Below are 55,580 nucleotides of genomic sequence, written 5' to 3' on the forward strand. Positions count from 1 at the left end.
CCGGGGGTCACCACCACGTACGCTGATTGACGATCCAACCGAAGACCGCTGGTTGCCGGGCACGCCCGGCCGAAGGTCCCTCCGGGGCGGCCCGCGCAGGATGGACGGAGTTGAGCGGTGCGTCCCGCACCGTCTTGCGCCCCGTGCCCTGCGCCGGGGCGTTTTGCCTCTCCCGGGCCCGTCGATGCCGGCCCGACGATGAGAGGAGGCCCGTGGCGCAACCCGACAAGGTCGCCGCCGTCGCCGAGCTGAGCACTCGCTTCCGTGACGCGTCCGCGGCCCTGCTGACCGAATACCGCGGCCTGACCACCGCGCAGCTGACCGAGCTGCGACGGGACCTCGGGTCCACCACGACGTACGCCGTGGTCAAGAACACCCTGACGAGGCGGGCTGCCGGCGATGCCGGTCTCGCCGAACTCGGGGAGCTGCTCAGCGGTCCGACGGCTATCGCCTTCGTCCAGGGTGACCCGGTCGAGGCGGCCAAGGGACTGCGTGACTTCGCCCGGGCCAATCCGACCCTGATCATCAAGGGCGGAGTGGTCGACGGCACGCCGCTGTCCGCGCAGGAGATCGGCCGGCTGGCCGACCTCGAGTCCCGCGAGGTGCTACTCGGCAAGCTCGCCGGGGCGATGATGGCGAACCTGTCCAAGGCGGCTGGGCTCTTCCAGGCCCCGCTCTCGCAGATGGCGCGGCTGGCCGCGGCACTGCAGGAGAAGCTCCCTGCAGAGAACACCGCAGCCGACGACACCGCAGCCGAGACCGCCGAGGCCCCCCCGGCCGACGCCACCGCTGCCGACTCCGCTCCGGCCGAGGCTGCTGCCGACGCCGCTCCGGCCGAGGCGCCGACCGACACCGCGGGCTGACGCCCGTCCACCCACGCCGCCCGGGATCGACCCACGGCACACCGTAGGAAGGAACGCCGCAACCATGGCGAAGATGAGCACCGACGACCTGCTCGACCAGTTCAAGGACATGACGCTGCTCGAGCTGTCCGAGTTCGTGAAGCAGTTCGAAGAGACGTTCGACGTCACCGCCGCCGCCCCGGTGGCCGCCGCCGCCGCGGCCCCCGCGGCCGCCGGTGAGGCCGAGGCGCCCGCCGAGCAGGACGAGTTCGACGTGATCCTCGAGGGCGCCGGCGACAAGAAGATCCAGGTCATCAAGGAGGTGCGGTCGCTCACGAGCCTGGGCCTGAAGGAGGCCAAGGATCTCGTCGACGGCGCCCCCAAGCCCGTGCTGGAGAAGGTCAACAAGGAAGGCGCCGAGAAGGCCAAGGAGGCCCTCGAGAAGGCCGGCGCCACCGTTTCGGTCAAGTAACCGACCACCGGCCACACCCGGGCCGGGTCCTGCCGCCTCGACCGCGGCGGGATCTCGGACTGCATCTCGAGGGGTGGCCGCCGGTACGCCGGTGGCCACCCCCGAGGTCGGTCCAGGCCCGGTATGCCGTCCATCACCCGCGGTGTCCGAATCCAGCGCCGGAATCCGGTGGGGAAATGCTTGACGATCCGCCCGCGCGGAGTCAGGCTAGTTCTCACGGTGACTCGAATCGGCGCCGTAATTTGGGGCGCGCCTCGACAGCAGTGGCGGCTGTGGCTACACTGCTAGTTTGCGCTGCCCTCATTTCTGCTGTCCGCTTGACGCGGACCGTCTGGGCTGCGCGCGAACAGCCGGCGCATGTCCTCGGAAGGACACATCTTGGCAGTCTCCCGCTCCGCCCAGACCACTCTGCAAGCCCCGTCCAGTATTCCCGGCGCACCGCCCCGGATCTCCTTCGCCAAGATCCGTGAGCCGCTCGAAGTCCCGAACCTTCTCGCCCTGCAGACCGGTTCCTTCGACTGGCTGATCGGCGCCGAGTCCTGGCGTACCCGCGTCGAGGAGGACATCGCAAGCGGCCTCGAGGAGATTCTCGGCGAGATCTCCCCGATCGAGGACTTTTCGGGATCCATGTCCCTGTCCTTCTCCAACCCGCGCTTCGAGGACGTGAAGGCGCCGGAGGAGGAGTGCAAGGACAAGGACATGACCTACTCGGCTCCGCTGTTCGTCACGGCGGAGTTCATGAACAACTCCACCGGGGAGATCAAGAGCCAGACCGTCTTCATGGGTGACTTCCCCATGATGACCAGCAAGGGCACCTTCATCATCAACGGCACCGAGCGGGTCGTCGTGTCCCAGCTCGTCCGGTCGCCGGGGGTCTACTTCGACAAGGCCCTCGACAAGACGTCGGACAAGGACGTCTTCAGCTGCAAGGTCATCCCGAGCCGGGGCGCCTGGCTCGAGTTCGACGTCGACAAGCGCGACACCGTCGGCGTGCGGATCGACCGCAAGCGCCGCCAGCCGGTCACCGTGCTGCTCAAGGCCCTCGGCTGGACCGAGGAGCGCATCCGGGAGCGGTTCACCTGGTCCCCGGCGATGATCGCCACGCTCGACAAGGACCACATCGCCACCCAGGACGAGGCGCTGCTCGACATCTACCGCAAGCTCCGCCCGGGTGAGCCGCCGACGCGGGAGAGCGCGCAGACGCTGCTGGACAACCTGTTCTTCAACGCCAAGCGTTACGACCTGGCCAAGGTCGGCCGGTACAAGGTCAACAAGAAGCTCGAGCTCGACCTGCCGACCACGCGGGGCGTGCTGACCGAGGACGACATCCTCGGCACGATCGAGTACGTCGTCCGGCTGCACGCCGGTGAGGACGGCTACGAGGTCGACGACATCGACCACTTCGGCAACCGCCGGCTGCGCACCGTCGGGGAGCTGATCCAGAACCAGGTCCGGGTCGGGCTCTCCCGCATGGAGCGGGTCGTCCGGGAGCGGATGACCACCCAGGACGTCGAGGCGATCACGCCGCAGACCCTGATCAACATCCGCCCTGTCGTGGCGTCCATCAAGGAGTTCTTCGGGACGTCGCAGCTGTCGCAGTTCATGGACCAGACCAACCCGCTCGCGGGCCTGACCCACAAGCGCCGGCTCTCGGCGCTCGGGCCGGGCGGTCTGTCCCGGGAGCGGGCCGGCTTCGAGGTCCGCGACGTCCACCCGTCCCACTACGGCCGGATGTGCCCGATCGAGACGCCGGAGGGCCCGAACATCGGCCTGATCGGCTCGCTGTCGACGTTCGCCCGGGTCAACCCGTTCGGGTTCGTCGAGACGCCCTACCGCAAGGTCGTCAAGGGCCGGGTCACCGACCAGATCGACTACCTGACGGCCGACGAGGAAGACCGGCACGTCATCGCCCAGGCCAACGCCCCCCTCGATGAGAAGAACCACTTCGTCGAGGAGAAGGTGCTGGTCCGCAAGAAGGGTGGCGAGGTCGACCTGATCGACCCGACCGGGGTCGACTACATGGACGTGTCGCCGCGCCAGATGGTGTCGGTCGCCACGGCGATGATCCCGTTCCTGGAGCACGACGACGCCAGCCGGGCACTGATGGGCGCCAACATGCAGCGCCAGGCAGTTCCGCTGCTGCGCAGCGAGGCGCCCGTGGTGGGCACCGGCATGGAGCTGCGCGCCGCGGTCGACGCCGGTGACGTGGTCGTCGCCCGCAAGGCCGGCGTGGTCGAGGACATGTCCGCCGACTACCTGACCGTGATGGCCGACGACGGCACCCGGCAGACCTACCGGCTGCACAAGTTCCGCCGGTCCAACCAGGGCACCTGCATCAACCAGCGCCCGATCGTCAACGAGGGCGACCGCGTCGAGGAGGGCCAGGTCGTCGCCGACGGTCCCTGCACCGAAGACGGCGAGATGGCGCTCGGCAAGAACCTGCTCGTGGCGTTCATGCCGTGGGAGGGCCACAACTACGAAGACGCGATCATCCTGTCGCAGCGCCTGGTCCAGGACGACGTCCTCACCTCGATCCACGTCGAGGAGTACGAGGTCGACGCCCGGGACACCAAGCTCGGGCCGGAGGAGATCACCCGGGACATCCCGAACGTCTCCGAGGAGGTGCTCGCCGACCTCGACGAGCGCGGCATCATCCGCATCGGCGCCGACGTCGCCACCGGCGACATCCTGGTCGGCAAGGTCACGCCCAAGGGCGAGACCGAGCTGACCCCGGAAGAGCGGCTGCTGCGGGCGATCTTCGGTGAGAAGGCCCGGGAGGTCCGGGACACCTCGCTGAAGGTGCCGCACGGCGAGGGCGGCAAGGTCATCGGCGTCCGGGTGTTCAGCCGGGACGACGGCGACGAGCTGCCGCCGGGCGTCAACGAGCTCGTGCGGGTCTACGTCGCCCAGCGACGCAAGGTGCAGGACGGCGACAAGCTCGCCGGCCGGCACGGCAACAAGGGCGTCATCGGCAAGATCCTGCCCGTCGAGGACATGCCGTTCCTCGAGGACGGGACGCCGGTCGACATGGTGCTCAACCCGCACGGCGTGCCGCGGCGGATGAACATCGGTCAGATCCTCGAGACCCACCTCGGCTGGATCGCCGAGCAGGGGTGGAAGGTCGAGGGCAACCCGGAGTGGGCCGAACGGCTGCCCGAGGTGGCGCGCGAAGGCGCGCCGCAGACGCGGGCCGCCACGCCGGTCTTCGACGGTGCCCGGGAGAAGGAGATCGCCGGCCTGCTCGGGTCGACGCTCCCCAACCGGGACGGCGACCAGTTGGTCGGCACCGACGGGAAGGCCAAGCTGCTCGACGGCCGGACCGGCGAGCCGTTCCCCTACCCGGTGGCGGTCGGCCACATCTACATGCTCAAGCTGCTGCACCTGGTCGACGACAAGATCCACGCCCGGTCCACCGGCCCGTACTCGATGATCACCCAGCAGCCGCTGGGTGGTAAGGCGCAGTTCGGTGGTCAGCGCTTCGGGGAGATGGAGTGCTGGGCCATGCAGGCCTACGGCGCCGCCTACACCCTGCAGGAGCTGCTCACGATCAAGTCCGACGACGTCCTCGGCCGGGTCAAGGTCTACGAGGCCATCGTCAAGGGGGAGAACATCCCCGAACCGGGCATTCCAGAGTCGTTCAAGGTTCTGCTCAAGGAGCTGCAGTCGCTGTGCCTCAACGTCGAGGTGCTCTCCAGCGACGGCGTCTCGATCGAGATGAAGGACACCGACGAAGACGTCTTCCGCGCCGCGGAAGAGCTCGGAATCGACCTGTCCCGGCGCGAGCCGAGCAGCGTCGACGTCGACGGCTGATCGGGTACGGCGGCGCGGGCTGATCGCCTGCGCCGCCCGACCCCGGCCGGCCACCCGCTCACTGACCAAAGGACAACACACGTGCTGGACGTCAACTTCTTCGACGAACTGCGCATCGGCCTCGCGACCGCGGACGACATCCGTCAGTGGTCGCACGGCGAGGTCAAGAAGCCGGAAACCATCAACTACCGCACCCTCAAGCCGGAAAAGGACGGGCTCTTCTGCGAGAAGATCTTCGGCCCCACCCGGGACTGGGAGTGCTACTGCGGCAAGTACAAGCGGGTCCGCTTCAAGGGCATCATCTGTGAGCGCTGCGGCGTCGAGGTGACCCGGGCGAAGGTCCGCCGCGAGCGGATGGGCCACATCGAGCTGGCCGCACCGGTCACGCACATCTGGTACTTCAAGGGCGTCCCCAGCCGGTTGGGCTACCTGCTCGACCTGGCGCCGAAGGACCTCGAGAAGATCATCTACTTCGCCGCCTACCTCATCACCGCCGTCGACACCGACGCGCGGCACCGCGACATGTCCACGGTCGAGGCGGAGATCTCCGTCGAGCGCAAGCGGATCGAGGACAAGCGCGACGCCGACGTCGAGGCGCGGCAGAAGAAGCTCGAAGCCGACATGGCCGAGCTCGAGAACGAAGGCGCGAAGGCCGACGTACGCCGCAAGGTGCGCGAAGGTTCCGAGCGTGAGATGCGTCAGCTGCGCGACCGCGCCCAGCGCGAGCTGGACCGGCTCGAGGAGGTCATCGACACCTTCCGCAAGCTCGAGGTCAAGCAGCTGATCGCCGACGAGGGCCTCTACCGCGAGCTGCGCGACCGCTTCGGTGAGTACTTCGAGGGCGGCATGGGCGCCGAGGCGCTGCAGAAGCTCCTGGAGACCTTCGACCTCGACGCCGAGGGCGAGCTGCTGCGCGAGACGATCCGGTCCGGCAAGGGCCAGAAGAAGCTGCGTGCGCTGAAGCGGCTCAAGGTCGTCGCGTCGTTCCTCAACACGCGCAACTCGCCGATGGGCATGGTGCTCGACTGCGTCCCGGTGATCCCGCCGGACCTGCGCCCGATGGTGCAGCTCGACGGCGGCCGGTTCGCCACGAGCGACCTCAACGACCTCTACCGCCGGGTGATCAACCGCAACAACCGGCTCAAGCGGCTGCTCGACCTCGGTGCGCCCGAGATCATCGTCAACAACGAGAAGCGGATGCTGCAGGAGGCCGTCGACGCGCTGTTCGACAACGGTCGCCGCGGCCGTCCGGTCACCGGACCGGGCAACCGCCCGCTCAAGTCGCTTTCCGACATGCTCAAGGGCAAGCAGGGCCGCTTCCGGCAGAACCTGCTCGGTAAGCGGGTCGACTACTCCGGCCGGTCGGTGATCGTCGTCGGGCCGCAGCTCAAGCTGCACCAGTGCGGCCTGCCCAAGGGCATGGCGATCGAGCTGTTCAAGCCGTTCGTCATGAAGCGGCTGGTCGACCTCAACCACGCCCAGAACATCAAGTCCGCGAAGCGGATGGTGGAGCGGGTCCGCCCGGTCGTCTGGGACGTGCTGGAAGAGGTCATCACCGACCACCCGGTGCTGCTCAACCGGGCACCGACCCTGCACCGTCTCGGCATCCAGGCCTTCGAGCCGCAGCTGGTCGAGGGCAAGGCCATCCAGCTCCACCCGCTGGTGTGTGCCGCGTTCAACGCCGACTTCGACGGTGACCAGATGGCGGTGCACGTGCCGCTGTCGGCCGAGGCGCAGGCCGAGGCCCGGATCCTGATGCTGTCCAGCAACAACATCCTCTCGCCCGCCTCCGGGCGGCCGTTGGCGATGCCGAGCCTCGACCTCGTCACCGGGCTGTTCTACCTGTGCCGGATCGAGAACGGCGCCACCGGCGAGGGCCAGGTCTACTCCTCGGTCGCCGAGGCGATCATGGCGCGCGACGCCGGTGCCCTGGATCTGCAGGCGAAGATCAGCCTGCGGATGCCGGGCGACTCGGTTCCGCCGCGGGAGTGGACGCCTCCTGAGGACTGGGAGGCGGGCCAGCCGTTCCGGCTGGAGACGACTCTCGGCCGGGTGCTGTTCAACGAGTCGCTGCCGGTGGACTACCCGTTCGTCGACGACGACATGCCGAAGAAGCGTCAGGCGGCGATCGTCAACGACCTCGCCGAGCGCTACCCCCGGGTGACCGTCGCGGCCACCCTGGACGCGCTCAAGGAGGCCGGCTACCACTGGGCCACCCGCTCGGGTGTCACGGTGGCGATCGACGACGTCGTCGTCCCGGCGAGCAAGCAGCAGATCCTCGAGCGCTACGAGACGCAGGCCGACAAGGTCCAGCGTCAGTACGAGCGCGGTGTGATCACCGACGAGGAGCGCCGCCAGGAGCTGGTGGAGATCTGGAACCGCGCCACCAACGAGGTCGGCAAGGAGATGGAGGCCGGCTTCCCTGCCGACAACCCGCTCTACCTGCTGGTGCACTCGGGTGCGGCCGGAAACATGATGCAGGTCCGGCAGCTGGCCGGCATGAAGGGACTCGTCGCCAACCCCAAGGGCGAGATCATTCCCCGGCCGATCAAGACCAACTTCCGTGAGGGCCTGTCCGTGCTGGAGTACTTCATCTCCACGCACGGCACCCGTAAGGGGCTGGCCGACACCGCGCTGCGGACGGCCGACTCCGGGTACCTCACCCGGCGGCTGGTCGACGTCAGCCAGGACGTGATCATCCGCGAGGAGGACTGCGGCACGGATCGCGGCGTCGCCATGACGATCGCGCACACCCAGCCGGACGGGTCGTTGGTGAAGGACCCGCACGTGGAGACGAGTCTCTACGCGCGCTCCCTCGCCGAGGACGCGACCGACGCCAAGGGCAACGTCGTCGTCCCCGGCGGCACCGACCTCGGCGACGTCGTCATCGACCAGCTGGTCGCGGGCGGGGTCACCTCGGTCCGGGTGCGGTGCGTGCTGACCTGCGAGTCGGCGCTCGGCTGCTGTGCGGTCTGCTACGGCCGTTCGCTGGCGACCGGCAAGCTCGTCGACGTCGGCGAGGCGGTCGGCATCATCGCCGCCCAGTCGATCGGCGAGCCCGGCACGCAGCTGACCATGCGGACGTTCCACACCGGCGGTGTGTCCGGTGAGGACATCACGCACGGCCTTCCGCGGGTCGTCGAGCTGTTCGAGGCCCGGGTTCCCAAGGGCAAGGCGCCGATCGCCGACGTCAGCGGCCGGATCCGCATCGAGGAGACCGACAAGGCGCTGAAGATCGTCATCGTTCCCGATGACGGCAGCGAAGAGGTGGTCTACGACAAGATCAGCCGCCGGGCCCGGCTCCGGGTCTCCGACGACGGTCACGTCGACGTCGGTCAGCAGCTGACCGAGGGCGCCGTCGACCCGCACGAGGTGTTGCGGGTGATGGGTCCGCGCGAGGTGCAGCTGCACCTGGTCCGCGAGGTCCAGGAGGTCTACCGGTCGCAGGGTGTGCAGATCCACGACAAGCACATCGAGGTCATCGTCCGCCAGATGCTCAAGCGGGTGACGGTCATCGACTCCGGTGCCACCGAGTTCCTCCCCGGTTCGCTCGCCGAGCGCACCCAGTTCGAGGGGGAGAACCGTCGGGTGGTGGCCGAGGGCGGCGACCCGGCCTCCGGCCGGCCGGTGCTCATGGGCATCACCAAGGCCTCGCTGGCCACCGAGTCGTGGCTGTCCGCGGCGTCGTTCCAGGAGACGACGCGGGTGCTCACCGACGCGGCGATCCAGGCCAAGAGCGACTCGCTGGTCGGTCTGAAGGAGAACGTCATCATCGGCAAGCTCATCCCGGCCGGTACCGGCATCAGCCGCTACCGCAACATCCGGGTCGAGCCCACCGAGGAGGCGCGCGCCCAGGTCTACTCCATGCCGGGGTACGGCGAGGGCGAGTACTACGACGGCTCGACCTTCGGCAACAGCGGCGGGCAGGCCGTCCCGCTGGACGACTTCGACTACCGCAACGAGTACAACCGGTAGCCGTCGACGCAGCGCAGGACCAGGGGCCGGGCATCCATCGGGTGCCCGGCCCCTGGCGTGTCCGCTGCCATGTCTCCTGTCGCGTCGTCCTCCACGGGCGGCGTTCCTAGACTCGCGGTGTGTCGCATTACTTCGACCAGGAGCCGGGGGCCGGGCACCGGGCCGGCACGGTGACGGTCCCGGTCGACGGCCGGGACCTCACACTGGCGACCGACCGCGGCGTGTTCTCTGCGGACCGCCTCGACCCCGGCACGGCCGTGCTGCTCGACCTGGTGCCCCGCCCGCCGGCCGGGGGCGACCTGCTCGACCTCGGCTGCGGCTACGGGCCGATCGCGCTGACGATGGCCGCCCGGGCGCCGGGGGCCACCGTCTGGGCGGTCGACGTCAACGAACGGGCCCGCCGGCTGTGCGCGGACAACGCCGCCGCGGCGGGCCTCTCCAACGTGCGGGTGTGCGGCCCGGACGAGGTGCCGGGGCAGGTGCGGTTCGCGGCCATCTGGTCCAACCCGCCGATCCGGATCGGGAAGGACGCCCTGCACGACCTGCTCCGGCACTGGCTGGCCCGCCTGGCCGGCGACGGTGCGGCGTACCTTGTCGTGCAGAAGCACCTGGGGTCGGACTCGCTGCAGCGCTGGCTCGGGGAGGCCGGCTGGCCGACCGAACGGGTGGGCTCGCGGCGGGCCTTTCGGGTGCTCGGCGCCCGCCCCGACCCCCTGCTTTGACCGCTGCCGCGCAGTCCAGTAGCCTTGATCCTCGTGCCCGGGTTCATCCGGGCCGTCCCGCGCGCCCGGCCTCGGTCGCGGCCGCGTGAGCCTACTGGTCCACCCTCTCGATTCGATGTGAGTGGGCTGCGGTCCGGGCGACACACCCGACCGCGGGGGTCGGTAGGCAGCCTGTCAGGCGACGACACGAGAACGAGTTCGATGAGGGAGACGCAGGCCGCTCATGCCCACTATCCAGCAGCTGGTCCGCAAGGGCCGCCAGGACAAGCTGGGAAAGACCCAGACCGCCGCGCTCAAGGGCAGCCCCCAGCGCCGCGGGGTGTGCACCCGCGTCTTCACCACGACGCCTAAGAAGCCCAACTCGGCGCTCCGCAAGGTCGCCCGGGTCCGGCTGACGAGCGGGGTGGAGGTCACGGCCTACATCCCGGGCGTCGGGCACAACCTGCAGGAGCACTCGATCGTCCTGGTCCGTGGTGGCCGGGTCCGGGACCTGCCCGGGGTGCGCTACAAGATCATCCGCGGCTCGCTGGACACCCAGGGTGTCCGTAACCGCAAGCAGGCCCGCAGTCGTTACGGCGCGAAGAAGGAGAAGAGCTAATGCCTCGCAAGGGTCCGGCGGCGCGCCGTCCTGTCGTCATCGACCCGGTCTACGGGTCGCCGCTGGTGACGAGCTTGATCAACAAGGTGCTGACCGGTGGGAAGAGATCGGTCGCCGAACGCATTGTGTATGGAGCGCTCGAAGGCGCCCGGGACAAAAGCGGCTCCGACCCCGTGGTCACCCTCAAGCGGGCACTGGACAACGTCAAGCCGACGCTGGAGGTGCGCAGCCGCCGGGTCGGTGGCGCCACCTACCAGGTGCCGGTCGAGGTCCGTCCCTCGCGGAGCACCACGCTGGCGCTGCGCTGGTTGATCCAGTACAGCCGGGCGCGCCGCGAGAAGACCATGACCGAGCGGCTCATGAACGAGCTGCTCGATGCGAGCAACGGCCTCGGGGCGAGCGTCAAGCGCCGCGAGGACACCCACAAGATGGCCGAGAGCAACAAGGCCTTCGCCCACTACCGCTGGTAGCGGGCGGCACGCACCGCCGCTGGCGGCGCGTTCCACCACCAGAACGAAGAGAGACGAATCGCAGTGGCTACCACCGTCGAGCACACGCTCGCCACGACCCGCAACATCGGGATCATGGCTCATATCGACGCGGGCAAGACCACCACGACCGAGCGGATCCTCTACTACACGGGGATCAACTACAAGATCGGCGAGGTGCACGAAGGCGCCGCGACGATGGACTGGATGGAGCAGGAGCAGGAGCGCGGCATCACGATCACGTCGGCCGCGACGAAGACCTCCTGGCGCGACCACACCATCAACATCATCGACACGCCCGGCCACGTCGACTTCACGGTCGAGGTCGAGCGGTCCCTGCGCGTCCTCGACGGCGCGGTCGCGGTCTATGACGCGGTCGCCGGCGTCGAGCCGCAGACGGAGAACGTCTGGCGGCAGGCGGACAAGTACGCCGTGCCGCGGATGTGCTTCGTCAACAAGATGGACCGGGTCGGCGCGGACTTCTTCCGCACCGTCGACATGATCGTCACCCGGCTCCATGCCGTCCCGCTGGTCCTGCAGCTGCCCTGGGGCACCGAGGCCGACTTCGTCGGCATCATCGACCTCATCACGATGAAGGGCCTGCGCTGGAACAGCGAGGACAAGGGCGCCAACTACGAGACCGTCGACATCCCGGCCGAGCTCGTCGAGCAGGCCCAGGAGTGGCGGCACAAGCTCGTGGAGACCCTCGCCGAGAACGACGACGAGGTCATGGAGGCCTACCTCACCGACGAGGACTCCATCACCATCGACGACATCCGGGCCGGCATCCGCCGGGCCACGATCGCGAGCGCACTCACTCCGGTGCTGTGCGGCTCGGCGTTCAAGAACAAGGGTGTCCAGCCGATGCTCGACGCGGTCGTCGACTACCTGCCCAGCCCGCTGGACGTGGAGTCGATCCGCGGCACCGCGCTCGACGGCGAGACCGAGGTACTCCGGCACGCCGACGAGAGCGAGCCGTTCTCCGCGCTGGCCTTCAAGGTCCAGACCGATCAGCACCTCGGCAAGCTCACCTACATCCGGGTCTACTCCGGTCAGGTGACCACCGGGTCTGCGGTCCTGAACTCCACGAAGGACCGCAAGGAGCGGATCGGCAAGATCTACCAGATGCACGCCAACAAGCGCGAAGAGCGCGCCGGCGTGGGTGCTGGACAGATCGTGGCGGTGGCGGGTCTGAAGCAGACCACCACCGGCGACACCCTCTCCGACGGTGACCACCCGGTGATCCTGGAGTCGATGACCTTCCCCGAGCCGGTCATTTCGGTGGCCATCGAGCCCAAGACCAAGGGCGACCAGGAGAAGCTGTCCACGGCGATCCAGAAGCTCGCCGAGGAGGACCCGACCTTCCAGGTGTTCCTCGACGACGAGACCGGCCAGACGATCATCAAGGGGATGGGCGAGCTCCACCTCGAGGTCCTCGTCGACCGGATGCGTCGGGAGTTCAAGGTCGAGGCCAACGTCGGCAAGCCGCAGGTGGCCTACCGCGAGACCATCCGCCGGACGGTGGAGAAGATCGACTACCTGCACAAGAAGCAGACGGGTGGATCGGGCCAGTTCGCGAAGGTCGTCGTCTCGCTCGAGCCGCTGGACACCGGCGCCGAGGGTGCGACGTACGAGTTCGAGAACAAGGTCACCGGCGGCCGGATCCCGCGGGAGTACATCCCGTCGGTGGACCAGGGCGCGCAGGAGGCCATGGGCTACGGCATTCTGGCGGGCTACCCGCTCGTCGGGATCAAGCTGACCCTGCTCGACGGCCAGTACCACGAGGTCGACTCGTCCGAGATGGCGTTCAAGATCGCCGGTTCGATGGTGCTCAAGGAGGCGGCACGCCGTGCCGACCCCGTGCTCCTCGAGCCGATGATGGCCGTCGAGGTCGTCACGCCCGAGGACTACATGGGTGATGTCATCGGCGACCTCAACTCCCGCCGGGGCAGCATCCAGGCGATGGAGGAGCGCACCGGCAGCCGTGTCGTCCGCGCGCTCGTGCCGTTGTCCGAGATGTTCGGCTACGTCGGCGACCTGCGGTCGCGGACCCAGGGCCGGGCGAGTTACAGCATGCAATTTGACTCCTACGCGGCGGTTCCCCAGAGCGTCGCCAAGGAGATCATCGCGAAGGCGACGGGAGAGTGAGCACATTGTCCAAGGGCTCCCGGAGCTCAGCACCAGATATCGCGAAGGCCACTGGCGACAAGCCGGGCCAGATCCCCGTCAGCACGTCATAGGGCGTACGAAGAACCAGTCCACAGGAGGAACCCAGTGGCGAAGGCGAAGTTCGAGCGGACGAAGCCGCACGTCAACATCGGCACCATCGGTCACATCGACCACGGCAAGACCACGCTGACCGCAGCGATTACCAAGGTCCTGCACGACAAGTATCCGGACCTCAACGAGTTCTCGCCGTTCGACAAGATCGACAACGCACCAGAAGAGCGTCAGCGCGGCATCACGATCTCGGTACAGCACGTCGAGTACCAGACCGAGAAGCGGCACTACGCCCACGTCGACTGTCCCGGTCACGCCGACTACATCAAGAACATGATCACCGGCGCGGCCCAGATGGACGGCGCGATCCTCGTGGTCGCGGCCACCGACGGGCCGATGCCCCAGACGAAGGAGCACGTGCTGCTCGCTCGTCAGGTCGGCGTGCCCTACATCGTGGTCGCGCTGAACAAGGCCGACATGGTCGACGACGAGGAGATCCTCGAGCTCGTCGAGCTCGAGGTCCGCGAGCTGCTCAGCGAGTACGAGTTCCCGGGTGACGACCTGCCGATCGTGCGGGTGTCGGCGCTCAAGGCGCTCGAGGGTGACGCCGAGTGGAGCGAGAAGGTCATGGAGCTCATGGCCGCCGTCGACGAGTCGATCCCCGAGCCGGTGCGCGACATCGACCGGCCGTTCCTCATGCCCATCGAGGACGTCTTCACGATCACCGGCCGCGGCACCGTCGTGACCGGCCGGGTCGAGCGTGGCGTGGTCAAGGTCAACGAGACCGTCGAGATCATCGGCATGAAGGAAGCGAAGCAGACGACGACCGTCACCGGCGTCGAGATGTTCCGCAAGCTGCTCGACCAGGGCCAGGCCGGCGACAACGTCGGGCTGCTGCTGCGCGGCACCAAGCGCGAGGACGTCGAGCGCGGCCAGGTCGTCAACAAGCCCGGCTCGATCACGCCGCACACCGCGTTCCAGGGCCAGGTCTACATCCTGTCCAAGGACGAGGGTGGCCGGCACACGCCGTTCTTCAACAACTACCGGCCGCAGTTCTACTTCCGCACCACCGACGTCACCGGCGTGGTGACCCTCCCCGAGGGCACCGAAATGGTGATGCCGGGTGACAACACCGAGATGAAGGTCGAGCTGATCCAGCCGATCGCCATGGAGGAAGGCCTGCGCTTCGCGATCCGCGAAGGCGGCCGGACCGTGGGGGCCGGTCGGGTCATCAAGATCGACAACTAGTCCGTATCCGGCGATGGTGGCCACCCGGCCGCCATCGCCGGTCGCGGAGCGCCACCCGAAGAGCGGCACCGACAACGGCCACTGACCAGCGGCCAGCGACAGCGAGGATGACATGGCGGGACAGAAGATCCGCATCCGGCTCAAGGCCTACGACCACGAGGCGATCGACGCATCGGCACGCAAGATCGTCGACACCGTGACGCGCACCGGCGCGCGGGTCGTCGGCCCTGTGCCGCTGCCGACCGAGAAGAACGTCTACTGCGTCATCCGCTCACCGCACAAGTACAAGGACAGCCGCGAACACTTCGAGATGCGCACGCACAAGCGGCTCATCGACATCGTCGACCCGACGCCGAAGACGGTCGATGCCCTCATGCGCATCGATCTGCCCGCCAGCGTCGACGTGAACATTCAGTAGGGGCGCGGACTCTCATGGCTCACGAGATCAAGGGCGTTCTGGGCGAAAAGCTCGGCATGACCCAGGTCTTCGACGACAACAACCGGATCGTCCCGGTGACCGTCGTCAAGGCCGGGCCGTGCCTGGTGACCCAGGTACGCACCCCCGACAAGGACGGCTACTCGGCCGTGCAGCTCGCGTTCGGCGCGATCGATCCCCGGAAGGTGACCAAGCCGGTCACCGGGCATTTCGCCAAGGCCGGGGTCACTCCGCGCCGGCACATCGCGGAGCTGCGCACCGACCACGCCGCCGACTACGAGGTCGGTCAGGAGATCGGCGCGGACGTCTTCGACGCCGGCGTGACGGTCGACGTGATCGGCACCAGCAGGGGCAAGGGAACCGCCGGCGTCATGAAGCGGCACGGTTTCCACGGCCTCAGCGCCTCCCACGGCACCCAGCGCAAGCACCGCTCGCCGGGCTCCATCGGCGGCTGCGCCACTCCAGGACGCGTCTTCAAGGGCGTGCGGATGGCCGGCCGGATGGGCCACGAGCGCACGACTGTGCTCGGCCTGACCGTGCACAAGGTTGACGCCGAGAACGGGCTGCTCCTGATCAAGGGCGCCGTACCTGGCCCGAACGGCGGGCTGGTCATGGTGCGCACCGCAGTGAAGGCCGATCTGGCGAAGGGTGGGGTGCCGCGATGAGCGAGGCAACTACTCGCACCGTGGAGGTCCGTACGCCCGCCGGTGCGGCCGACGGCAGTGTCGAGCTGCCCGCGGAGATCTTCGACGCGCAGGCGAACGTCGCCCTGATGCACCAGGTCGTGGTCGGCCAGCTCGCCGCGGCCCGGCAGGGCACCGCCAGCAGCAAGACGCGTGGCGACGTCCGCGGCGGCGGCGCGAAGCCCTACCGGCAGAAGGGCACCGGCCGGGCCCGGCAGGGTTCCACCCGGGCTCCGCAGTTCGCCGGTGGCGGCATCGTGCACGGGCCGACGCCCCGCAACTACAGCCAGAAGACGCCGAAGAAGATGAAGGCGGCTGCGCTGCGCGGAGCACTGTCGGACCGGGCCCGCGCGAGCCGGGTGCACGTGGTCACCGCGCTGGTGGAGGGGGACTCCCCGTCCACCAAGTCGGCCCTGGCCGTCCTGCGGTCGGTCGCCGAGTCGCGGCACCTCCTCGTGGTCGTCGACCGGCTCGACCTGTTGACCTGGAAGAGCCTGCGCAACGTGCCCGGCGTGCACCTGATCGACCCGGGCCAGCTCAACACCTACGACGTGCTGGTCAGCGACGACGTCGTCTTCACCAAGGCCTCGCTGGAGGCGTTCCTGGGCGGCAAGGCCAGCGCCGAGACGCCCGGCGACCAGACGCCGAGTGCTGAAGAGGAGCAGAAGTGATACCCGACCCGCGCGACGTGCTGCTCGCTCCGGTGATCTCGGAGAAGAGCTACGGGCTGCTCGACGAGAACAAGTACACGTTCCTCGTGCGCCCGGACGCCAACAAGACCCAGATCAAGATCGCGGTGGAGCAGGTCTTCAGCGTCCGCGTGGTCAACGTCAACACGAGCAACCGGCAGGGCAAGCGCAAGCGCACCCGCACCGGCTACGGCAAGCGCAACGACACCAAGCGCGCGATCGTGAGCCTCGTGCAGGGCGACCGGATCGAGATCTTCGGCGGTCCGGTCTCCTGACCGGCACACAGATAAGGGACTGAGGGCGACATGGCCATCCGCAAGTACAAGCCGACGACACCGGGACGTCGCGGCTCGTCGGTATCCGACTTCGTCGAGGTCACCCGCGACGAGCCGGAGAAGTCGCTGGTGCGGCCGCTGCACTCCAAGGGCGGGCGCAACGCCCACGGCCGCATCACGGTGCGCCACCAGGGCGGCGGCCACAAGCGCGCCTACCGGCTCATCGACTTCCGCCGGTCGGACAAGGACGGGGTGCCGGCCAAGGTCGCGCACATCGAGTACGACCCCAACCGCACCGCCCGGATCGCGCTGCTGCACTACGCCGACGGCGAGAAGCGCTACATCCTCGCGCCGTCGCGGCTGCGGCAGGGCGACCCGGTCGAGGCCGGCGCCCGCGCCGACATCAAGGCCGGCAACAACCTGCCGCTGCGCAACATCCCGACCGGCACGGTCGTGCACGCCATCGAGCTGCGGCCCGGCGGCGGCGCGAAGATCGCCCGCTCGGCCGGCTCGAGCGTGCAGCTGGTCGCCAAGGACGGCCCCTACGCCCAGCTGCGGATGCCCTCCGGGGAGATCCGCAACGTCGACGCCCGGTGCCGGGCGACGGTGGGCGAGGTCGGCAACGCCGAGCAGTCCAACATCAACTGGGGCAAGGCCGGCCGGATGCGGTGGAAGGGTCGCCGCCCGACCGTCCGCGGTGTCGCGATGAACCCGGTCGACCACCCGCACGGTGGCGGCGAAGGCAAGACCTCCGGTGGCCGGCACCCGGTCAACCCGCAGGGCAAGCCCGAGGGCCGGACCCGTCGGCACAAGCAGAGCGACGCGATGATCGTCCGTCGCCGTCGTAACAAGAAGAAGCGCTGATTCCGGTGACCATGCGAACCGGTCGAAAGGTATAGGGACTTCATGCCGCGCAGCCTGAAGAAGGGCCCATTCGTCGACGGACACCTGTTGGCGAAGGTGGACGGGCAGAACGAGAAGGGGACCAAGAACGTCATCCGGACCTGGTCCCGGCGTTCGACGATCATCCCGGACATGCTGGGCCACACGATCGCCGTGCACGACGGCCGCAAGCACGTTCCCGTGTTCGTGACCGAGGCCATGGTCGGGCACAAGCTCGGCGAGTTCGCGCCGACCCGGACGTTCCGCGGCCACATCCGCGACGACCGGCGGGCGCGGCGTGGCTGAGATGGCAGCGGGCGACCGGAGTCGTACGCCGAGAAGCAGGACCTAGGAGAGAGGAACGCGAATGGCAACCCAGGCGAGAAACGCGCGGGTCGACGACCTGCCGCGCGCCCGGGCGCGCGCGACGTATGTTCGAGTGACGCCGATGAAGGCGCGCCGAGTCGTCGACCTCATCCGGGGCCTGCCGGCCGATGAGGCGCTGGCGGTGCTGCGGTTCGCTCCGCAGGCCGCGAGTGAGCCGGTGGCCAAGGTGATCGCGAGCGCGGTCGCCAACGCCGAGCACAACCTCAAGCTCGACACCGACTCGCTGGTCGTGAGCGCGGCGTACGTCGACGAGGGCCCGATGCTCAAGCGCTTCCGGCCGCGTGCCCAGGGGCGCGCCTACCGGATCCGCAAGCGCACCAGCCACATCACCGTCGAGCTGGAGGCCATCGAGACCGACCGGCCGCAGCAGCGGTCGGGCGGCGGTCGCCGGTCCCGAGCAGCCACATCCACGCCCCCCGCCGCGGCGGGGCAGAGTGGTCCGTCCGAGCCGGCGGACCCGAATGCGAAGGGGGCCCAGTAGTGGGTCAGAAAGTCAACCCGCACGGGTTCCGACTCGGCATCACGACCGAGTGGAAGTCCCGCTGGTACGCCGACAAGCTCTACAAGGACTACGTCAAGGAAGACGTGGCCATCCGCAAGATGATGAGCCGCGGCATGGAGCGCGCCGGGATCTCCCGCGTCGACATCGAGCGCACCCGGGACCGGGTGCGGGTCGACATCCACACCGCCCGGCCGGGCATCGTGATCGGCCGCCGCGGCTCGGAGGCCGACCGCATCCGCGGTGAGCTGGAGAAGCTCACCAAGAAGCAGGTGCAGCTCAACATCCTCGAGGTGAAGAACCCCGAGGCCGACGCGCAGCTCGTCGCGCAGGGCGTGGCCGAGCAGCTCTCGAGCCGGGTCAACTTCCGGCGCGCGATGCGCAAGGCGATGCAGTCCGCGCTGAAGAGCCCGGGCGTCCGCGGCGTACGCGTGCAGTGTTCCGGCCGGCTCAACGGCGCGGAGATGTCCCGCTCGGAGTTCTACCGCGAGGGCCGGGTGCCGCTGCACACACTGCGGGCCAACATCGACTACGGCATGTACGAGGCGCGCACCACCTTCGGCCGGATCGGCGTGAAGGTGTGGATCTACAAGGGCGACGCCATGCAGCTGCGGGTCGAGCGCGACGCCGAGGCCGCCGCGCGTCAGCAGCGGCAGCGGCCCAGCCGGCCGCGTCGCTCCGGCGCGTCGGGTACGACGTCCAGCGGCACCGAGGCCGGTCGCGCCGCGGCGGCGGGGGAGAGCGCCCCGCCGGTCGCGTCCCCGCAGCCGGTCGCCGTCGCCGACCCCGAGGCGCCGGCCCCGGCTACGGCCGAGGGCGGTCCCACCACCAGCGGCACCGGACAGGAGGGCTGAGGCGTGCTGATCCCCCGCAGGACCAAGCACCGCAAGCAGCACCACCCGGGCCGCACCGGTGCGGCCAAGGGCGGCACGCGGGTGAGCTTCGGCGAGTACGGCATCCAGGCACTGGAGCCGGCCTACGTCACCAACCGGCAGATCGAGTCGGCGCGTATCGCGATGACCCGCCACATCAAGCGTGGCGGCAAGGTGTGGATCACCATCTACCCCGACCGGCCGATCACCAAGAAGCCGGCGGAGACCCGGATGGGCTCCGGTAAGGGGTCCCCGGAGTGGTGGGTGGCCAACGTCAAGCCGGGCCGGGTGATGTTCGAGCTGGCCGGTGTGGACGAGGACGTGGCCCGCGAGGCGATGCGCCGCGCGATCCACAAGCTTCCGATGAAGTGCCGGTTCGTCAGGCGCGAAGGTGGTGAGGCGTGATGGCAGCAGGAACTGCGCCGGCGGAGCTGCGCGCTCTCGACGACGACGAGCTGCTGATCCGGCTCCGGGAAGCGAAGGAGGAGCTGTTCAACCTCCGCTTCCAGGTGGCCACGGGTCAGCTCGACAACAACCGGCGGCTGCAGGCCATTCGCCGCGACATCGCGCGGATCTACACGATCATGCGTGAGCGCGAGCTCGGCCTGTCGGCAGCCCCGAGTGAAGGTGTGGCATGAGCGAGACGGAGACCGAGGCCCGGTCAGGACGCAACTACCGCAAGACGCGGACCGGCTACGTCGTCGGCGACAAGATGGACAAGACCGTGGTGGTCGAGGTCGAGGACCACGTCAAGCACGGTCTGTACGGCAAGATCATCCGTCGCACGAGCAAGCTCAAGGCGCACGACGAGCAGAACAGCTGTGGCGTGGGAGACCGGGTCCAGTTGATGGAGACCCGCCCGTTGTCGGCGACGAAGCGCTGGCGCGTGGTGGAGATCGTCGAGAAGGCGAAGTGAGCCGCGATGGCCGCCGCATCGCCCCCGCCGGGGTGCGTGCGGTCACCGTGAATCAGGAAAAGCAGCCATCGGCCGCACCGGCCGATGCAGTAGTCGGGAGTTGACGTGATCCAGCAGGAGTCGCGACTGCGTGTCGCCGACAACACCGGGGCCAAGGAGATCCTGTGCATCCGGGTGCTCGGCGGCTCCGGGCGGCGCTACGCCGGGATCGGCGACGTCATCGTCGGCACCGTGAAGGACGCGCTGCCCGGGGCCGGCGTGAAGCGCGGCGACGTCGTCCGCGCTGTGGTGGTCCGCACCGTGAAGGAGAAGCGTCGTCCCGACGGCTCCTACATCAGGTTCGACGAGAACGCCGCGGTCCTCATCCGCGAAGGCGGCGACCCGCGTGGCACCCGCATCTTCGGGCCGGTCGGCCGGGAACTGCGGGACAAGAAGTTCATGAGAATCATCTCGCTCGCGCCGGAGGTGTTGTGATGACGACGATTCGTCCGTCGATGAAGGTGAAGAAGGGCGACACGGTCGTCGTACTCGCCGGCAAGGACAAGGGCGCCAAGGGCAAGGTCCTGATGGCCTACCCCGCGCAGGGCCGCGTCCTGGTCGAGGGGGTGAACCGGGTCAAGAAGCACACCCGGATCACCAGTACCCAGCGCGGCGCCAAGGCCGGCGGGATCGTCACCCAGGAGGCGTCGATCCACGTGAGCAACGTGATGGTCGTCGACGCCGACGGCAACCCGGGCCGGGTCGGCTACAAAAAGGACGAGGACGGTCGCAACACCCGCGTGTCGCGCCGTACCGGTAAGGAACTGTGACGATGAGCGCCACCACACATGCCAACGCCGGCACTGCCGAGGCTCCGGCCGTGCCGCGGCTGAAGACGCGCTACCGCGAGGAGATCGGTCCGGAGCTCCGTAAGGAGTTCTCCTACGGCAACGCCATGCAGGTGCCCGGCCTGGTCAAGATCGTGGTCAACATGGGTGTCGGCGAGGCGGCCCGTGACGCCAAGCTGATGGACGGCGCGGTCCGCGACCTGTCCGCCATCACCGGGCAGAAGCCGCTGGTCCGCCGGGCCCGCAAGTCGATCGCGCAGTTCAAGCTGCGCGAGGGCATGCCGATCGGCGCGAGCTGCACCCTGCGGGGCAACCGCATGTGGGAGTTCCTCGACCGCCTGCTCACGCTCGCGCTGCCCCGGATCCGCGACTTCCGCGGGCTCTCGCCGCGGCAGTTCGACGGCCGGGGCAACTACACGTTCGGTCTCAACGAGCAGTCGATGTTCCACGAGATCAACATCGACCGGATCGACCGCCAACGCGGTATGGATATCACCGTCGTGACCAGCGCGACCACCGATGACGAGGGCCGGGCACTGCTCCGGCTGCTCGGCTTCCCGTTCAAGGAGAACTGACCGATGGCGAAGAAGGCCCTGGTCATCAAGGCCAACCGGACCCCGAAGTTCGCGGTACGCGCCTACACGCGCTGCCAGCGCTGCGGGCGCCCGCACTCGGTGCTCCGCAAGTTCGGCCTGTGTCGTATCTGTCTGCGCGAGATGGCGCACGCCGGCGAGCTGCCCGGCGTGACGAAGTCCAGCTGGTGACGATGTCCCGGATTCCCCTTCACCGAAGGCCCGCTACCTGCGGGAACCGCGGCGAGAAAGGCACGACCTCATGACCATGACCGACCCGATCGCAGACATGCTGACCCGTCTGCGCAACGCCAACACCGCCTATCACGACGAGGTGGTGATGCCGCACTCCAAGCTCAAGGTGCATGTCGCCGAGATCCTCCAGCAGGAGGGCTACATCGCCGGCTGGCGGGTGTCCGAACCCGAGCCGGACTCGCACCGGTTCAAGGAGCTCGTCGTCGACCTGAAGTACGGGCCGAACCGCGAGCGGAGCATCGCCGGCGTACGGCGGGTGTCGAAGCCGGGCCTGCGGGTCTACTGCAAGTCCACCTCGCTGCCCCGGGTCCTCGGTGGACTCGGCGTGGCGATCATCTCGACGTCAACGGGTCTGCTGACCGATCGGCAGGCCGCCAAGCGGAAAGTAGGCGGGGAAGTCCTCGCCTACGTCTGGTAAGGGAGGACAGCATGTCGCGAATCGGACGCATGCCCATCCCCGTGCCGGGCGGGGTCGACGTCGCGATCGACGGAGCGCAGGTCACGGTGAAGGGCCCGAAGGGTGAGCTCTCGCACACCGTCGTCACGCCGATCACCGTCGGCCGGGACGACGACGGCGCCGTGGTCGTCTCCCGACCCAACGACGAACGGGAGAGCCGGGCGTTGCACGGGTTGTCCCGGTCGCTCATCGCCAACATGGTCACCGGGGTCACCGACGGCTTCAGCAAGTCGCTCGAGATCGTCGGCACCGGCTACCGGGTGCAGGCCCGGGGGAGCAACCTCGAGTTCGCCCTCGGCTACAGCCACCCCGTGCCGGTCACGGCACCTGCCGGGATCACCTTCGAGGTGACCGCCCCGACCAGACTGACCGTCCGGGGTATCGACAAGCAGCAGGTCGGCGAGGTGGCCGCCAACATCCGCAAGCTGCGCCGGCCCGACCCTTACAAGGGCAAGGGCGTGCGCTACGCCGGCGAGGTCATCCGCCGCAAGGCCGGAAAGACAGGGAAGTAAGTGATGTCGACGCAGAGCAGCACCTCCGCGCGCCGCCGGGTCGCCCGGACCCGGCGCCATTTCCGGCTGCGCAAGAAGGTGGCCGGCACGACGACGCGGCCGCGTCTGGTGGTCAGCCGGTCCGCCCGCCACGTCTACGCCCAGGTGGTCGACGACAGCCACGGTGTCACGCTCGCGTCCGCGTCGACGTACCGCCTGGACACCGCCGCGCTCGGCGAGCACACCGACAAGACCGCGCAGGCCCGGCGGGTCGGTGAGCTCCTGGCGGAGCGCGCCAAGGCCGCCGGGATCGACCAGGTCGTCTTCGACCGGGGCGGCAACGCCTACCACGGGCGGGTCGCGGCAGTCGCCGAGGCCGCCCGCGCCGGTGGGCTGGAGTTCTGATGAGAGACCAGGTGAACATGATCGACACCGCACGCATGATGGAGAGGGACGCCTGATGCCGGGAACGCAGCGCCGCGGCGGGGGATCCGGTGACCGCCGGGACCGCCGCGACCGCCAGGGCGGGGCGGCCGCCGAGAAGAACGCCTACATCGAGCGCCTGGTGGCGGTGAACCGCGTCGCCAAGGTGGTCAAGGGCGGCCGGCGGTTCAGCTTCACCGCGCTGGTCATCGTCGGCGACGGCAACGGCATGGTCGGGGTCGGCTACGGCAAGGCCAAGGAGGTGCCGGCCGCGATCGCCAAGGGCGTCGAGGAGGGCAAGAAGAGCCTCTTCAAGGTCCCGCGGATCGGCGTCACCATCCCGCACCCGGTGCAGGGCGAGGCCGCCGCGGGCGTCGTGCTGCTCAAGCCGGCCAGCCCGGGAACCGGCGTCATCGCCGGCGGCCCGGTGCGTGCCGTGCTGGAGTGCGCCGGCATCCACGACGTGCTGTCGAAGAGCCTCGGGTCGTCCAACCCGATCAACATCGTGCACGCCACGGTCGCCGCGCTGCAGATGCTGGTGCGTCCGGAGGAGGTCGCGAGCCGTCGTGGGCTCCCCATCGAGGACGTCGCGCCCGCCGCCATGCTGCGGGCCCGTGCGGCCCAGGGGACGTGAACATGACCAGACTGAAGGTCACCCAGGTCAAGTCGACGATCGGGACCAAGCCCAATCACCGTGAGACGCTCCGCAGTCTCGGGCTCAAACGGATCCACGACGTCGTCGTCAAGGAGGACCGCCCGGAGATCCGCGGCATGGTCGCGACCGTGCCGCACCTGGTTGCGGTCGAGGAGGTCGAGTAAGGCATGACGATCAAGGTTCACCACCTCCGCCCCGCGCCGGGCGCGAAGACGCCGAAGAACCGGGTCGGGCGCGGCGGGGGATCCAAGGGCAAGACCGCCGGTCGTGGGACAAAGGGAACAAAAGCCCGCAACCAGGTGCCGGCCCGCTTCGAGGGCGGGCAGATGCCCATCCACATGCGGCTGCCGAAGCTCAGGGGCTTCACCAACCGGTTCGGCACCACCTTCCAGGTGGTCAACGCCGGTCGGCTCGGTCAGCTCTTCCCGGACGGCGGCACCGTCGGCCCGGCCGAGCTGGTCGCGGCCGGCGCCGTACGCCGGGGACAGCCGGTCAAGGTGCTCGGGACCGGTGATCTGGGCGGAGCGACCCTGCAGGTCAGCGCCCACGCCTTCTCCGACAGTGCCCGGACCAAGATCATCGAGGCCGGCGGAACAGTAACGGAGCTATAGCGAGCGCGGCCGCACGCTCGCGCGGCTGTTAGAGTCGCAGCTTAGGGTCCGTCTGGCTGTTTTTCGGCTGGGTCGGACCTTGCCGACCGACCCGCCGGCTGGGATTCCGGCCGTTACCGACGGGCGGGCCGAGTCCGGCCCGCCGGCGCAGGAGGATTCGTGCTTTCCGCGTTCGCAGCGGCGTTCCGGACGCCCGACCTGCGCAAGAAGCTGCTCTTCACGCTCGGGATGATCGCGCTCTACCGGTTCGGCGCGAGCGTGCCGACTCCGGGCGTCTCGACCCACAACATCAACACCTGCATCAACTTCGTCAACCAGGGCTCGAGCAAGAACGTCTACTCGCTGGTCAACCTGTTCAGCGGCGGGGCGTTGCTGAAGCTCTCGGTCTTCGCGCTCGGGATCATGCCGTACATCACGGCGAGCATCATCATCCAGCTGCTGGTCGTGGTGATCCCCCGGTTCGAGGCGCTGAAGAAGGAAGGCCAGTCCGGGCAGAACAAGCTCACCCAGTACACCCGTTACCTCACGGTCGGCCTGGCGATCCTGCAGTCCACCGGCGTGGTCGCGCTGGCCAAGAACAACCAGCTCTTCCAGGGCTGCCCGCAGTCGGTGCTCGCCGACCAGTCGATCTTCACGCTCGCGACCATGATCATCACGATGATGGCCGGAACCGCCGTCATCATGTGGCTGGCCGAGCTGATCACCGACCGCGGCGTGGGCAACGGCATGTCGGTACTGATCTTCACCGGCATCGCGGCCCGCATCCCGTCGGAGGGCAACGCGATCCTCAAGGGCGCCGGCGGGGTGATCTTCTTCTTCGTGTGCGTCCTCGGCCTGGCGATCATCACCGCCGTGGTCTACGTCGAGCAGTCCCAGCGCCGGATCCCGGTCCAATACGCCAAACGGATGGTCGGCCGCCGAATGTACGGCGGGACGTCGACCTACCTCCCGCTGAAGGTCAACCCGGCCGGCGTCATCCCGGTGATTTTCGCCTCCTCGCTGCTCTACATCCCGCAGCTGGTGAGCCAGCTCAACGGCAACGGCACCAGCACCATCAAGCGGTTCGTCGAGAACTACCTGGTCAAACAGAACAGCTATGTCTACATCCTGGTTTACTTCGCGCTGATCATCTTCTTCACCTACTTCTACGTGTCGATCACGTTCAACCCCGAAGAGCGGGCCGACGACATGAAGAAGTACGGCGGGTTCATCCCGGGCATCAGACCGGGACGGCCGACCGCCGAATACCTGTCCTTCGTGCTCTCCCGCATCACGCTGCCCGGATCGCTCTATCTGGGGATCGTGGCCGTCTTACCCAACTTCTTTTTGTCGATCACGCAGGGCAACAACCAGAACTTCCCCTTCGGCGGCACAGCTGTGCTCATCATGGTCGGTGTCGGGTTGGACACCGTGAAGCAGATCGAGAGCCAGTTGATGCAGCGCAACTATGAGGGATTCCTGCGCTAGTGAGGCCACACCAGTGAGGCTGGTACTGGTCGGGCCGCCCGGCGCGGGCAAAGGGACCCAGGCGCAGTTCATCGCGGCGCAGCTGGCGGTCCCGAAGATCTCCACCGGGGACATCTTCCGGGAGCACGTGAGCCAGGGCACCGAGCTCGGCATGGCCGCCAAGAAGTACATGGAGACCGGGGACCTGGTCCCGGACGAGGTCACCATCGCGATGGTCCGGGAGCGGCTCGGTGAGGACGACGCCGGCGACGGCTTCCTGCTCGACGGCTTCCCCCGCAACGTGCCGCAGGCCGAGACCCTCGATGAGATCCTCGCCGACATGGGTTCCGCCCTCAACGTCGTCCTCGAACTGGTGGTCGACGACGAGGAGGTCATCCGGCGGTTGTCCGGGCGGCGTACCTGCCGCAACTGCGGGCACATCTGGCACGTCGACTTCGACCCGCCGACCCGCGAGGGCAAGTGCGACGACTGCGGCGGCCAGCTGTTCCAGCGCGACGACGACAAGCCGGCCACCATCCAGCACCGGCTCGACGTTTACGCCGCGCAGACCGCACCCCTGATCGCGTTCTACGCTGAACATGGAGTGCTGGTCGGCATCGACGCCACCGGTCCGGTGGACGACGTCACCGAGCGGGCGATCGATGCGCTGCACCGGTACGGCGACTGAGGTGTTTCGGGGAAGGCGGCGGAGGCAAATGATCCAGATCAAGTCGGCCGACGAGCTGGCGCTGATGCGCCAAGCCGGGCTCGTGGTCGGCCGGACGCTGGACAAGCTCCGCGGTGCGGTGGCCGCGGGCGTGACCACCGAGGAACTCGACGATCTCGCCCACGAGTGCATCGTCGGCGAGGGCGCCACGCCGTCCTTCCTCGGCTACCGCGGCTTCCCGAAGACGATCTGCACCTCGGTCAACGAGGAGGTCGTGCACGGCATCCCGCGGCGGGACAAGCGGCTGCGCGACGGCGACATCATCTCGATCGACTGCGGGGCCATCGTCGACGGCTGGCACGGCGACTCCGCGATCACGGTCCCCGTCGGGCGGGCCAAGCCGGACCGGCTCGAGCTGATCCGGGTCTGTGAGGAGGCGATGTGGACCGTCTTCGCCCGGGCCCGGCTCGGCATGCGCATCCGTGACCTTGGCGCGATCGTCGAGGACGTGGTCCGGCCCACCGGGCTCGGCATCGTCGACTTCTACGGCGGTCACGGCATCGGCACCGAGATGCACCAGGACCCGCACGTGCTCAACCACAGCCGGGGCCCGCGCGGACCCCGCATCGTCGAGGGGATGGCGCTGGCGATCGAGCCGATGCTCACGCTCGGCGACCCGGCGACCCGGGAGCTCGCCGACGGCTGGACCGTGGTCACCCGCGACGGCTCTCTCGCGGGTCACGTCGAGCACACCTTCACGGTGACCGCGGACGGGCCGTGGGTGCTGACCGCCCTGGACGGGGGAGCCGCCAAGCTGGCCGAGTTCGGCGTCTCCGTGCCCGACCGGCGCTGATCGCCGATGACCGAGCCGACGCCGGACCCGACCGGGTCGCTGCGGGCCGGGGACGCCGACCGCAACGCGACGGTGGCCCGGTTGCAGGCCGCCTTCTCCGAGGGCCGGCTGGACCTGGTCGAGTTGGACGAGCGCACGGCGTCCGCCTACGCCGCCAAGACCCTCGGCGAGCTCAAGGAGCTGACCCGCGACCTGCCCGCCGGTGATGCCGCGCCGGCGCCGGGCACCGGGCAGGTGGCCGGTCGCCGGGCCGACGGTGCGCCGGTCAGCCGGCCCGCCGCCGCGGCGTCCCTGCTCAGCGGCTGGCTGGTCGGGGCGATGTCCGGCGTGGTCGGCATCAACCTGATCATCTGGGCCGGCGTCTGCCTGGCCAGCGGGCACTGGGTCTACCCGTGGTGGATCTGGGTGCTGGTCTTCTGCGTGATCGGCGGGGCGGGCGACGCTCGCCAGCGATCCGAGCGGCGACGCCGTCGCGACGGGTCATGACCCGGGCAACGGAAGCGTCCGTCGAGCTGCGCTGGGTGCGGCTGACCGACCCGGCGGCGCAGCCGCTGGTGCACGGGCTGTCGGGGGAGTACGCCGAGCGCTACGGGTCCAACGACGAGATGCAGGCCTTCGACCCGGCCGACTTCGGACCACCGGACGGCGCCTTCGTGCTCGTGGTCGAGGGAGGCCGGACGGTCGCCGGCGGCGGCATCCGCCGGTTGGACCCGTGCTGCGCCGAGCTGAAGCGGATGTGGACGGCTCCGACGCACCGCCGGCGGGGGCTGGCGCGGGTGGTGCTTGCGGCGCTCGAGGAGGCGGCCCGCGAACGCGGCTTCCGGCGGCTGCTGCTCGAGACCGGTCCGGCCCAGCCCGAGGCGATCCGGCTCTATCGCTCGGCCGGGTTCGAGTTGGTACCCGGTTACGGGCGATACCGGGACGATCCGGACGCCCTGAGCTATGCGAAGCACCTCGACGACGGGCAGGTTGGCGTGTGACCGGCTCGGCCCGTACACTCATGCGTTGGCGCCTGCGCTGTCTTTCGTCGTGCTGTGGCCGCACGATCGAGGACCGCCCTCTCTGGGCGTAGCCGCCGAGCTGCACCATCACACCGATGTCGTGAAGACCCGTCCAGGCGTGTCTCGCGGCCGATCCACGATTGCGGAGGATATGGCGAAGAAAGACGGAGCCATTGAGGTCGAAGGCCGAGTCGTCGAGCCGCTGCCCAACGCGATGTTCCGCGTTGAGCTGCAGAACGGGCACCGCGTCCTCGCCCACATCTCCGGAAAGATGCGGCAGCACTACATCCGCATCCTGCCGGAGGACCGGGTGGTCGTGGAGCTCTCGCCGTACGACCTGACTCGCGGTCGGATCGTCTACCGCTACAAGTGAGCCAGCTGTCGATCTCGATCTTGTCGGGCAGCAGCGTAAGGAACAGGAGTTGGCCTGCGCCGTGAAGGTGAAGCCGAGCGTCAAGAAGATCTGTGACAAGTGCAAGGTGATCCGTCGTAACGGGCGGGTCATGGTGATCTGCGACAACCTGCGGCACAAGCAGCGGCAGGGCTGACCCAGCACCGACACATCCGCGCGTCACCCGCCGTACGGCGGGCCACCCCCGGCACGGAGGCCGGGGCCCGGAACACAGGAGTTACCTCCTGGGACCGGGACGACGACGCGACAGACCTCCGCGAGCCAAGGAGCACACCGACAGATGGCACGCCTCGCCGGCGTCGACCTTCCCCGCGAGAAGCGGATGGAGGTCGCGCTCACCTACATCTACGGGATGGGCCGTACCCGGGCCCAGCAAACCCTCGCCGCGACCGGGGTGGACCCGGACCTGCGGTCCGGAGACCTCGGCGACGAGGATCTGGTCAAGCTGCGGGACTGGATCGACAGCAACTACCAGGTCGAGGGTGACCTGCGTCGGGAGATCGCCCAGGACATCCGCCGCAAGGTGGAGATCGGCTGCTACCAAGGCATCCGGCACCGCCGCGGGCTGCCCGTCCACGGCCAGCGCACGCACACCAACGCCCGGACCCGCAAGGGGCCGAAGCGGACGGTGGCCGGCAAGAAGAAGGTCGGCCGCAAGTAGCCGCAGCCAGGACACCGCTGATCCGGCAGCCCCGGCCAGCATCCCGAAACCTCGTTTGGAGTAGACGGCCACATGCCCCCGAAGACCCGCGCCGGCGCCGGCGCGAAGAAGACCCGGCGTCGGGAGAAGAAGAACATCGCGCACGGGCACGCGCACATCAAGAGCACCTTCAACAACACCATCGTGTCGATCACCGACCCGATGGGCAGCGTCATCTCCTGGGCGTCCGCCGGGCACGTCGGCTTCAAGGGTTCGCGGAAGTCGACGCCGTTCGCCGCCCAGATGGCCGCCGAGAGCGCGGCCCGCAAGGCGCAGGAGCACGGAATGCGCAAGGTCGACGTCTTCGTGAAGGGCCCGGGTAGCGGGCGCGAGACGGCGATCCGTTCGCTGCAGGCAGCCGGCCTGGAAGTCGGCACCATCCAGGACGTCACCCCGCAGCCGCACAACGGCTGCCGACCGCCGAAGCGTCGGCGGGTCTGAAGCCGGAGGAGAGACCGAAGTTATGGCGCGTTACACCGGTCCGGACTGCAAGCTGTGCCGCCGCGAGAAGATGAAGCTCTTCCTCAAGGGCGCGAAGTGCGAGAGTCCGAAGTGCCCGATCGAGATCCGGCCCTACCCGCCGGGCGAGCACGGTCGTGGCCGCAGCAAGGAGAGCGAGTACCTGCTCCAGCTCCGGGAGAAGCAGAAGGCCCGCCGGGTCTACGGCGTCCTGGAGAAGCAGTTCCGCGGCTACTACGACGAGGCCAACCGCCAGACGGGCAAGACCGGCGAGGTCATGCTGCAGATCCTGGAGAGCCGGCTCGACAACGTCGTGTACCGCGCGGGCTTCGCCAAGTCCCGGGACATGGCCCGTCAACTGGTCCGGCACGGGCACATCGTCGTCAACGGCCACAAGGTCGACATCCCGTCGTACCGGATCGGCGCGAACGACATCATCGAGGTCCGCGAGAGCTCGCGTGAGCTGACGCCGTTCGTGATCGCCCGCGCCGAGGCCGGGTCCCGCCCGGTGCCGCCGTGGATGGAGGTCATCACCAACCGGATGCGGGTCCTCGTGCACGCCCTGCCCGCGCGGCAGGTCATCGACACCCAGGTCCAGGAACAGCTGATCGTCGAGTTCTACTCGAAGTAGCACCATCGCGCGGGCATCCGCCTCGCGCGCTTGTCGGCCGTCATATAGCGGGCGGCCGGAAGGGAAACAACATGCTCATCACCCAACGACCCACACTGAGCGAGGAGACCGTCTCCGAGCACCGGTCGCGGTTCGTCATCGAGCCGCTCGAGCCGGGCTTCGGCTACACCCTCGGCAACTCGCTGCGCCGTACCCTGCTCTCCTCGATCCCCGGCGCGGCCGTCACCAGCCTGCGGATCGACGGCGTCCTGCACGAGTTCACCACCGTGCCGGGCGTCAAGGAGGACGTCACCGACCTCATCCTGAGCCTCAAGGAGCTCGTGGTCAGCTCCGAGTCCGACGAGCCGGTCACGATGTACCTGCGCAAGTCCGGTCCGGGCGAGGTCACGGCGGCCGACATCGCGCCGCCGGCCGGAGTCGAGGTGCACAACCCCGACATGCGGCTCGCGACGATCAACAAGAAGGGCCGGCTCGAGATCGAGCTGGTCGTCGAGCGCGGCCGGGGCTACGTCCCCGCCAGCCAGAACAAGCAGGCCGGCCAGGAGATCGGGCGGATCCCGATCGACTCGGTCTACTCGCCGGTGCTCAAGGTGACCTACCGCGTCGAGGCGACCCGGGTCGAGCAGCGCACCGACTTCGACAAGCTCATCGTCGACGTCGAGACCAAGCCGTCGATCAGCCCGCGCGACGCGCTGGCCAGCGCCGGAAAGACCCTGGTCGAGCTGTTCGGGCTGGCCCGCGAGCTCAACGTCGAGTCCGAGGGCATCGAGATCGGTCCCTCGCCGGCGGAGGTCGCCGACATCGCCAACTTCTCGATGCCGATCGAGGAGATGGAGCTCACGGTGCGGTCCTACAACTGCCTCAAGCGCGAGGGCATCCACACCGTGGGCGAGCTGGTCTCCCGCAGCGAGGCCGACCTGCTCGACATCCGCAACTTCGGCCAGAAGTCCATCGACGAGGTGAAGATGAAGCTCGCCTCGATGGCCTTGGCCCTCAAGGACAGCCCACCCGGATTCGACCCGTCGAAGGTCGTCGACAGCTACGGCACGGACGGATACGACGACGGCCAGGACTACGCCGAGACCGAGCAGCTCTGACGAGCTGACCGGACAGATCGAGGAGCGAGTGATACATGCCCACGCCTACCAGGGGTCATCGGCTCGGTAGCGGTCCCGCCCATCAGCGGCTGATGCTCGCCAACCTGGCGACATCGTTGTTCGAGCACGGCAGGATCACCACCACCGAGACGAAGGCCAAGCGGCTCCGGCCGCTCGCCGAGCGACTTGTCACCTTCGCCAAGCGGGGCGATCTGCACGCGCGCCGGCAGGTGATGACGGTCGTGCGCAACAAGGACGTGGTGCACCGCCTGTTCGCCGAGATCGGTCCGATGTACTCGGCCCGGCCGGGTGGATACACCCGGATCACCAAGCTCGGCCCGCGCAAGGGCGACAACGCCCCGATGGCCGTGATCGAGCTGGTCGAGGCCATGACCGTCGCCCAGCAGGCGGTCGGCGAAGGCGAGCGCGCCCGGGGCACCCGGTTTGCCGGGCGCCGTCGGCCCACCGGCGCGACCGCGGAGGCCGCGGAGGAGCTCGCTCCGGAGTCCGCGACGGCCGCAGCCGTCGCGGCGGAGGCGGCCGCTGCCGAAGACGAGTCCGACGGGGTCGTCGACGGGGCCTCCGATGGGGTCGTCGACGAGGCCACGGACGCGTCGATCGAGGACGCGGAAGACACCGAGGCCACGGAGGTCACGGAGGAGTCGGAGTCCACCGACGATCCGGACGAGCACAACAGCTCGGGCAGCTGACCGAGCCGCGACACGACGACGAGCCCGCCGATCCCGGCCACCGGGACGGCGGGCTCGTCCGTCTACGCCTCGACCTCGCCTACGACGGCGCCGGATTCTCCGGGTGGGCCCGCCAGCCCGGCCGGCGGACCGTGCAGAGCGAGGTCGAGCAGGCTCTCGCCCGGGTGCTCCGGGTCGACGCGGCCCTCACGGTCGCCGGCCGCACTGATTCGGGAGTGCACGCCCTCGGGCAGGTCGCCCACCTCGACGTGCCCGAGGCGGTCTGGTCGGGTCTCGGCGCGACCCTGCTGCGCCGGCTGGCGGGAGTGCTCCCGGACGACGTGCGGGTCACCGCCGTCGGACCGGCACCGCTGAGCTTCCACGCCCGCTACGGCGCGCTCTGGCGGCGCTATGCCTACCGGGTCACCGATGCCCGCTACGGCGCGATGCCGCTGCGGCGTACCGACACCCTCGCCTGGCCCCGCGACCTCGACGTCGCACGCATGGCCCGGGCCAGCGCCCTTCTGCTCGGCGAGCGCGACTTCGCGGCGTACTGCCGGCGCCGGGAGCGGGCCACCTCCGTGCGCGTCCTGGAGCGGTTCGCGTGGAGCCGCGACGCCGACGGTGTGCTGACCGCGACCGTGCAGGCCGATGCCTTCTGCCACCAGATGGTGCGCAGCCTCGTCGGTGCCGTCCTCGCGGTCGGTGACGGCCGCCAGGACGAGTCGTGGCCGGTGTCGCTGCTGGCCCGCACGGTCCGCGCGGACAGGGTTATCGTCGCCCCGGCCCACGCCCTGACCCTGCTGGCCGTCGGCTATCCCGCGGAAGACGACCTGGCCGCGCGGGCGGCCCGCACCCAGGGTCGGCGTTCCCCGGCGTACTGATCCAGCCGCGCCGGATCCGGCTGGGCAGATATGGGGCGCCCGGCGACCATCGCCGACCCGGCCAGCAGCGTCGACCTGTGCGGTACGGCGGGGCCGCCACCGCGGATCGTCGCTGCTCCCCCTAATCCCGAGCCCTAGGCTGCAGACGTCGGGCGCCCTGCGCGAAGAGTAGCAGCATTGCGACTCTAAGTATCCGGTCGCGCGGATGGCCCAGACGTCGCCGGCACCGGGCCGGGGACAGTCGCCCGCTCGCCCGAAATTCGCCGTGCACTTCGCTTTCGAGCGGGATGTGCCGCTGACCCAGCCCGAGGACCGGGCGATTCTCCGGGATCGTGTTTAACGATCAGTCACCAAGTCAATACACATAGTGAGTGGCCGACGGGGGGTTGGCCCACCATGGGGGCACCAAGATGAGGACATATCGAAGCGTCGGCGTGATCACGGCCGCCGTCGTGGCGGGTGCAGCGCTCACCCTGTCCACCACATTTGCCTCGGCAGGGGCCGGCAATCCGAACGCACCGTCGGGGTCTGCGACGCCGTCGAGCACCAAGACCGGGGTGGTGCATCTCAAGCCGACGGACGACTCGTTCATCACCCCGGGCCGGCCCACTCTGGTGAACGGAAACTCCAACCGGCTCACCTCGATGCCGGTCGGCGGGAAGTCCGGCTTCATGAGGTTCTCCGTCGCTGGGGTTCCGGCCGGGGCCACGATCTCCAAGGCGACCGTGGCGCTGGCTCGGCTGGGTGGTGACAACCTCCCCGCCCTCGACGCGTACCAGACAGCAACTACGTGGCATGAGGCAACACTCGACGCCGCCAACGCTCCGGCGCGGGGCAAGCTGGTCAGCACGTCTGTCGGCGGGCCGGCCGCGACGCTGAACCTCAAGGCGATAACACCGGTCGCCGGCGCCGTATCGGTCCGGCTGCAGTCGGTGCCCAAGGACTCAATCGCCCGGGTCGAGTCGTCGGAGTTCGTCGGCGCCGGTATCCCGTTGATGACGGTTACTTGGACCATGACGACGACGCCGACGTCGGCGTCGCTGCTGACCGGTGCGGATACGGCGCCCGGGCAGTTCGGCGCGGCCAACTCGACGATCGGACCGCTGCACGCCGTGCGGCTGTTCTACCCCGGCGCCCTGCCGGCCAACTACGGCAGGCTCGGCGTGCCCGCCGGTGTCAAGGCGTTCGTCTCGTACAAGTCGCCGAGCGCCAACACGGTGCCGTTCGCCAAATCCTGCCCGCCGGGCACCCGGATCATTTTCCACCACGAGCCGGAGAACGAGTACAACGGCAACGGCGCGGCATTCGTCGCGCAATACGACCAGCAGTACGCCGTGCTGAAGGCCGCCAACCCGGCGCTCATCGTCGGCATGGCCGCTATGTCCTACCAATACACCACCGGCCGGTACGGGCACAGCGGCAGCTACCTTCCCGCAGCCAGCCACGTCGACTTCTACGCCGTGGACACCTACGAGGCGAAGCCCACCGGGAAGGGACTGGCCACCGACGCGCCGTTCATGGGCTGGTACAACCTGGTCAAGGGCCGCGGCAAGCCGCTGGTGTTCGCCGAGTACGGCGTCGGCGTCAACCCGCCCGGAGCCAGCGACAAGTATTCGGCCCAGCGGGCCACCACCTTCAAGGCCGACAAGACGTGGATCGCCGCGCACCCCGCCTTCAACACGGTTCTGTACTGGTACAACACCGGAGCCCGGGGCGACTGGCGCTTCCACGACGCCGGATCGATAGCTGCCTGGAGGGCGATCGCGAACATGTAGGCGACATCGCGTCGGGCCCTCACGGGCCCGGCGCGGGCCGACGACCCGGACCCAGTCCTCGTGGGGGAAGACTGGACCCGGGTCTTCTGCTGTGCCGGCAGAAGACCCGTTCGCAGATGTCATCCGATGTCCGCTCTTGAGGACGTATAGTCCCGGAGGGTTACGCGGGCAGGAATGCCCCCGCGCAGCGGCACGGTGAACGGGGGGCCATGACTGCGGGCAAGGATGGCGCGTCCCCGCCGGTCGGCGCACCACGGCCGCGGGAGCACCCGGGTCAGGATCTCGGCTGGTCGGCGGCCAGCTACCACGCCGAGGTGGACAAGCTCTCCCGGACCCTGGCCGGACTGACCGTCGAGGACTGGGCCGTCGCAGACGAGCACGGCCGTACCGTCCGGGCGCTGCTCGACGATCTCCTGCTGCTCGAATACACCCACACCACGCGGCTCGCGCAGATCGGCAGTGGCGCCGCGGCGCAGGCCCGGGTGCGCTACATCCGACACTCTCATCGCGCCGACCCGCCGGCCGTCGGCCGGGCGGGGACGCTCGGTTGGGCCGAACAGATCGGGATCACCGAACTCGAGCTCGCGCACGCGCACCGGGTGCTGGTGAGCCGGCTGCTGCAGACCAGCCTCACCGCCGAGGCGATCCGGGCGCTCACCCTGCGCCCGTCCGACCCGTTGCCGTCCGCCGACCTGCACGGCGTGCTCGACGTCGTCATCCACCGGCTCGCTCCCGACCTCTTCATCGACAGCGGTCGGGGTCCGCGCCGGGTGGAGATCCGGTTGAGCGGTCCGGGCGGCGGGCACTGGGTCCTCGGCCCGCCGCAGGAGCCCGTCAGCGTCGCCATCTCGGCCGCGGCCGGGGACTTCGCGCTTCTCGTCGGGCGCCGGGTCACGGTCGAGGCGATGCCCAAGGTATTCGAGGGCGACGCCGACCTCGGCGGCCGCCTGCTCGCCGCCGTACCCGAGTTCGCCAGTACCTGACCGACGGCGGTCAGGACCCGGTCCCGTCCCAGCGCATCGTCACCACCTCGCGCCCGGACGAGCCGAGGTCCGGCGGACTCGCCGGGTCGACGCCGCCCGCGCGGAGCACATCCGCCAGGTCGCCCTGCGCGCTGCGGGGCAGGCACAGCCGGCGCCTGGTCACCTCGACCATGCCGGCGAAGGTCGCGTACTCGCGTTCGGCCGGGCGCCGCCACCGGGTGGTCGCCGGCCGGATCCCCAGCTCGGTGAGCGCGGCCAGGCAGTCCTGCGCGGTCGGGCCTTCCGGCCGGGCGATGCCATGGAAGTGCTGCCAGAGCGGATTGAGCGAGGTCAGCGGATGGCGCGCGGCAATCTCGACGACCACCCGTCGCCGGGCACGGTCGGTCAGCGCGCCGACGAAGGGGGCGAGGTCCGGCACGTTGTAGAGCACATTCGCGCACACCACCACATCGGCCGTACCTGCCGCGCCCGCCGACTCCGGCCACTGCCCGGGCAGCAGCCGTGCCGCCACGCCCAGTCGGGACGCCCGTTCGCCGAAGCGGGCCAGGAGGTCCGGGTCGGGATCCACCGCGGTGACCGCGTCGACCGCGACCCGCCCCACCAGGGGCAGGCTCGCCGCCCCGGCGCCGGCGCCCACGTCGAGGACGGTTCCCGGCGTCGTCAGCGCGGCGGCCGCCTCGTCGTACGTCGCCCCCGACGGCGCGGCGATCGTGCGGTCGGCCCGCCGCGCGAACACCTCGCCGGGCAGCACCCAGGGCGAGTCCTCGGCCCCGTCGAGGATCGCCTGCGGGATCGTCCATGCCGCGAGGCTGTCGGCCCACGCCTGCGTCGCGCTCACGCCACCGCCCTTCCGACCGTGAGCGACCCTAACCCGCTTAATCGGATGCGGGCGGGGAGCAACGGTCGCGAGACTGCAGGTATGGGTTACGTCGACGTCGCGCACGTCTCGTTCGTCCTGCCGGACGGACGGGTCCTGCTCGACGACGCGTCGTTCCGGGTGGGCGACGGGCGGAAGGTCGCGCTGGTGGGGGCCAACGGCGCGGGAAAGACCACGCTGCTCCGGGTCATCGCCGGGGATGTCACGCCGAGTTCGGGGACGGTCGCGCGGGCCGGCGGGCTCGGCGTCATGCGGCAGTTCATCGGCAGCGTCGCGGACGACAGCACGGTGCGCGACCTGCTGAGCTCCCTCGCGGCACCGGCCGTGCGGGCGGCCGGCGAGCGGCTGGCCCGGGCGGAGCGCCGGCTGGCCGGCGGTGACGAGACCGCGCAGCTGCGCTACGCCGACGCCCTGGTGGCCTGGGGCGACGCCGGCGGGTACGACGCCGAGGTGCTGTGGGATACCGCGACCGTCGCCGCACTGGGCCAGCCCTGGGACGTCGCCGCCGCCCGGCCGGTGCGCCAACTCTCCGGCGGCGAGCAGAAGCGACTCGCACTCGAGGCGCTGCTGCGGGGCACGGACGAGGTGCTGCTGCTCGACGAGCCGGACAACTACCTCGACGTCGCGGGCAAGCGGTGGCTCGAGGACGAGCTGCGCGCCACCCTCAAGACCGTCCTGTTCGTCAGCCACGACCGGGCTCTGCTCGACCGCACCGCGCAACGGATCGTGACGGTCGAGGCCCACACGACCTGGGTGCACGGCGGCGGTTTCGCCTCCTACCACGACGCCCGCGCCGACCGGGTGGCCCGCCTCGACGAGCTGCACCGCCGCTGGAACGAGGAGCACCAACGGCTCAAGGACCTCGTCCGAACCCTGCAGCAGCAGGCGAAGAACAGCGACGCCATGGCGGCGCGGTACAAAGCCATGCAGACTCGGCTGGCGAAGTTCGAAGAAGTCGGCCCGCCGCCCGAACGGCCCCGCGAGCAACATGTGCGGGTGCGGCTGCGCGGCGGCCGGACCGGTATGCGGGCGCTCACCTGCACAGGGCTCGAACTCGACGGCCTGACCGACCCCTTCGACCTCGAGGTGTTTTACGGCGAGCGGGTCGCCGTCGTCGGCCCCAACGGCTCCGGCAAGTCGCATTTCCTGCGCCTGCTCGCCGGCGGCGCGGTCGGGCACGCCGGAGGCTGCAAGCTCGGCGCCCGGGTCGTCCCGGGGCTGTTCTCGCAGACCCACGAGCACCCCGAGCTGAGCGGGCGGGCGCTGGTCGACATCCTGTGGCGCGGCGAGGGCGACCGGACCGGGCTGGACCGCGGCCGGGCGATCGCCGCGCTGCGCCGCTACGAACTGCACGGTCAGGCCGACCAGCCGTTCGACACGCTGTCCGGAGGCCAGCAGGCGAGGTTCCAGATCCTGTTGCTGGAGCTGTCCGGAGCGACCATGTTGCTGCTCGACGAGCCCACCGACAACCTCGACGTCGCGAGCGCCGACGCCCTCGAAGACGGGCTGGCGTCCTACGACGGCACGGTGCTGGCGGTCACCCACGACCGGTGGTTCGCGCGCGGTTTCGACCGGTACGTCGCGTTCGCCGACGACGGCTCCGTGGTCGAGTCCGACCGGCCGGTCTGGGAGCCGGGCGATCTCCCGGCAGTCGGGTCGCGGTAGCCGGCGCAGCCATGGCCGGGCTGCCCGCTTTGACCCCGCCTGCGCCCAGCCGGTATCGTCAACGGTCGGTGTGCGCGACGCTCGGGCGTCGACCGGCACACATTCGATAGGCACATGCGATAGGCACCACATTCCACCCGACGATGAGAAGGCGACACGGCGTGCGCACGTACAGCCCCAAGCCCGGCGAGGTTACCCGCCAGTGGCACGTGATCGATGCGACGGACGTCGTTCTCGGCCGGCTCGCGAGCCAGGCGGCGATCCTGCTCCGCGGCAAGCACAAGCCCCAGTTCGCCCCGCACGTGGACACCGGCGACTTCGTGGTGGTCATCAACGCCGGCAAGGTCGCCCTCACCGGGACCAAGCGCGACACCAAGCTGGTCCACCGGCACTCCGGCTACCCTGGTGGCCTGACCTCCCGCACCATCGGCGACGAGCTCGACCGCCGGCCGGAGCGGGTCGTCGAGCGGGCAGTGAAGGGCATGCTGCCGCACAACTCGCTCGGCCGGAAGATGGGCGGCAAGCTCAAGGTCTACGCCGGCCCGGACCATCCGCATCAGGCCCAGCAGCCGGTGCCCTACGAGATCCATCAGGTTGCCCAGTGAGGGTTGCCCAGTGACCGGAGAGCCAGTGACGGAAGAGACAGTGAGCCCCGACAGCGCGCCGACCCCGGACGCCGCACCCGCCGAGACGACCCAGACACTGGGCGCCGCGGTGGCCGCTCCGGAGAGCGAGGCGCCCGCCACGGCGACCGCCGTCCGGGAGCGCCCGGTGGGCCGCGCCGACGGCACCATCCCGCAGACGGTCGGCCGGCGTAAGCAGGCCATCGTCCGGGTGCGGCTGCTTCCGGGCAGCGGCAAGTTCACGCTCAACGGCAAGAGCCTCGAGGGTTACTTCCCGAACAAGGTTCACCAGCAGATCGTCCGCGAGCCGCTGGTCACCCTGGAGAAGACCGAGCTCTACGACGTGATCGCCACGCTGCACGGCGGCGGTGTCACCGGTCAGGCCGGTGCGTTGCGCCTCGCCGTTGCGCGGGCCCTCATCGACGTCGACCCTGACGACCGTCCCGCCCTGAAGGCCGCCGGGTTCCTCACCCGCGACCCGCGGGTGAAGGAGCGCAAGAAGTACGGCCTGAAGAAGGCCCGCAAGGCCCCGCAGTACTCCAAGCGGTAGGCGGTGCCTGCGGTGCGCGCCGCGGTCTGACGATGACGGGGATGCCGCCGGGGTCACCCGGGCTTCTCCACACGTGGCATGGGAGGGCTCAGCCGATGGGTCGGCTCTTCGGCACCGACGGCGTCCGTGGCCTCGCCGGCCGGGACCTCACCCCAGAACTGACCCTCGCGGTCGCCGCGGCGGCCGCGCAGGTTCTGCCGGAGCCGGGGATCGACGGCCCGCCGCTCGCGGTGGTGGGCCGGGACCCGAGGGCGAGCGGGGAGATGCTCGAGGCCGCGGTCGTGGCCGGGCTCGCCAGCGCCGGCGTGCAGGTGTTGCGGGCCGGGGTGATCCCGACCCCGGCGATCGCCTTCCTGACCGCGGAGCTCGACGCCGACTTCGGCGTCGTCCTCTCCGCCAGCCACAATCCGATGCCTGACAACGGCATCAAGCTCTTCGGCCGGGGCGGCCGCAAGCTGCCCGACCAGGTCGAGGACGCCGTCGAGGCGCGCGCGGCACACCTCGAGGAGCGCCCGGTCGGCGCCGCGATCGGGCGGGTCCGCGATCTGCCCGATGCCACCCCGCGCTACGTCGAGCACCTGCTCACCACCGTGACCAAGGACCTCGCCGGGCTCCACGTCGTCGTGGACTGCGCGAACGGCGCGGCCTCGACCGCCGCGCCCGAGGTCTACCGGCGGGCCGGCGCGCGGGTCACCACGATCCATGCCGAGCCGGACGGGCTCAACATCAACGACGGCTGCGGCTCGACCCACCTCGAGCCGGTCATCGACACGGTGCGCAGCTCCGGCGCCGACATCGGCGTCGCCCACGACGGTGACGCCGACCGCTGCCTCGCGGTGACGGCCGACGGCGAGTTGGTAGACGGCGACGCGATGCTGGCGATCTGTGCCTCGGCGCTGCACGAGAAGGGCGGTCTGCGCGAGGACACCGTGGTCGCCACCGTCATGAGCAACCTGGGTTTCCATCACGCGATGCGCGACGCCGGGATCTCGGTGATCACCACGCCGGTCGGCGACCGTTACGTGCTCGAGGCCCTCGTCGAGCGGGGTCTGTCGCTCGGTGGCGAGCAGAGCGGGCACCTGGTCTTTCCCGACCTGGCGAGCACCGGCGACGGGATCCTCACCGCGCTGCAGCTGCTCGCCCGGATGGCCGATACCGGCCGCTCGCTGGCCGACCTCGCCAGCATGCTGACCCGGTTGCCGCAGGTGTTGATCAACGTCAAGGTCACCGACCGGACGAGGGTGGCCGGTGCCCCGGAGGTCGGGGCCGCCCTGGCCGACGCCGAGCTCCGGCTCGGTGACGACGGCCGGGTCCTGATCCGGCCGTCAGGCACCGAACAGCTGGTCCGAGTGATGGTCGAGGCACCGACGCACGAAGAGGCGCAGGTGGTCGCTGAGAGCCTCGCCGCCGTCGTCGCCACCTGCTGACCGCCCGGGGGTCGACCAAAACGCACGACTAGTGCGTTTGTCCGGAGGAGCGGCCGGCGGCCGTTACGCTCATCTCGTGTGCGGAATCGTGGGGTACGTCGGCGACGGGCCGGCTCTCGCAGCCGTGATGGACGGGCTGCGGCGCCTGGAGTACCGCGGCTACGACTCGGCCGGTATTGCGATGGTCGAGCCCACCGGGGTGCTCTGCACCGAGCGCCGGGCCGGACCGCTGCGCAACCTCGAGAAGCACCTGGTCGACTCCGAGATCACGGCGCACACCGGCATGGGCCACACCCGCTGGGCCACGCACGGCGCGCCGACCGACGCCAATGCCCACCCGCACCTCGACTGCACCGGTGCGGTCGCGGTCGTGCACAACGGCATCATCGAGAACTTCGCGCCGCTGCGTACCGAACTCGAGGACCGCGGGCACGAGTTGCGCAGCGACACCGACACCGAGGTCGTCGCGCACCTGCTCGAAGAGGTGCTGCCCGACGCCGAGTCGCTGGCCGACGCCGTACGCACGGTCATCCGCCGGTTGAACGGCGCCTTCACCCTGGTCGTGGTCCACCGCGACTTCCCCGGCCAGGTCATCGGGGCGCGCCGCAACTCCCCGCTCGTGGTCGGCGTCGGCGACGGCGAGATGTTCCTCGCCAGCGACGTGGCGGCGTTCATCGCCCACACCCGCGAGGCCGTGGAGCTCGGCCAGGACCAGGTGGTCGAGCTGCACGCCGACGGCTGCGTCGTCACCGACTTCGACGGCGAGCCGGCCGAGGGCCGGCACTTCCACGTCGACTGGGACATCGCGGCCGCGGAGAAGGGCGGCCACGACTACTTCATGCTCAAGGAGATCCAGGAGCAGCCGGCGGCCATCGCCGACACCCTGCGCGGCCGGTTGCTCGACGGGCGCATCGTCCTCGACGAGGAACGCCTCGACGACCAGGATCTGCGTGACGTCGACAAGGTGTTCGTGGTCGCCTGCGGGTCGGCGTACCACTCCGGGCTGCTGGCGAAGTATGCGATCGAGCACTGGACCCGGCTGCCGGTCGAGGTCGAGATCGCCTCGGAGTTCCGCTACCGCGACCCGGTGCTCGATCGGGACACGCTGGTGCTCGCGATCTCCCAGAGCGGCGAGACCGCCGACACCCTGGAGGCGGTGCGGCATGCGCGCGCACAAAAGGCGCGCGTGCTCTCGATCTGCAACACCAACGGCTCGCAGATCCCGCGGGAGTCCGACGCGGTGCTCTACACCCGGGCCGGCCCGGAGGTCGGCGTCGCCGCGACCAAGACCTTCCTCACCCAGGTGGCCGCCTCCTGCCTCGTCGGGCTGGCCCTCGCGCAGGTGCAGGGCAAGAAGTACGGCGACGAGGTCGCCCGCGAGTACGAGGCTCTGGTCGCGATGTCCGAGCAGGTGGCGCGGTCGCTGGCGACGGTCGAGCCGGTACGCCGGCTGGCGCGTGAACTCGCCGACTCCCAGGCGGTGCTCTTCCTCGGCCGACACGTCGGCTACCCCGTGGCGATGGAGGGCGCGCTCAAGCTCAAGGAACTGGCCTACATGCATGCCGAGGGATTCCCGGCCGGTGAGCTCAAGCACGGTCCGATCGCGTTGATCGAGCCCGGGCTGCCGGTGGTGGTCGTCGTCCCGTCGCCGCGCGGGCGCGCCGTACTGCACGACAAACTGCTGTCGAACATCCAGGAGATCCGGGCCCGCGGTGCCCGCACCATCGTGATCGCCGAGGAGGGCGACGAGTCGGTCCGGCCATACGCGCACCATCTGATCGAGGTGCCGACCGCGCCGACGCTCTTCGCCCCGTTGGTGACGACGGTGCCGCTGCAGGTCTTCGCGGCCGAGCTGGCGCAGGCCCGCGGGTTCGACGTCGACAAGCCCCGTAACCTGGCGAAGTCGGTCACCGTCGAGTGATCGCTGGTGGCCGATCCCGTGGACATAGCCGTGGACAAAACCCACTACTAGTGGGTTGTGTACGCCCCGCACGGCGTGTCGTGGACCAAAACCCACTAGTAGTGGGTTTTGTCCAGCCCGGTCAGCTTGGTCGCCCCCGTCAGCCCGGTCGCCCCGGTCAGCCCGGTCGCCTTGACCAAAACGCACTCGGAGTGCGTTTTGGGGGTCGCGCACGGCGTGTCGCAGACCAAAACGCACTAGGAGTGCGTTTTGGGGAGCTGCGAGTGCGTTTTGGGGGGTGGGCGCGATGATCGTCGGTGTCGGGATCGACGTCGTCCCGGTCCAGCGCTTCGCGGAGTCGCTGTCCCGCACGCCCGGCCTCGTCGACCGGCTGTTCACCGCCGCCGAACAGATCACCGGCTCCGGCGAGCCGCGTACGCCGGAGTCGCTGGCCGCGCGGTTCGCGGCGAAGGAGGCGCTGGCCAAGGCGCTCGGCGCCCCGGCCGACCTGCACTGGGCCGACGCCGAGGTCACCGTGACCGACGCCGGTCAACCGCGGATCGAGGTCACCGGTACCGTCGCGGCCCGGGCGGACGCGCTCGGCGTCGACGCCTGGCACGTGTCGCTCTCGCACGACGGCGGCATCGCCAGCGCCGTGGTGATCGCGGAGTCCTCGGGACGTTAGCGGGAGGTACGTCGATGCGCGGTGTATGGCCGGTCGCGGCGGTGCGGGCCGCCGAAGAGGCCCTGATGGCACAGCTGCCCGACGGTGTTCTGATGCAGCGCGCGGCGGCCGGACTGGCGACGCACTGCGCGGCCGCCCTCGACCGCGTCTACGGCGCCCGCGTGGTGCTGCTGGTCGGCGCCGGCAACAACGGCGGCGACGCGCTCTACGCCGGTGCCCGGCTGGCGGCGCGCGGCGCCCGGGTCGACGCCCTGCTGCTCGCTCCCGACCGGGCCCACGCCGGCGGGCTCGCAGCGCTGCGGGCGGCCGGCGGTCGGGCCGTCCCCGCCCGACCGGAGGCGGTCGCCGGGGCCGACCTCGTCGTCGACGGCATCCTCGGCATCGGCGGCAAGGGCGGGCTGCGCCCGGACGCCGCGGCGCTCGCCCAGGCCGGCGCCGACAGCGGGGCGACGCTCGTCGCGGTCGACCTGCCGAGCGGGGTGGACGCCGACACCGGCGCCGTCGCGGGCGCCGCCTTCGACGCCGACCTCACCGTGACCTTCGGGGTGCGCAAGCCCGGCCTGATCGTGGGCGAGGGGGCCCGCCACGCAGGTGAGGTGGCCCTGGTCGACATCGGCCTCCTGCCGTACCTGCCGGCCCCGGACACCCGGGTCCTCGAGGACGCCGACGTACGCCAGCTGCTGCCGGTGCCGGGGCCGGGCGACGACAAGTACACCCGCGGTGTCGCCGGGATCGTCGCCGGCTCACCGACCTACGGCGGAGCCGCCGTGATGTGCGTCGGCGCTGCGTTGCACACCGGGGCGGGGATGGTCCGTTACGCCGGCCACGCCGCCGACGCCGTCCGCGCCCGGTGGCCCGAGGCCGTGGTCACCGACGGCCGGCCCACCCAGGCCGGCCGGGTGCAGGCCTGGGTGGTCGGGCCTGGACTCGGGGTCGACGACGATGCCCGCGCGCTCCTGCGGGAGGTGCTGCACTCCGACGTGCCGGTCCTGGTCGACGCCGATGGCATCACCCTGCTCGCCGCCGAGCCGGACCTCGTACGCCGTCGCACAGCGCCCACCGTGCTGACCCCGCACGACCGGGAGTTCGCCCGGGTGGCCGGCGACGTCGGCACCGACCGGATCGGCGCGGCGAAGCGGGCGGCCGCGGACCTGGGCGTGACCATGCTGCTCAAGGGCAACGCGACGGTGGTCGCCGCGCCGGACGGCCACGCCTACGTCAACCCGACCGGGACGCCGTGGCTGGCCAGCGCCGGCACCGGTGACGTGCTCTCCGGCTGCATCGGAGCGCTGCTCGCCGCCGGGCTCCCCGCCCCCGAGGCGGCCGCCTCCGGGGCCTACCTGCACGGCCTGGCCGGTGCACTCGCCGCCGACGGCGCGCCCACTACGGCCGTCGGCGTCCTCACCGCACTGCCGGCCGCCAGGCGGCGGCTGCCCGGTCGAAGCTGACACACTGCGACCGTGAGCCTGTCCACCGACGCCGAGGCGTCACCACCGGTCGGCTTCGGTGCCGCGCGCAGCGCCGCCGTTGTCGACCTGGCGGTGATCCGCGCCAACGTCGCCGGGCTGCTGGCCGCGACCCCCGCCGGGGTGATGGCGGTCGTGAAGGCCGACGGATACGGACACGGCCTGCTGCCGTCCGCCCGGGCGGCGGTCGCCGGCGGCGCGAGCTGGCTGGCCGTGGCCTACGTCGCCGAGGCGCTGGCGCTGCGGGCCGGTGGCGTCGAGGCACCGGTGCTCGCGATGGTGGTCGCCCCCGGCGAGGACCTCGCCGCCCCGATCGCCCACGGGATCGACCTGTCGGTCGGTGCGGTGTGGCTGTTGGACGAGGTGGTCGCCGCGGCCCGCACCGCCGGACGGGCTGCCCGGGTGCACCTCGAGGCGGACACCGGGCTCTCCCGGGGCGGCGCCACCGCCGAGTCGTGGTCGGACCTGCTCGCCGCCGCCGCCCGCGCCGCGGCCGACGGAACGGTCGAGGTCATCGGCCTGTGGAGTCACTTCGCCTGCTCCGACGAGCCGCAGCACCCCGCCAACTCCACCCAGCTCGCGGCGTTCCACGAGGCGCTGGCCGTGGCCGACCGGCACGGCATCACGCCGCAGGTCCGGCACATGGCCAACTCCGCCGCGACCCTGACCAACCCCGCGGCCCACTTCGACCTCGTCCGCCCCGGCATCGCCGTCTACGGCGTCCCACCGGGCCCGGACGTCGACATGCGGGGACTGGTGCCGGCGATGACGCTGACCGCCCAGGTCGCCCTGACCAAGCGGGTGCCGGCCGGCTCCGGCGTGTCCTACGGGCTGACCTACACCACGCCGCGCGACACCCTGCTGGCTCTGGTGCCGCTCGGGTACGGCGACGGGGTGCCGCGGCATGCGTCGGGCGTCGCCGAGGCCTGGCTGGCCGGCCGCCGGCGGCGGATCGCCGGGCGGGTGTGCATGGATCAGTTCGTCCTCGACGTCGGCGACGATCCGGTGCGGCCCGGCGATCCGGTGCTGCTCTTCGGGCCGGGCGATGCCGGCGAGCCGACCGCCGCGGACTGGGCGGCCGCGATCGGCACCATCGGCTACGAGATCGTCACCCGCGTCGGCGCCCGGGTGCCGCGTCGCTACGTCGGTGGGACGCCATGAAGCCACAGAAGGCGGGCTGGGTCGGCGGCGCGGTGGGTCTGCTGGCTGCCGGCGCTGCGGTCGGCCTGGCCGCGCAGCGCTACGCCATCGGCCGGCTCCGCTCCGGCGACGACCCGGCCGCCGACGAGCCCTACGGGCGGCTGCCGGCCGACCGGACCCGCGTCGTGGTGGCCGGCGACGGCGTACCCCTCTACGTCGAGGAGGTCGGGCCCCTCGACGCGCCGTTGACCGTGGTCTTCGTGCACGGCTACACGCTGGAGATGGGCGCCTGGCACTACCAGCGCCGCGACCTCGCCGACCTGACCGATCCCCCGGTGCGGATGGTGTTCTACGACCAGCGCAGCCACGGCCGGTCCGGTCGGGGACCGGCGGCGGCGTCGACGATCGATCAACTCGGCCGCGACCTCGCCCGCATCCTCGACGCGGTCGACGACGGCAGCCCGATCGTCCTGGTCGGGCACTCCATGGGCGGCATGGCGATCATGGCGCTGGCCGACCAGAAGCCGGACCGGTTCGGGACGAGCGTCGCCGGCGTCGCGCTGCTGTCCACCTCCTCCGGCGGGCTGCGTGAGCTCCGGCTCGGTCTCCCGGCCGCGCTGGCCTCGCTGCAGGGCCCCATCGTGCCCGTGCTGGCCCTGGGAATGCGCGCACGGCCGTCGATGGTCGAGCGCGGCCGACGGGCCGCCCGCGACCTCGCCTGGCTGCTCACGCGGCACTACAGCTTCGGTACGGCGGACGTGAGCCCGGCTCTGGTCAGTTACGTCGAGCAGATGATCTCGGCCACGCCCGTCGACGTGATCGGCGAGTTCCTGGTCGAGTTCATGTCCCACGACAAGCTGTCCGCGGTGTCGCAGCTGGCCGAGGTGGAGACCCTCGTGGTGGTCGGGGAGAAGGACATGCTCACCCCGGCCGAGCACAGCCGGGCGATCGCCGAGGCGGTGCCGCGCGCGGAGCTGCTGGTCGTCACCGGCGCGGGCCACCTGGCCCCGCTGGAGCGGCCCGAGGTCGTCAACGACGCGCTGCGCGACCTGATCCGCCGGTCGGCGGACGCGGCCGGGCGGCCGCGGCGCCGCCGGACCGAGCGGCGACGGCGGGAGGCGTGAGGACGTCGGCCGCCGCGGCCGAGGTGCTCGCGGCGGCGAACGGGTCGCCGAGCTGGGCCGAGCTGGCCGCGCGGTCGGCGGCCTGCACCGCCTGCCCCGAACTCGCCGCCGAGCGGACCACCGTCGTGGTCGGAGACGCCCCGCCCCGAGCCCGGCTCGCGCTGGTCGGTGAGGCGCCCGGGGCGGAGGAGGACCGCGCCGGCCGGCCGTTCGTCGGCAAGGCCGGCCGGCTGCTCGACGAGCTCCTCGCCGAAGCGGGGCTGCGCCGCGACGAGGTCGCCGTGGTCAACGTGCTGCAGTGCCGCCCGCCCGGCAACCGGGCGCCCCGGGCCGCCGAGGTGGCCAACTGCCGCGGCTGGCTCACCCGCAAGCTCGATCTGGTCCGCCCGCAGGTGGTGTGTGCGCTCGGGCTCACGGCGGCATCGTGGTTCCTGGGCCGCGGAGTCCGGCTGGGGGCCGCGCGCGGCGTCGTCCATGAGGTCGACGACCGCCGGGTGGTGGTGAGCTACCACCCGTCCGCGGCCATCCGGTTCGGTCCGGCCGGCATGCCGATCGCCGCGCTGCGTAGCGACCTGGCCTGGGTCGCGTCCCTGCTGGACCACGGGTGACCGGCCGCGACGTGCTCCGGGTCGACCTGCCCACGGCGGAGGACACCCGGGCCCTCGGCCGGGCGCTGGCCGACCTGCTCGCCCCCGGCGACCTCGTCGTCCTCTCCGGTCCGCTCGGCGCCGGCAAGACCGTCGTGGTGCAGGGGATCGGCGCCGGTCTGCGCGTCGCCGGACCGGTGCTCTCTCCGACGTTCGTGATCGCGCGGGTCCACCGCGGCGGCCGGATACCGCTGGTGCACGTCGACGCCTACCGGCTCGGTTCGGTCGCGGAGGTCGACGACCTCGATCTCGATGCCGCGGTCGAGGAGTCGGTCACCGCCGTCGAGTGGGGCGACGGCCTGGTCGAGCAGCTCGAGGACGCCCATCTCACGGTGCGGTTGACCCGGGCGGTGGACGACGAGGCCCGCGTCGCCGAGCTGACCGGCGCCGGCGGATCGTGGCCGAATCGGCTGGCCGAGCTCGCCACCCGCATCGACTGAGCGCATCCGCCTCAGGTCGATCAGCCCAGGGAAATCAGCTGCAGGCTGTTGAGCAGGCTGCTGCAGCCCTTCCGGACCGCCGGGCCCCGGGCCGACCACTCGCAGTTGACCTGCAGCTTGGTGTGGCCGCGGAACACGAAGAAGTAGTCGATCTGCGTCGTCGGGGCCGACTTGGGTACGCCGTGATACTCCAGCGTCCGCGCACCGTCCACCCGCAGCGCCCGTCCGGTCGTCGACCGCAGGCGGATCGACGGCGCCAGCTCACGGCGTACGACGAGGTCGTTGGCGGCCCGCAGGTCCCGGTCGGACAGGGTGTCGGTGTTGGTCGACGCGCGGAACACGCCGGTGGCGATGGCGTCGTGCGTGTCGAGCCCGACCGCGGTGACCCACCGCGCCGACCCGAGCCGGGCCCGGGTCGCCTTCCGGAAGCCGAACGGCCGGTCGAAGCAGTACGGCGCCCCGCCGGGCCGTTGCACCGTCGTACCGCCGCAGGAAAGCCGGGCCCGGCCGCTCGGCGGGGTCGGGTCGGCGGTGCCGGTCGGGTGGGCCGTGCCGGTCGGGTGGGCCGTGCCGGTCGGATGCGCCGACCGGCGCCCGGTCGCCGTACCGGTCGGATGAGGGGAGTGGCTTCTGGTCGGGCCGGGGGAGCGCGACCGGCCCGGCGACGGCGAGCCGGTCGACCCCGGTGACGCCGAGCCGCCGGTCGCCGCGGCGACGCCCTGGCCGCCCGCGGAGTGCTGGGTGCACCCCGCCGCGACCGCGGCGATGCAGACGACAGCCACGACCACGTGGCTCACCCGGGCGCGCACGCCTTGCACGGTAACCGTTTCCACGGCGTCGTCCGGCCGAACGCCCGCGGCGTGGTCGGGAGATGTCAGCGACTCAACTACCCTCGGCGGGTGCTCGTCCTGACCCTCGACACCGCCACCCCGGCCGTCACCGCGGGTGTCGTGCGGGTCGACGCCGACGGGGTCCAGGTCTGCGCCGAGCAGGTGGTGGTCGATCCGCGCCGCCATGGCGAGCTGCTCGCTCCGGCCGTCCGCGACGTGATCCGCGACGCCGGCACCGTGCCCGGCGAGATCGACGCGGTCGTCGCCGGGGTCGGCCCGGGCCCGTTCACGGGTCTGCGGGTCGGGCTGGTGACGGCGGTCAGTTTCGCCGACGCCGTCGGCATCCCGACCTACGGCGTCTGCTCCCTCGACGCCGTCGCGACGGCGGCCGACCCGGTCACCGGCGGACGGCTGCTGGTCGCGACGGATGCGCGGCGGCGCGAGGTCTACTGGGCCGTCTACGCCGACGGCGGGCGGACCGCCGGGCCGGCTGTGACCCGGCCCGCCGAGCTCGCCGGGCGGCTGGCCGCCCTCGGCGTCACCGCGATGGCCGGCGCCGGCGCCGCGACCTACGCCGACGTACTCGGCCTCCCGCTCGTCGAGCCGCCCTATCCGACCGTCGCGGGCCTCACCCACCTCGCGGCGTCCCGGGTGCTCGAGCGCGGCCCGGCCGAGCCGCTCACCCCGCTCTACCTGCGCCGGCCGGACGCAGTACCGCCGGCGGCGCGCAAGTCCGTGACGCCGGCATGACCGACCTCGCTGCGGACGTCGTACTCGCCCCGATGCGCTGGTGGCACATCGAGGCACTGCTCGCGATCGACCGTGCGCTGTTCGGCGCGGAGATGTGGTCGGACCGCATGCTGTGGAACGAACTGGCCCAGCACGAGAGCCGTCACTACCTGGTGGCGATGGAGGGGGACGAGCCGATCGGCTACGCCGGCCTGGCGAGCTACGACGACGAGTCCTGCGTGCAGACGATCGGGGTGCGCCCCGACCGTCAGGGTCGCGGCATCGGCACCGCACTGCTGCGGGCACTGCTCGACGAGGCCGAACGGCGCGACACCCCCGCCGTGCTGCTGGAGGTGCGGGCCGACAACCTCGACGCGCAGCGCCTCTACGAGCGCCACGGCTTCCGCGCGATCGGGCTCCGGCGGGGGTATTACCAGCCGAGTCGCACGGACGCGGTGGTGATGCGACGTGGCTGACGAACCACTGATCCTCGGGATCGAGACCTCGTGCGACGAGACCGGCGTCGGCATCGTGCGGGGTACGACGTTGCTCGCCGACGCGGTGGCGTCCAGTGTCGACAGTCACGCGCGGTTCGGCGGGGTGGTGCCCGAGGTCGCGTCCCGTGCGCACCTCGAGGCGATGGTGCCCACGATGCACCGGGCACTCGCCGACGCCGGGGTCGCACTGTCCGATGTGGACGCGATCGCGGTGACGGCCGGGCCCGGGCTCTCCGGCGCGCTGCTGGTCGGCGTCGCCGCCGCCAAAACCTACGCGTTGGCCGCCGGCAAGCCGCTGTACGGCGTCAACCACCTCGCCGCCCACGTCGCCGTCGACGCGCTCGAGCACGGCCCGATTCCGCAGCCCTGCCTGGCTTTGCTCGTATCCGGCGGCCACTCGTCGCTGCTGCTGGTACCCGACGTGGCCACCGACGTCCGCCCGCTCGGTGCGACCGTCGACGACGCCGCCGGTGAGGCGTTCGACAAGGTCGCCCGCCTGCTGGGACTCGGATTTCCCGGCGGCCCCTATGTCGACCGCGCCGCCCGCGACGGCGACGGCGCAGCCATTTCGTTCCCGCGCGGACTGACCGGGCCGAGGGACGCGGCGTACGACTTCTCGTTCTCGGGTCTGAAGACCGCGGTCGCCCGGTGGGTGGAGGCGCGGGAGCGGGCCGGTGAGCCGGTGCCGGTCGCCGACGTCGCCGCATCGTTCCAGGAGGCGGTGGTCGACGTACTCACCGCGAAGGCGGTGCGGGCCTGCCGCGAGGAGGGGGTCGACCACCTGCTCATCGGCGGCGGGGTCGCGGCCAACTCCCGGCTGCGGGCGATGGCCGAGACGCGCTGCGCCGACGCCGGGATCCGGCTGCGCGTCCCGCGTCCCGGGCTGTGCACCGACAACGGCGCGATGGTCGCCGCACTCGGCGCTCACCTGGTCGCGTCCGGCGCCACGCCCTCGCCGCTGGACATCCCGGCCGACTCCGGCATGCCGGTCACCGAGGTGCTCGCCGTGAGCCGCGCGTGACGACGACCATCACCGACGTCCGGACCAGCCGGCACACCCACCCGCTGCGCCAGCCGTTCGTCACCGCGCTGCGCACCGTCACCAGCGTGCCGGTCGTCCGCGTCGAGGTGATCGCCGGCGACACCCGCGGCTGGGGTGAGGCCGCGCCGACCCCGGTGATCACCGGCGACCTCGCCGACGGGATCGAGGCCGCGCTGCTCGGCCCGCTGCGCGACGCGGTGGTCGGCCGCGACCTCGACGACATCGAGCACCTCCTCCGATCGGTCGCAAGAGCGGTGGTCGCCAACACCAGCGCCAAGGCGGCCCTCGACATCGCGCTGCACGATGCGCGCGCCCGCGACCTTGGACTACCGCTGTACCGCCTGCTCGGTGCCGGCGCCGGGGACGTCGCCACCGATGTGACGGTGAGCGCCGGATCGCCGCAGGAGATGGCCGAACAGGCCGCGCTGCGGGTGGCCGAAGGGTTCGCGACGCTGAAGCTGAAGGTCGCCGACGGCCGGTACGACGACACCGAGCGGGTGCTGCGGGTGCGGGCGGCGGCCGGTCCCGACGTCGCGCTGCGGATCGACGCCAACCAGGGCTGGTTGCCCAAACAGGCGGTGTCGGTCATCACCGCGTGCGAGCGCGCCGACGCGCGGATCGAGCTGGTCGAGCAGCCGGTGGCGGCCGCCGATCTGGCCGGTCTCGCCTTCGTGACCGGGCACGTGCTCACCGCGGTGATGGCCGACGAGAGTGTCGCCGGCCCGCGGGACGCGCTGCGGCTGGCCGAGTTGCAGGCTGCCGACCTGATCAACGTGAAGCTGATGAAGTGCGGCGGCCTGCGCCCGGCCCGGCAGATCCTCGACATCGCCGCCGCGGCCGGGATCGGTGTCATGGTCGGCGGAATGATGGAGGGCGAGCTCGCGGTCGCCGCCGCGGCCGCCCTCGCCGCCACCTGCCCGGCCGAGGTCGTGCACGACCTCGACGCCGCCTGGTGGCTCGACCCGGCGGCGAGCGAGAAGGTGGTGAGCTACGACGGCGGCCGGCTGCTGCTCGCCGACGGCCCGGGACTGGGTCCGCCGCCGGCCGGCGCTCCGTGAGCGGTCGCCCGATGTGGATCGCCGCGCCGGTGGCCACCCTGTGGACCGCGCCGGACGCGCCGCGGCCGGTCGATGCGCCGGCGCTGGCGGCCGCCGCCGACGGCCGGGCCTGGGCGGACGCCCTCGACACGCCCGCCCGGCTCGCTCTGCAGGGCCGGGTCGACACCCAGGCGCTGCGCGGCGAACCCGTCACGGTCGACGAGACCGACAGCGGTTGGGCCCGGGTCGTCCTGCCGCACCAGCCGTCGTCGCTCGACCCGCGCGGATACCCCGGCTGGCTCCCCGCCTGCCAGCTCACCGCCGACCCGCCACCGGCCGCCGACCTGCCGCCCCGGCCTGCGCCGGACGGGCCGGCGATCCTCGCCACCGCCCGGAAGTCGCTCGGGGTCGGATACCTGTGGGGAGGGCGCTGCCGCTTCGGTGTCGACTGCTCCGGACTGATGTCGCTCGCGCACTACCGGCACGGCATCGTCATCCCGCGCGACGCGCACGACCAGGCCGCGGCCGGCGTCGCGGTGCCGGTCGACGCGGCCCGGGAAGGCGACCTGCTCTTCTTCGGCGACGACCGCCGGACCGAGGCGATCCACCACGTAGGCATGGCGCTCGGCGACGGACGGATGCTGCACGCCCCGCGGACCGGCCGCACGGTGGAGATCATCGAACTGGACACGTCGCCGTACGCAGACGAGCTCTGCGCGGCCCGTCACTACTGCTGACCGCGGGGCACCGGGGTGCCCACCAGAGCCGTCGGAGCCCCCGCGACCCGGGTGAGGATGACGGTCGCCTCGGCCGCCCCGTCGAGCCGCAGCGCACGCCGCAGCGCCTCGGTGTCGACGGCAGAGCCGCGCTTCTTGACCGTGACGCGGCCCACCCCGCGGGCCCGCAGCACCTGCTGCAGCCGCTTGCGGGAGAAGGGCAGCACCTCGGCGATCTCGTAGGCGCGGGCGAACGCGGTGTCGACGTAGCGGTCCGCGGTGACATAGGCGATGGTCGGATCGACCAGCCGGCCGCCGACGATGGCCGCGACCTCGGCGACGAGGTGCGCCCGCACGACCGCACCGTCCGGCTCGTAGAGGAACTGCCCGGGCGCGCCGGTCGGCGGCCGACCGAGGCCCTGGTCGACCAGGGTCTCGCCGGCCGGCAGCAGGGTCGCGCGACGGGTGGTCGTCGCGAACGGGCCGAACCACAGCGCCGCCTCCTTGACCTCGCCGCCGTCGGACACCCACTCCGCCTCGGCACCGGGCGGCACCTGGTCGTGCGGGATTCCCGGCGCGACCTTGGCGCCGGAGAAGGGGATCGCCGCGGCGACCTGCTCGAGGAACCGGAACGGCGGCGAGTAGCTGCGGGGGTCGAAGACCCGCCGGCCGCCGGCCCGGCGGGCCGGGTCGCAGAACGCCGCCGGCCAGCCGGCCAGGTCGACGTCGGTCACGTCGGCCTGCTCGACGCCGGCCCGTTCGCCCAGCCCGAGCGCGGCGACGTTGGCCCGGGCGACCTCGACGGTGAGCTCGTCGCGGTCCACGCCGTGCACGCTCAGGCCGGCCCGCCCGAGCGCGATCAGGTCGCCGCCGACCCCGCAGCACAGGTCGAGGACCCGGTCGACGCCGGCGTCGGCGTACCGACGGGCCCGGTGGGCCGCGACGGACTGCCGGGTCGCCTGCTCCATGCCGTCGGCGGTGAAGAACATCGCCGCGGCGTCGGCGCCGAACTTCGCTTCGGCCCGGTGCCGCAGTCGCACCTGGGTGACCGCCGCGGCGACGAGAGGCTCGGGAAAGCGGGCCCGCAATGTGGCGAGCGTGCCGAGCAGGGTGTCGTCGTCGACCCCGCGCGCGGTCACCTCGGCGAGCAGCCCGATGCCCTCGGGCGTCTGCAGCCCCCGCACGGTGCCCGCATCCACCGACCCAGCGTGCCCTACGGTGGGCAGAACCCACGATCAGTGCCCCGGTGTTGAACCCTTGGCACTCTCGGGGCTAGAGTGCCAGGTGGCAGCGAGTCGATGGCCTGGCACCCGCGACGACAGGACAGTCGCCTCGCCTGAACTGACAACATTCGACCCCGCTAGGAGGGGGAGGTCATACCGTGACGACCGCTACCAAGGTCACCATCAAGCCGCTCGAGGACCGCATCGTCGTCCAGGCCAACGAGGCCGAGACGACCACCGCCTCGGGCATCGTCATCCCGGACACGGCGAAGGAGAAGCCCCAGGAGGGCACCGTCGTCGCCGTAGGCCCGGGCCGGGTCGACGACAACGGCAAGCGCGTCCCCATCGACGTCAAGGTCGGTGACGTCGTCCTGTACTCCAAGTACGGCGGCACCGAGGTCAAGTACGGCCAGGACGAGTACCTCGTCCTCTCCGCGCGCGACGTCCTCGCCGTCATCGAGAAGTAGACACACCGACCCGTCCGCCGCCGCCCCGGCGCCCCGTGAGCGATCCGCGACTCAGCGAATCCGCGACCGGGTGTGCCGGGGCGGAGGCATGAAAGGACCCCCATGGCCAAGATGATCAGTTTCGACGAGGAGGCCCGGCGCGCGCTCGAGCGCGGCGTCAACCACCTCGCCGACGTGGTGAAGGTGACCCTCGGCCCCATCGGCCGCAACGTGGTGCTCGACAAGAGCTTCGGCGCGCCCACGATCACCAACGACGGAGTGACGATCGCCCGCGAGGTCGAGCTCGACGACCCCTACGAGAACCTCGGCGCGCAGCTGGCCAAGGACGTCGCCACCAAGACCAACGACGTGGCCGGTGACGGCACGACGACCGCCACGGTGCTGGCCCAGGCGCTGGTGCACGGCGGCCTGCGCAACATCGTCGCCGGTGCCAACCCGACCGCGCTCGGCCGGGGCATGAACGCCGCGGTTGCCGCGGTCGGCGAGCAGCTCGGCACCTCGGCCACCGACATCTCCTCCAAGGACGACATCGCGCACGTCGCGACGATCTCGGCCCAGGACCCGACGATCGGTGAGCTGATCGGCGAGGCGAT

Annotated in this window: 66 protein-coding genes (1 of these 66 running past the window's edge); 63 read left to right on the top strand and 3 right to left on the bottom strand. The window is 70.7% G+C overall.

Annotated elements, in window-relative coordinates; all coding sequences use genetic code 11:
• Positions 1-212: 212 nt before the first annotated feature.
• The 45 genes from rplJ to VGH85_15755 all read left to right on the top strand — a co-directional run bounded on the left by rplJ (position 213) and on the right by VGH85_15755 (position 35,902).
• Positions 213-863 carry a 50S ribosomal protein L10 gene (gene rplJ, locus VGH85_15535; protein HEY2175218.1) on the top strand — a complete coding sequence of 217 codons (651 nt, stop codon included), beginning with the start codon at positions 213-215 and terminating at the stop codon, positions 861-863.
• A 64-nt stretch (positions 864-927) separates the two neighbouring features.
• Positions 928-1,314, top strand: a complete 387-nt coding sequence (rplL, locus tag VGH85_15540; protein ID HEY2175219.1) for a 50S ribosomal protein L7/L12 — start codon at positions 928-930, stop codon at positions 1,312-1,314.
• A gap of 357 nt (positions 1,315-1,671) precedes the next feature.
• Positions 1,672-5,124 carry a DNA-directed RNA polymerase subunit beta gene (locus tag VGH85_15545; GenBank protein HEY2175220.1) on the top strand — a complete coding sequence of 1,151 codons (3,453 nt, stop codon included), beginning with the start codon at positions 1,672-1,674 and terminating at the stop codon, positions 5,122-5,124.
• Between the two features lie 81 nt (positions 5,125-5,205).
• Positions 5,206-9,099: a DNA-directed RNA polymerase subunit beta' gene (locus VGH85_15550; protein HEY2175221.1), complete on the top strand. Its 3,894-nt coding sequence runs from the start codon at positions 5,206-5,208 to the stop codon at positions 9,097-9,099.
• Between the two features lie 119 nt (positions 9,100-9,218).
• Entirely contained in the window at positions 9,219-9,821 is a 603-nt protein-coding gene (locus tag VGH85_15555; protein HEY2175222.1) for a methyltransferase, read from the top strand.
• A 223-nt stretch (positions 9,822-10,044) separates the two neighbouring features.
• Positions 10,045-10,419 (top strand): 30S ribosomal protein S12, encoded by a 375-nt coding sequence (rpsL, locus tag VGH85_15560; GenBank protein ID HEY2175223.1) that lies wholly within the window; start codon positions 10,045-10,047, stop codon positions 10,417-10,419.
• Positions 10,419-10,889, top strand: a complete 471-nt coding sequence (rpsG, locus tag VGH85_15565; protein ID HEY2175224.1) for a 30S ribosomal protein S7 — start codon at positions 10,419-10,421, stop codon at positions 10,887-10,889. The genes rpsL and rpsG overlap by 1 nt, the downstream gene beginning before the upstream one ends.
• A 63-nt stretch (positions 10,890-10,952) precedes the next feature.
• The gene (gene fusA, locus VGH85_15570; protein HEY2175225.1) at positions 10,953-13,055 is read left to right on the top strand and encodes an elongation factor G; all 2,103 of its coding nucleotides are present in this window, start codon (positions 10,953-10,955) and stop codon (positions 13,053-13,055) included.
• Between the two features lie 126 nt (positions 13,056-13,181).
• Entirely contained in the window at positions 13,182-14,375 is a 1,194-nt protein-coding gene (tuf, locus tag VGH85_15575) for an elongation factor Tu (protein HEY2175226.1), read from the top strand.
• A gap of 112 nt (positions 14,376-14,487) precedes the next feature.
• Positions 14,488-14,793, top strand: coding sequence for a 30S ribosomal protein S10 (rpsJ, locus tag VGH85_15580; GenBank protein HEY2175227.1), 306 nt, complete (start codon positions 14,488-14,490; stop codon positions 14,791-14,793).
• 14 nt (positions 14,794-14,807) lie between these two features.
• Complete coding sequence (gene rplC / locus VGH85_15585) at positions 14,808-15,476, top strand: 50S ribosomal protein L3 (protein ID HEY2175228.1); 669 nt, start codon at positions 14,808-14,810, stop codon at positions 15,474-15,476.
• Positions 15,473-16,165: a 50S ribosomal protein L4 gene (gene rplD / locus VGH85_15590; GenBank protein HEY2175229.1), complete on the top strand. Its 693-nt coding sequence runs from the start codon at positions 15,473-15,475 to the stop codon at positions 16,163-16,165. Before rplC ends, rplD begins: the two co-directional genes overlap by 4 nt.
• Positions 16,162-16,458 carry a 50S ribosomal protein L23 gene (gene rplW / locus VGH85_15595; protein ID HEY2175230.1) on the top strand — a complete coding sequence of 99 codons (297 nt, stop codon included), beginning with the start codon at positions 16,162-16,164 and terminating at the stop codon, positions 16,456-16,458. The genes rplD and rplW overlap by 4 nt, the downstream gene beginning before the upstream one ends.
• Before the next feature lie 30 nt (positions 16,459-16,488).
• Entirely contained in the window at positions 16,489-17,322 is an 834-nt protein-coding gene (rplB, locus tag VGH85_15600; GenBank protein HEY2175231.1) for a 50S ribosomal protein L2, read from the top strand.
• Between the two features lie 42 nt (positions 17,323-17,364).
• Entirely contained in the window at positions 17,365-17,646 is a 282-nt protein-coding gene (gene rpsS / locus VGH85_15605) for a 30S ribosomal protein S19 (protein ID HEY2175232.1), read from the top strand.
• Between the two features lie 61 nt (positions 17,647-17,707).
• A complete protein-coding gene (gene rplV, locus VGH85_15610) occupies positions 17,708-18,208 on the top strand; it encodes a 50S ribosomal protein L22 (GenBank protein ID HEY2175233.1) in 501 nt (166 codons plus the stop codon).
• Complete coding sequence (gene rpsC, locus VGH85_15615; protein HEY2175234.1) at positions 18,208-19,080, top strand: 30S ribosomal protein S3; 873 nt, start codon at positions 18,208-18,210, stop codon at positions 19,078-19,080. Before rplV ends, rpsC begins: the two co-directional genes overlap by 1 nt.
• 3 nt (positions 19,081-19,083) lie before the next feature.
• Positions 19,084-19,503, top strand: coding sequence for a 50S ribosomal protein L16 (gene rplP / locus VGH85_15620; GenBank protein HEY2175235.1), 420 nt, complete (start codon positions 19,084-19,086; stop codon positions 19,501-19,503).
• Positions 19,503-19,736, top strand: a complete 234-nt coding sequence (rpmC, locus tag VGH85_15625) for a 50S ribosomal protein L29 (protein ID HEY2175236.1) — start codon at positions 19,503-19,505, stop codon at positions 19,734-19,736. Before rplP ends, rpmC begins: the two co-directional genes overlap by 1 nt.
• Positions 19,733-20,014: a 30S ribosomal protein S17 gene (gene rpsQ, locus VGH85_15630; protein ID HEY2175237.1), complete on the top strand. Its 282-nt coding sequence runs from the start codon at positions 19,733-19,735 to the stop codon at positions 20,012-20,014. Before rpmC ends, rpsQ begins: the two co-directional genes overlap by 4 nt.
• A gap of 105 nt (positions 20,015-20,119) precedes the next feature.
• Positions 20,120-20,488, top strand: coding sequence for a 50S ribosomal protein L14 (gene rplN, locus VGH85_15635; GenBank protein ID HEY2175238.1), 369 nt, complete (start codon positions 20,120-20,122; stop codon positions 20,486-20,488).
• Between the two features lie 20 nt (positions 20,489-20,508).
• Positions 20,509-20,823 carry a 50S ribosomal protein L24 gene (gene rplX / locus VGH85_15640; protein ID HEY2175239.1) on the top strand — a complete coding sequence of 105 codons (315 nt, stop codon included), beginning with the start codon at positions 20,509-20,511 and terminating at the stop codon, positions 20,821-20,823.
• A gap of 2 nt (positions 20,824-20,825) precedes the next feature.
• On the top strand, positions 20,826-21,416 hold the full coding sequence (gene rplE / locus VGH85_15645; protein HEY2175240.1) for a 50S ribosomal protein L5: 591 nt from the start codon (positions 20,826-20,828) through the stop codon (positions 21,414-21,416).
• Between the two features lie 3 nt (positions 21,417-21,419).
• The gene (locus tag VGH85_15650) at positions 21,420-21,605 is read left to right on the top strand and encodes a type Z 30S ribosomal protein S14 (GenBank protein ID HEY2175241.1); all 186 of its coding nucleotides are present in this window, start codon (positions 21,420-21,422) and stop codon (positions 21,603-21,605) included.
• Positions 21,606-21,675: 70 nt separating this feature from the next.
• Complete coding sequence (gene rpsH, locus VGH85_15655; protein ID HEY2175242.1) at positions 21,676-22,086, top strand: 30S ribosomal protein S8; 411 nt, start codon at positions 21,676-21,678, stop codon at positions 22,084-22,086.
• A gap of 11 nt (positions 22,087-22,097) precedes the next feature.
• A complete protein-coding gene (gene rplF / locus VGH85_15660) occupies positions 22,098-22,637 on the top strand; it encodes a 50S ribosomal protein L6 (protein HEY2175243.1) in 540 nt (179 codons plus the stop codon).
• A 3-nt stretch (positions 22,638-22,640) separates the two neighbouring features.
• Positions 22,641-23,021, top strand: a complete 381-nt coding sequence (rplR, locus tag VGH85_15665) for a 50S ribosomal protein L18 (GenBank protein HEY2175244.1) — start codon at positions 22,641-22,643, stop codon at positions 23,019-23,021.
• Between the two features lie 55 nt (positions 23,022-23,076).
• A complete protein-coding gene (gene rpsE / locus VGH85_15670) occupies positions 23,077-23,673 on the top strand; it encodes a 30S ribosomal protein S5 (protein HEY2175245.1) in 597 nt (198 codons plus the stop codon).
• Positions 23,674-23,675: 2 nt separating this feature from the next.
• The gene (gene rpmD, locus VGH85_15675) at positions 23,676-23,858 is read left to right on the top strand and encodes a 50S ribosomal protein L30 (GenBank protein HEY2175246.1); all 183 of its coding nucleotides are present in this window, start codon (positions 23,676-23,678) and stop codon (positions 23,856-23,858) included.
• Between the two features lie 3 nt (positions 23,859-23,861).
• Positions 23,862-24,305 carry a 50S ribosomal protein L15 gene (gene rplO, locus VGH85_15680; GenBank protein HEY2175247.1) on the top strand — a complete coding sequence of 148 codons (444 nt, stop codon included), beginning with the start codon at positions 23,862-23,864 and terminating at the stop codon, positions 24,303-24,305.
• A gap of 159 nt (positions 24,306-24,464) precedes the next feature.
• Positions 24,465-25,772, top strand: coding sequence for a preprotein translocase subunit SecY (secY, locus tag VGH85_15685; GenBank protein ID HEY2175248.1), 1,308 nt, complete (start codon positions 24,465-24,467; stop codon positions 25,770-25,772).
• Positions 25,773-25,785: 13 nt separating this feature from the next.
• Positions 25,786-26,439: an adenylate kinase gene (locus VGH85_15690; GenBank protein ID HEY2175249.1), complete on the top strand. Its 654-nt coding sequence runs from the start codon at positions 25,786-25,788 to the stop codon at positions 26,437-26,439.
• Positions 26,440-26,467: 28 nt separating this feature from the next.
• Positions 26,468-27,271, top strand: a complete 804-nt coding sequence (gene map / locus VGH85_15695) for a type I methionyl aminopeptidase (protein HEY2175250.1) — start codon at positions 26,468-26,470, stop codon at positions 27,269-27,271.
• Positions 27,272-27,277: 6 nt separating this feature from the next.
• Entirely contained in the window at positions 27,278-27,757 is a 480-nt protein-coding gene (locus tag VGH85_15700) for a DUF1707 domain-containing protein (protein HEY2175251.1), read from the top strand.
• The gene (locus VGH85_15705) at positions 27,754-28,251 is read left to right on the top strand and encodes a GNAT family N-acetyltransferase (protein HEY2175252.1); all 498 of its coding nucleotides are present in this window, start codon (positions 27,754-27,756) and stop codon (positions 28,249-28,251) included. Before VGH85_15700 ends, VGH85_15705 begins: the two co-directional genes overlap by 4 nt.
• Positions 28,252-28,423: 172 nt before the next feature.
• Positions 28,424-28,645, top strand: coding sequence for a translation initiation factor IF-1 (infA, locus tag VGH85_15710; protein ID HEY2175253.1), 222 nt, complete (start codon positions 28,424-28,426; stop codon positions 28,643-28,645).
• Positions 28,646-28,706: 61 nt separating this feature from the next.
• Positions 28,707-28,820, top strand: a complete 114-nt coding sequence (gene rpmJ, locus VGH85_15715) for a 50S ribosomal protein L36 (protein ID HEY2175254.1) — start codon at positions 28,707-28,709, stop codon at positions 28,818-28,820.
• Positions 28,821-28,964: 144 nt separating this feature from the next.
• Entirely contained in the window at positions 28,965-29,345 is a 381-nt protein-coding gene (gene rpsM, locus VGH85_15720; protein HEY2175255.1) for a 30S ribosomal protein S13, read from the top strand.
• Positions 29,346-29,417: 72 nt separating this feature from the next.
• Entirely contained in the window at positions 29,418-29,825 is a 408-nt protein-coding gene (gene rpsK, locus VGH85_15725; GenBank protein HEY2175256.1) for a 30S ribosomal protein S11, read from the top strand.
• A gap of 22 nt (positions 29,826-29,847) precedes the next feature.
• The gene (rpsD, locus tag VGH85_15730) at positions 29,848-30,474 is read left to right on the top strand and encodes a 30S ribosomal protein S4 (GenBank protein HEY2175257.1); all 627 of its coding nucleotides are present in this window, start codon (positions 29,848-29,850) and stop codon (positions 30,472-30,474) included.
• Positions 30,475-30,545: 71 nt separating this feature from the next.
• Positions 30,546-31,571 (top strand): DNA-directed RNA polymerase subunit alpha, encoded by a 1,026-nt coding sequence (locus VGH85_15735; GenBank protein HEY2175258.1) that lies wholly within the window; start codon positions 30,546-30,548, stop codon positions 31,569-31,571.
• A gap of 35 nt (positions 31,572-31,606) precedes the next feature.
• Entirely contained in the window at positions 31,607-32,281 is a 675-nt protein-coding gene (gene rplQ, locus VGH85_15740; protein ID HEY2175259.1) for a 50S ribosomal protein L17, read from the top strand.
• Complete coding sequence (gene truA, locus VGH85_15745; GenBank protein ID HEY2175260.1) at positions 32,278-33,144, top strand: tRNA pseudouridine(38-40) synthase TruA; 867 nt, start codon at positions 32,278-32,280, stop codon at positions 33,142-33,144. Before rplQ ends, truA begins: the two co-directional genes overlap by 4 nt.
• Before the next feature lie 410 nt (positions 33,145-33,554).
• The gene (locus tag VGH85_15750; protein ID HEY2175261.1) at positions 33,555-34,919 is read left to right on the top strand and encodes a hypothetical protein; all 1,365 of its coding nucleotides are present in this window, start codon (positions 33,555-33,557) and stop codon (positions 34,917-34,919) included.
• Between the two features lie 209 nt (positions 34,920-35,128).
• On the top strand, positions 35,129-35,902 hold the full coding sequence (locus VGH85_15755) for a hypothetical protein (GenBank protein ID HEY2175262.1): 774 nt from the start codon (positions 35,129-35,131) through the stop codon (positions 35,900-35,902).
• A 10-nt stretch (positions 35,903-35,912) separates the two neighbouring features.
• Here the strand turns inward: VGH85_15755 and VGH85_15760 are convergent, their stop codons facing one another.
• Entirely contained in the window at positions 35,913-36,740 is an 828-nt protein-coding gene (locus VGH85_15760) for a class I SAM-dependent methyltransferase (GenBank protein HEY2175263.1), read from the bottom strand.
• Between the two features lie 81 nt (positions 36,741-36,821).
• On the opposite strand from VGH85_15760, the gene VGH85_15765 reads away from it, so the two are divergent.
• From VGH85_15765 to tsaE, 11 genes are all read left to right on the top strand, one after another.
• Positions 36,822-38,444: an ATP-binding cassette domain-containing protein gene (locus VGH85_15765; GenBank protein HEY2175264.1), complete on the top strand. Its 1,623-nt coding sequence runs from the start codon at positions 36,822-36,824 to the stop codon at positions 38,442-38,444.
• Between the two features lie 161 nt (positions 38,445-38,605).
• The gene (gene rplM / locus VGH85_15770) at positions 38,606-39,049 is read left to right on the top strand and encodes a 50S ribosomal protein L13 (GenBank protein ID HEY2175265.1); all 444 of its coding nucleotides are present in this window, start codon (positions 38,606-38,608) and stop codon (positions 39,047-39,049) included.
• Positions 39,050-39,074: 25 nt separating this feature from the next.
• Positions 39,075-39,617, top strand: coding sequence for a 30S ribosomal protein S9 (gene rpsI / locus VGH85_15775; GenBank protein HEY2175266.1), 543 nt, complete (start codon positions 39,075-39,077; stop codon positions 39,615-39,617).
• A 95-nt stretch (positions 39,618-39,712) separates the two neighbouring features.
• On the top strand, positions 39,713-41,044 hold the full coding sequence (gene glmM, locus VGH85_15780; protein ID HEY2175267.1) for a phosphoglucosamine mutase: 1,332 nt from the start codon (positions 39,713-39,715) through the stop codon (positions 41,042-41,044).
• A 76-nt stretch (positions 41,045-41,120) separates the two neighbouring features.
• A complete protein-coding gene (gene glmS / locus VGH85_15785; GenBank protein ID HEY2175268.1) occupies positions 41,121-42,965 on the top strand; it encodes a glutamine--fructose-6-phosphate transaminase (isomerizing) in 1,845 nt (614 codons plus the stop codon).
• A gap of 286 nt (positions 42,966-43,251) precedes the next feature.
• The gene (locus VGH85_15790) at positions 43,252-43,629 is read left to right on the top strand and encodes a holo-ACP synthase (protein ID HEY2175269.1); all 378 of its coding nucleotides are present in this window, start codon (positions 43,252-43,254) and stop codon (positions 43,627-43,629) included.
• A gap of 14 nt (positions 43,630-43,643) precedes the next feature.
• The gene (locus VGH85_15795) at positions 43,644-45,077 is read left to right on the top strand and encodes an NAD(P)H-hydrate dehydratase (GenBank protein HEY2175270.1); all 1,434 of its coding nucleotides are present in this window, start codon (positions 43,644-43,646) and stop codon (positions 45,075-45,077) included.
• 12 nt (positions 45,078-45,089) lie between these two features.
• Positions 45,090-46,256: an alanine racemase gene (alr, locus tag VGH85_15800; GenBank protein ID HEY2175271.1), complete on the top strand. Its 1,167-nt coding sequence runs from the start codon at positions 45,090-45,092 to the stop codon at positions 46,254-46,256.
• Positions 46,253-47,359: an alpha/beta hydrolase gene (locus VGH85_15805; GenBank protein HEY2175272.1), complete on the top strand. Its 1,107-nt coding sequence runs from the start codon at positions 46,253-46,255 to the stop codon at positions 47,357-47,359. The genes alr and VGH85_15805 overlap by 4 nt, the downstream gene beginning before the upstream one ends.
• Entirely contained in the window at positions 47,356-47,967 is a 612-nt protein-coding gene (locus tag VGH85_15810; GenBank protein ID HEY2175273.1) for a uracil-DNA glycosylase, read from the top strand. Before VGH85_15805 ends, VGH85_15810 begins: the two co-directional genes overlap by 4 nt.
• Entirely contained in the window at positions 47,964-48,446 is a 483-nt protein-coding gene (gene tsaE / locus VGH85_15815) for a tRNA (adenosine(37)-N6)-threonylcarbamoyltransferase complex ATPase subunit type 1 TsaE (protein HEY2175274.1), read from the top strand. Before VGH85_15810 ends, tsaE begins: the two co-directional genes overlap by 4 nt.
• A gap of 20 nt (positions 48,447-48,466) precedes the next feature.
• Here tsaE and VGH85_15820 read toward each other — a convergent pair whose 3' ends face one another.
• The gene (locus VGH85_15820; GenBank protein HEY2175275.1) at positions 48,467-49,255 is read right to left on the bottom strand and encodes a hypothetical protein; all 789 of its coding nucleotides are present in this window, start codon (positions 49,253-49,255) and stop codon (positions 48,467-48,469) included.
• A gap of 90 nt (positions 49,256-49,345) precedes the next feature.
• Between VGH85_15820 and tsaB the strand changes: the two genes are divergently transcribed.
• From tsaB to VGH85_15845, 5 genes are read left to right on the top strand one after another with little or no spacing between them, the layout of a single operon-like run.
• Entirely contained in the window at positions 49,346-50,026 is a 681-nt protein-coding gene (gene tsaB / locus VGH85_15825; GenBank protein HEY2175276.1) for a tRNA (adenosine(37)-N6)-threonylcarbamoyltransferase complex dimerization subunit type 1 TsaB, read from the top strand.
• The gene (rimI, locus tag VGH85_15830) at positions 50,023-50,481 is read left to right on the top strand and encodes a ribosomal protein S18-alanine N-acetyltransferase (GenBank protein HEY2175277.1); all 459 of its coding nucleotides are present in this window, start codon (positions 50,023-50,025) and stop codon (positions 50,479-50,481) included. Before tsaB ends, rimI begins: the two co-directional genes overlap by 4 nt.
• Positions 50,474-51,523, top strand: a complete 1,050-nt coding sequence (gene tsaD, locus VGH85_15835; protein HEY2175278.1) for a tRNA (adenosine(37)-N6)-threonylcarbamoyltransferase complex transferase subunit TsaD — start codon at positions 50,474-50,476, stop codon at positions 51,521-51,523. Before rimI ends, tsaD begins: the two co-directional genes overlap by 8 nt.
• The gene (locus VGH85_15840; protein HEY2175279.1) at positions 51,520-52,602 is read left to right on the top strand and encodes a dipeptide epimerase; all 1,083 of its coding nucleotides are present in this window, start codon (positions 51,520-51,522) and stop codon (positions 52,600-52,602) included. The genes tsaD and VGH85_15840 overlap by 4 nt, the downstream gene beginning before the upstream one ends.
• An 11-nt stretch (positions 52,603-52,613) precedes the next feature.
• Positions 52,614-53,318: a C40 family peptidase gene (locus VGH85_15845; protein HEY2175280.1), complete on the top strand. Its 705-nt coding sequence runs from the start codon at positions 52,614-52,616 to the stop codon at positions 53,316-53,318.
• Here VGH85_15845 and VGH85_15850 read toward each other — a convergent pair.
• Positions 53,309-54,496: a class I SAM-dependent methyltransferase gene (locus VGH85_15850; protein HEY2175281.1), complete on the bottom strand. Its 1,188-nt coding sequence runs from the start codon at positions 54,494-54,496 to the stop codon at positions 53,309-53,311. The genes VGH85_15845 and VGH85_15850 overlap by 10 nt on opposite strands.
• A 182-nt stretch (positions 54,497-54,678) precedes the next feature.
• Here VGH85_15850 and groES point away from each other — a divergent pair, with 182 nt between their 5' ends.
• Both groES and groL read left to right on the top strand, forming a co-directional pair.
• Positions 54,679-54,987: a co-chaperone GroES gene (gene groES, locus VGH85_15855; protein HEY2175282.1), complete on the top strand. Its 309-nt coding sequence runs from the start codon at positions 54,679-54,681 to the stop codon at positions 54,985-54,987.
• Between the two features lie 102 nt (positions 54,988-55,089).
• On the top strand, positions 55,090-55,580 hold the 5' end (the start) of the coding sequence (gene groL / locus VGH85_15860; GenBank protein ID HEY2175283.1) for a chaperonin GroEL. The gene runs 1,144 nt beyond the window's last position; the window shows 491 of its 1,635 coding nt (coding positions 1-491); its start codon is at positions 55,090-55,092; the stop codon falls past the right edge of the window.

The organism is Mycobacteriales bacterium, from assembly GCA_036497565.1.
Classification (GTDB): Bacteria; Actinomycetota; Actinomycetes; order Mycobacteriales; family QHCD01; genus DASXJE01.

What these genes read in the sequence shown, in the direction of transcription:
- rplL (HEY2175219.1), top strand. Translation starts at nt 928, where the DNA reads ATGGCGAAGATGAGCACCGACGACCTGCTCGACCAGTTCAAGGACATG.
- VGH85_15545 (HEY2175220.1), top strand. Translation starts at nt 1,672, where the DNA reads ATGTCCTCGGAAGGACACATCTTGGCAGTCTCCCGCTCCGCCCAGACC.
- rpsL (HEY2175223.1), top strand. Translation starts at nt 10,045, where the DNA reads ATGCCCACTATCCAGCAGCTGGTCCGCAAGGGCCGCCAGGACAAGCTG.
- rpsG (HEY2175224.1), top strand. Translation starts at nt 10,419, where the DNA reads ATGCCTCGCAAGGGTCCGGCGGCGCGCCGTCCTGTCGTCATCGACCCG.
- rpsJ (HEY2175227.1), top strand. Translation starts at nt 14,488, where the DNA reads ATGGCGGGACAGAAGATCCGCATCCGGCTCAAGGCCTACGACCACGAG.
- rplC (HEY2175228.1), top strand. Translation starts at nt 14,808, where the DNA reads ATGGCTCACGAGATCAAGGGCGTTCTGGGCGAAAAGCTCGGCATGACC.
- rplD (HEY2175229.1), top strand. Translation starts at nt 15,473, where the DNA reads ATGAGCGAGGCAACTACTCGCACCGTGGAGGTCCGTACGCCCGCCGGT.
- rplB (HEY2175231.1), top strand. Translation starts at nt 16,489, where the DNA reads ATGGCCATCCGCAAGTACAAGCCGACGACACCGGGACGTCGCGGCTCG.
- rpsS (HEY2175232.1), top strand. Translation starts at nt 17,365, where the DNA reads ATGCCGCGCAGCCTGAAGAAGGGCCCATTCGTCGACGGACACCTGTTG.
- rplV (HEY2175233.1), top strand. Translation starts at nt 17,708, where the DNA reads ATGGCAACCCAGGCGAGAAACGCGCGGGTCGACGACCTGCCGCGCGCC.
- rpmC (HEY2175236.1), top strand. Translation starts at nt 19,503, where the DNA reads ATGGCAGCAGGAACTGCGCCGGCGGAGCTGCGCGCTCTCGACGACGAC.
- rpsQ (HEY2175237.1), top strand. Translation starts at nt 19,733, where the DNA reads ATGAGCGAGACGGAGACCGAGGCCCGGTCAGGACGCAACTACCGCAAG.
- rplX (HEY2175239.1), top strand. Translation starts at nt 20,509, where the DNA reads ATGAAGGTGAAGAAGGGCGACACGGTCGTCGTACTCGCCGGCAAGGAC.
- rplE (HEY2175240.1), top strand. Translation starts at nt 20,826, where the DNA reads ATGAGCGCCACCACACATGCCAACGCCGGCACTGCCGAGGCTCCGGCC.
- VGH85_15650 (HEY2175241.1), top strand. Translation starts at nt 21,420, where the DNA reads ATGGCGAAGAAGGCCCTGGTCATCAAGGCCAACCGGACCCCGAAGTTC.
- rpsH (HEY2175242.1), top strand. Translation starts at nt 21,676, where the DNA reads ATGACCATGACCGACCCGATCGCAGACATGCTGACCCGTCTGCGCAAC.
- rplF (HEY2175243.1), top strand. Translation starts at nt 22,098, where the DNA reads ATGTCGCGAATCGGACGCATGCCCATCCCCGTGCCGGGCGGGGTCGAC.
- rplR (HEY2175244.1), top strand. Translation starts at nt 22,641, where the DNA reads ATGTCGACGCAGAGCAGCACCTCCGCGCGCCGCCGGGTCGCCCGGACC.
- rpsE (HEY2175245.1), top strand. Translation starts at nt 23,077, where the DNA reads ATGCCGGGAACGCAGCGCCGCGGCGGGGGATCCGGTGACCGCCGGGAC.
- rpmD (HEY2175246.1), top strand. Translation starts at nt 23,676, where the DNA reads ATGACCAGACTGAAGGTCACCCAGGTCAAGTCGACGATCGGGACCAAG.
- rplO (HEY2175247.1), top strand. Translation starts at nt 23,862, where the DNA reads ATGACGATCAAGGTTCACCACCTCCGCCCCGCGCCGGGCGCGAAGACG.
- map (HEY2175250.1), top strand. Translation starts at nt 26,468, where the DNA reads ATGATCCAGATCAAGTCGGCCGACGAGCTGGCGCTGATGCGCCAAGCC.
- VGH85_15700 (HEY2175251.1), top strand. Translation starts at nt 27,278, where the DNA reads ATGACCGAGCCGACGCCGGACCCGACCGGGTCGCTGCGGGCCGGGGAC.
- VGH85_15705 (HEY2175252.1), top strand. Translation starts at nt 27,754, where the DNA reads ATGACCCGGGCAACGGAAGCGTCCGTCGAGCTGCGCTGGGTGCGGCTG.
- infA (HEY2175253.1), top strand. Translation starts at nt 28,424, where the DNA reads ATGGCGAAGAAAGACGGAGCCATTGAGGTCGAAGGCCGAGTCGTCGAG.
- rpsM (HEY2175255.1), top strand. Translation starts at nt 28,965, where the DNA reads ATGGCACGCCTCGCCGGCGTCGACCTTCCCCGCGAGAAGCGGATGGAG.
- rpsK (HEY2175256.1), top strand. Translation starts at nt 29,418, where the DNA reads ATGCCCCCGAAGACCCGCGCCGGCGCCGGCGCGAAGAAGACCCGGCGT.
- rpsD (HEY2175257.1), top strand. Translation starts at nt 29,848, where the DNA reads ATGGCGCGTTACACCGGTCCGGACTGCAAGCTGTGCCGCCGCGAGAAG.
- VGH85_15735 (HEY2175258.1), top strand. Translation starts at nt 30,546, where the DNA reads ATGCTCATCACCCAACGACCCACACTGAGCGAGGAGACCGTCTCCGAG.
- rplQ (HEY2175259.1), top strand. Translation starts at nt 31,607, where the DNA reads ATGCCCACGCCTACCAGGGGTCATCGGCTCGGTAGCGGTCCCGCCCAT.
- VGH85_15750 (HEY2175261.1), top strand. Translation starts at nt 33,555, where the DNA reads ATGAGGACATATCGAAGCGTCGGCGTGATCACGGCCGCCGTCGTGGCG.
- VGH85_15755 (HEY2175262.1), top strand. Translation starts at nt 35,129, where the DNA reads ATGACTGCGGGCAAGGATGGCGCGTCCCCGCCGGTCGGCGCACCACGG.
- VGH85_15765 (HEY2175264.1), top strand. Translation starts at nt 36,822, where the DNA reads ATGGGTTACGTCGACGTCGCGCACGTCTCGTTCGTCCTGCCGGACGGA.
- glmM (HEY2175267.1), top strand. Translation starts at nt 39,713, where the DNA reads ATGGGTCGGCTCTTCGGCACCGACGGCGTCCGTGGCCTCGCCGGCCGG.
- VGH85_15790 (HEY2175269.1), top strand. Translation starts at nt 43,252, where the DNA reads ATGATCGTCGGTGTCGGGATCGACGTCGTCCCGGTCCAGCGCTTCGCG.
- VGH85_15795 (HEY2175270.1), top strand. Translation starts at nt 43,644, where the DNA reads ATGCGCGGTGTATGGCCGGTCGCGGCGGTGCGGGCCGCCGAAGAGGCC.
- VGH85_15805 (HEY2175272.1), top strand. Translation starts at nt 46,253, where the DNA reads ATGAAGCCACAGAAGGCGGGCTGGGTCGGCGGCGCGGTGGGTCTGCTG.
- rimI (HEY2175277.1), top strand. Translation starts at nt 50,023, where the DNA reads ATGACCGACCTCGCTGCGGACGTCGTACTCGCCCCGATGCGCTGGTGG.
- VGH85_15845 (HEY2175280.1), top strand. Translation starts at nt 52,614, where the DNA reads ATGTGGATCGCCGCGCCGGTGGCCACCCTGTGGACCGCGCCGGACGCG.